At 71.5% G+C, this 56,609-nt stretch carries 48 protein-coding genes (2 of these 48 cut by a window edge); 24 read left to right on the forward strand and 24 right to left on the reverse strand.

All coding sequences use genetic code 11. The annotated features are described in order from the left end of the window. The 3 genes from pstB to phoB form a co-directional block, all read left to right on the forward strand. Positions 1-92 carry the final stretch of a phosphate ABC transporter ATP-binding protein PstB gene (gene pstB / locus ACXJ1Y_RS07715; protein ID WP_463850061.1) on the forward strand. It extends 706 nt beyond the left edge of the window, so only the last 92 of its 798 coding nucleotides appear in the window; its start codon lies beyond the left edge, outside the window; its stop codon occupies positions 90-92. 31 nt (positions 93-123) lie between these two features. After that, positions 124-837 (forward strand): phosphate signaling complex protein PhoU, encoded by a 714-nt coding sequence (phoU, locus tag ACXJ1Y_RS07720; protein ID WP_342166193.1) that lies wholly within the window; start codon positions 124-126, stop codon positions 835-837. Positions 838-948: 111 nt separating this feature from the next. After that, the gene (gene phoB, locus ACXJ1Y_RS07725; RefSeq protein WP_463849489.1) at positions 949-1,644 is read left to right on the forward strand and encodes a phosphate regulon transcriptional regulator PhoB; all 696 of its coding nucleotides are present in this window, start codon (positions 949-951) and stop codon (positions 1,642-1,644) included. Between the two features lie 4 nt (positions 1,645-1,648). On the opposite strand, the gene ACXJ1Y_RS07730 is transcribed toward phoB, so the two are convergent. The 3 genes from ACXJ1Y_RS07730 to ACXJ1Y_RS07740 form a co-directional block, all read right to left on the reverse strand. Next, the gene (locus tag ACXJ1Y_RS07730; RefSeq protein WP_463849490.1) at positions 1,649-3,781 is read right to left on the reverse strand and encodes a protein-disulfide reductase DsbD family protein; all 2,133 of its coding nucleotides are present in this window, start codon (positions 3,779-3,781) and stop codon (positions 1,649-1,651) included. A gap of 73 nt (positions 3,782-3,854) precedes the next feature. After that, positions 3,855-5,681 carry a M24 family metallopeptidase gene (locus ACXJ1Y_RS07735; protein ID WP_463849491.1) on the reverse strand — a complete coding sequence of 609 codons (1,827 nt, stop codon included), beginning with the start codon at positions 5,679-5,681 and terminating at the stop codon, positions 3,855-3,857. Between the two features lie 40 nt (positions 5,682-5,721). Further along, positions 5,722-6,660, reverse strand: coding sequence for a 50S ribosomal protein L11 methyltransferase (locus ACXJ1Y_RS07740; RefSeq protein ID WP_463849492.1), 939 nt, complete (start codon positions 6,658-6,660; stop codon positions 5,722-5,724). Between the two features lie 206 nt (positions 6,661-6,866). Here ACXJ1Y_RS07740 and ACXJ1Y_RS07745 point away from each other — a divergent pair, with 206 nt between their 5' ends. The 6 genes from ACXJ1Y_RS07745 (at position 6,867) to ACXJ1Y_RS07770 (ending at position 11,982) form a co-directional block, all read left to right on the forward strand. Next, positions 6,867-7,079, forward strand: coding sequence for a hypothetical protein (locus tag ACXJ1Y_RS07745; RefSeq protein WP_463849493.1), 213 nt, complete (start codon positions 6,867-6,869; stop codon positions 7,077-7,079). Positions 7,080-7,170: 91 nt separating this feature from the next. Then, positions 7,171-7,983: a molybdate ABC transporter substrate-binding protein gene (gene modA / locus ACXJ1Y_RS07750; protein WP_463849494.1), complete on the forward strand. Its 813-nt coding sequence runs from the start codon at positions 7,171-7,173 to the stop codon at positions 7,981-7,983. Next, entirely contained in the window at positions 7,980-8,675 is a 696-nt protein-coding gene (gene modB, locus ACXJ1Y_RS07755) for a molybdate ABC transporter permease subunit (RefSeq protein WP_463849495.1), read from the forward strand. Before modA ends, modB begins: the two co-directional genes overlap by 4 nt. Continuing rightward, the gene (gene modC, locus ACXJ1Y_RS07760; protein WP_463849496.1) at positions 8,672-9,781 is read left to right on the forward strand and encodes a molybdenum ABC transporter ATP-binding protein; all 1,110 of its coding nucleotides are present in this window, start codon (positions 8,672-8,674) and stop codon (positions 9,779-9,781) included. The genes modB and modC overlap by 4 nt, the downstream gene beginning before the upstream one ends. A 204-nt stretch (positions 9,782-9,985) precedes the next feature. Then, positions 9,986-10,363: a TadE/TadG family type IV pilus assembly protein gene (locus ACXJ1Y_RS07765; protein ID WP_463849497.1), complete on the forward strand. Its 378-nt coding sequence runs from the start codon at positions 9,986-9,988 to the stop codon at positions 10,361-10,363. Next, on the forward strand, positions 10,360-11,982 hold the full coding sequence (locus ACXJ1Y_RS07770; protein ID WP_463849498.1) for a TadG family pilus assembly protein: 1,623 nt from the start codon (positions 10,360-10,362) through the stop codon (positions 11,980-11,982). Before ACXJ1Y_RS07765 ends, ACXJ1Y_RS07770 begins: the two co-directional genes overlap by 4 nt. 178 nt (positions 11,983-12,160) lie before the next feature. Here ACXJ1Y_RS07770 and ACXJ1Y_RS07775 read toward each other — a convergent pair whose 3' ends face one another. Continuing rightward, positions 12,161-13,321, reverse strand: coding sequence for a M20 aminoacylase family protein (locus ACXJ1Y_RS07775; protein WP_463850062.1), 1,161 nt, complete (start codon positions 13,319-13,321; stop codon positions 12,161-12,163). Continuing rightward, a complete protein-coding gene (locus tag ACXJ1Y_RS07780) occupies positions 13,321-14,541 on the reverse strand; it encodes a GNAT family N-acetyltransferase (RefSeq protein WP_463849499.1) in 1,221 nt (406 codons plus the stop codon). Before ACXJ1Y_RS07780 ends, ACXJ1Y_RS07775 begins: the two co-directional genes overlap by 1 nt. Positions 14,542-14,709: 168 nt before the next feature. Between ACXJ1Y_RS07780 and ACXJ1Y_RS07785 the strand changes: the two genes are divergently transcribed. Further along, on the forward strand, positions 14,710-15,117 hold the full coding sequence (locus ACXJ1Y_RS07785; protein ID WP_463849500.1) for a hypothetical protein: 408 nt from the start codon (positions 14,710-14,712) through the stop codon (positions 15,115-15,117). 7 nt (positions 15,118-15,124) lie between these two features. Here the strand turns inward: ACXJ1Y_RS07785 and ACXJ1Y_RS07790 are convergent, their stop codons facing one another. Continuing rightward, positions 15,125-15,874, reverse strand: a complete 750-nt coding sequence (locus tag ACXJ1Y_RS07790) for a glycerophosphodiester phosphodiesterase family protein (RefSeq protein WP_463849501.1) — start codon at positions 15,872-15,874, stop codon at positions 15,125-15,127. After that, positions 15,871-16,347 (reverse strand): RidA family protein, encoded by a 477-nt coding sequence (locus tag ACXJ1Y_RS07795; protein ID WP_463849502.1) that lies wholly within the window; start codon positions 16,345-16,347, stop codon positions 15,871-15,873. Before ACXJ1Y_RS07795 ends, ACXJ1Y_RS07790 begins: the two co-directional genes overlap by 4 nt. A gap of 241 nt (positions 16,348-16,588) precedes the next feature. Between ACXJ1Y_RS07795 and ACXJ1Y_RS07800 the strand changes: the two genes are divergently transcribed. The 4 genes from ACXJ1Y_RS07800 (at position 16,589) to ACXJ1Y_RS07815 (ending at position 21,012) form a co-directional block, all read left to right on the forward strand. Further along, positions 16,589-17,779, forward strand: a complete 1,191-nt coding sequence (locus ACXJ1Y_RS07800) for an aspartate aminotransferase family protein (protein WP_463849503.1) — start codon at positions 16,589-16,591, stop codon at positions 17,777-17,779. A 25-nt stretch (positions 17,780-17,804) separates the two neighbouring features. Beyond that, positions 17,805-18,785 carry an ornithine carbamoyltransferase gene (argF, locus tag ACXJ1Y_RS07805; RefSeq protein WP_463849504.1) on the forward strand — a complete coding sequence of 327 codons (981 nt, stop codon included), beginning with the start codon at positions 17,805-17,807 and terminating at the stop codon, positions 18,783-18,785. Between the two features lie 64 nt (positions 18,786-18,849). Next, positions 18,850-19,842 carry an Hsp33 family molecular chaperone gene (locus tag ACXJ1Y_RS07810; protein ID WP_463849505.1) on the forward strand — a complete coding sequence of 331 codons (993 nt, stop codon included), beginning with the start codon at positions 18,850-18,852 and terminating at the stop codon, positions 19,840-19,842. Positions 19,843-20,016: 174 nt separating this feature from the next. Then, positions 20,017-21,012 carry a hypothetical protein gene (locus ACXJ1Y_RS07815; protein WP_463849506.1) on the forward strand — a complete coding sequence of 332 codons (996 nt, stop codon included), beginning with the start codon at positions 20,017-20,019 and terminating at the stop codon, positions 21,010-21,012. A 48-nt stretch (positions 21,013-21,060) separates the two neighbouring features. On the opposite strand, the gene speG is transcribed toward ACXJ1Y_RS07815, so the two are convergent. The 3 genes from speG to apaG are packed head-to-tail and all read right to left on the reverse strand — an operon-like array spanning position 21,061 to position 23,243. Beyond that, positions 21,061-21,630: a spermidine N1-acetyltransferase gene (gene speG / locus ACXJ1Y_RS07820; RefSeq protein ID WP_342166213.1), complete on the reverse strand. Its 570-nt coding sequence runs from the start codon at positions 21,628-21,630 to the stop codon at positions 21,061-21,063. After that, positions 21,627-22,796 carry an acetylornithine deacetylase gene (gene argE, locus ACXJ1Y_RS07825; protein WP_463849507.1) on the reverse strand — a complete coding sequence of 390 codons (1,170 nt, stop codon included), beginning with the start codon at positions 22,794-22,796 and terminating at the stop codon, positions 21,627-21,629. The genes speG and argE overlap by 4 nt, the downstream gene beginning before the upstream one ends. A gap of 54 nt (positions 22,797-22,850) precedes the next feature. Beyond that, complete coding sequence (apaG, locus tag ACXJ1Y_RS07830) at positions 22,851-23,243, reverse strand: Co2+/Mg2+ efflux facilitator ApaG/CorD (RefSeq protein ID WP_463849508.1); 393 nt, start codon at positions 23,241-23,243, stop codon at positions 22,851-22,853. Between the two features lie 216 nt (positions 23,244-23,459). Here apaG and ACXJ1Y_RS07835 point away from each other — a divergent pair, with 216 nt between their 5' ends. Continuing rightward, positions 23,460-24,557: a 2'-deoxycytidine 5'-triphosphate deaminase gene (locus ACXJ1Y_RS07835; protein WP_463849509.1), complete on the forward strand. Its 1,098-nt coding sequence runs from the start codon at positions 23,460-23,462 to the stop codon at positions 24,555-24,557. Here the strand turns inward: ACXJ1Y_RS07835 and ACXJ1Y_RS07840 are convergent. The 7 genes from ACXJ1Y_RS07840 to ACXJ1Y_RS07870 all read right to left on the reverse strand — a co-directional run bounded on the left by ACXJ1Y_RS07840 (position 24,550) and on the right by ACXJ1Y_RS07870 (position 35,244). Continuing rightward, positions 24,550-25,632, reverse strand: coding sequence for an HD-GYP domain-containing protein (locus ACXJ1Y_RS07840; RefSeq protein ID WP_463849510.1), 1,083 nt, complete (start codon positions 25,630-25,632; stop codon positions 24,550-24,552). The two genes, ACXJ1Y_RS07835 and ACXJ1Y_RS07840, sit on opposite strands and share 8 nt — an antisense overlap. Positions 25,633-25,714: 82 nt before the next feature. Then, positions 25,715-26,440, reverse strand: coding sequence for a 6-phosphogluconolactonase (gene pgl / locus ACXJ1Y_RS07845; RefSeq protein ID WP_463849511.1), 726 nt, complete (start codon positions 26,438-26,440; stop codon positions 25,715-25,717). Positions 26,441-26,462: 22 nt separating this feature from the next. Continuing rightward, the gene (gene gnd / locus ACXJ1Y_RS07850; RefSeq protein WP_463849512.1) at positions 26,463-27,443 is read right to left on the reverse strand and encodes a phosphogluconate dehydrogenase (NAD(+)-dependent, decarboxylating); all 981 of its coding nucleotides are present in this window, start codon (positions 27,441-27,443) and stop codon (positions 26,463-26,465) included. Between the two features lie 214 nt (positions 27,444-27,657). Continuing rightward, positions 27,658-30,507 (reverse strand): bifunctional transaldolase/phosoglucose isomerase, encoded by a 2,850-nt coding sequence (locus ACXJ1Y_RS07855; protein ID WP_463849513.1) that lies wholly within the window; start codon positions 30,505-30,507, stop codon positions 27,658-27,660. Positions 30,508-30,575: 68 nt separating this feature from the next. Beyond that, positions 30,576-32,651: a transketolase gene (gene tkt, locus ACXJ1Y_RS07860; protein WP_463849514.1), complete on the reverse strand. Its 2,076-nt coding sequence runs from the start codon at positions 32,649-32,651 to the stop codon at positions 30,576-30,578. Between the two features lie 21 nt (positions 32,652-32,672). Further along, complete coding sequence (locus ACXJ1Y_RS07865; protein WP_463849515.1) at positions 32,673-34,532, reverse strand: glycoside hydrolase family 15 protein; 1,860 nt, start codon at positions 34,530-34,532, stop codon at positions 32,673-32,675. A 64-nt stretch (positions 34,533-34,596) separates the two neighbouring features. Next, complete coding sequence (locus tag ACXJ1Y_RS07870) at positions 34,597-35,244, reverse strand: hypothetical protein (protein ID WP_463849516.1); 648 nt, start codon at positions 35,242-35,244, stop codon at positions 34,597-34,599. 257 nt (positions 35,245-35,501) lie between these two features. Here ACXJ1Y_RS07870 and ACXJ1Y_RS07875 point away from each other — a divergent pair, with 257 nt between their 5' ends. The 8 genes from ACXJ1Y_RS07875 (at position 35,502) to cysG (ending at position 46,982) form a co-directional block, all read left to right on the forward strand. After that, positions 35,502-36,089 carry an ANTAR domain-containing response regulator gene (locus ACXJ1Y_RS07875; RefSeq protein WP_463849517.1) on the forward strand — a complete coding sequence of 196 codons (588 nt, stop codon included), beginning with the start codon at positions 35,502-35,504 and terminating at the stop codon, positions 36,087-36,089. Positions 36,090-36,138: 49 nt separating this feature from the next. Next, complete coding sequence (locus ACXJ1Y_RS07880) at positions 36,139-37,128, forward strand: CmpA/NrtA family ABC transporter substrate-binding protein (protein WP_463849518.1); 990 nt, start codon at positions 36,139-36,141, stop codon at positions 37,126-37,128. A gap of 161 nt (positions 37,129-37,289) precedes the next feature. Beyond that, positions 37,290-37,439, forward strand: a complete 150-nt coding sequence (locus ACXJ1Y_RS07885) for a hypothetical protein (protein WP_243956807.1) — start codon at positions 37,290-37,292, stop codon at positions 37,437-37,439. Between the two features lie 364 nt (positions 37,440-37,803). Next, positions 37,804-39,045: an NAD(P)/FAD-dependent oxidoreductase gene (locus ACXJ1Y_RS07890; RefSeq protein ID WP_463849519.1), complete on the forward strand. Its 1,242-nt coding sequence runs from the start codon at positions 37,804-37,806 to the stop codon at positions 39,043-39,045. Between the two features lie 10 nt (positions 39,046-39,055). Continuing rightward, complete coding sequence (locus tag ACXJ1Y_RS07895) at positions 39,056-40,846, forward strand: NirA family protein (protein ID WP_463849520.1); 1,791 nt, start codon at positions 39,056-39,058, stop codon at positions 40,844-40,846. Beyond that, on the forward strand, positions 40,843-42,447 hold the full coding sequence (locus ACXJ1Y_RS07900; RefSeq protein WP_463849521.1) for a sulfite reductase subunit alpha: 1,605 nt from the start codon (positions 40,843-40,845) through the stop codon (positions 42,445-42,447). Before ACXJ1Y_RS07895 ends, ACXJ1Y_RS07900 begins: the two co-directional genes overlap by 4 nt. 217 nt (positions 42,448-42,664) lie before the next feature. Beyond that, the gene (locus ACXJ1Y_RS07905; RefSeq protein ID WP_463849522.1) at positions 42,665-45,325 is read left to right on the forward strand and encodes a nitrate reductase; all 2,661 of its coding nucleotides are present in this window, start codon (positions 42,665-42,667) and stop codon (positions 45,323-45,325) included. 160 nt (positions 45,326-45,485) lie between these two features. Continuing rightward, the gene (gene cysG, locus ACXJ1Y_RS07910) at positions 45,486-46,982 is read left to right on the forward strand and encodes a siroheme synthase CysG (RefSeq protein WP_463849523.1); all 1,497 of its coding nucleotides are present in this window, start codon (positions 45,486-45,488) and stop codon (positions 46,980-46,982) included. Between the two features lie 4 nt (positions 46,983-46,986). Here the strand turns inward: cysG and ACXJ1Y_RS07915 are convergent, their stop codons facing one another. The 4 genes from ACXJ1Y_RS07915 to ACXJ1Y_RS07930 all read right to left on the reverse strand — a co-directional run bounded on the left by ACXJ1Y_RS07915 (position 46,987) and on the right by ACXJ1Y_RS07930 (position 51,445). Then, on the reverse strand, positions 46,987-48,474 hold the full coding sequence (locus ACXJ1Y_RS07915) for an MDR family MFS transporter (protein ID WP_463849524.1): 1,488 nt from the start codon (positions 48,472-48,474) through the stop codon (positions 46,987-46,989). A gap of 7 nt (positions 48,475-48,481) precedes the next feature. After that, positions 48,482-49,750: a phosphoribosylamine--glycine ligase gene (gene purD / locus ACXJ1Y_RS07920; protein ID WP_463849525.1), complete on the reverse strand. Its 1,269-nt coding sequence runs from the start codon at positions 49,748-49,750 to the stop codon at positions 48,482-48,484. Positions 49,751-49,846: 96 nt separating this feature from the next. Further along, the gene (locus ACXJ1Y_RS07925) at positions 49,847-50,146 is read right to left on the reverse strand and encodes a hypothetical protein (protein WP_463849526.1); all 300 of its coding nucleotides are present in this window, start codon (positions 50,144-50,146) and stop codon (positions 49,847-49,849) included. A 72-nt stretch (positions 50,147-50,218) separates the two neighbouring features. Beyond that, a complete protein-coding gene (locus ACXJ1Y_RS07930) occupies positions 50,219-51,445 on the reverse strand; it encodes an oxalate decarboxylase family bicupin (RefSeq protein WP_463849527.1) in 1,227 nt (408 codons plus the stop codon). A 143-nt stretch (positions 51,446-51,588) separates the two neighbouring features. Here ACXJ1Y_RS07930 and ACXJ1Y_RS07935 point away from each other — a divergent pair, with 143 nt between their 5' ends. Further along, entirely contained in the window at positions 51,589-52,845 is a 1,257-nt protein-coding gene (locus ACXJ1Y_RS07935) for an efflux RND transporter periplasmic adaptor subunit (protein ID WP_463849528.1), read from the forward strand. A 6-nt stretch (positions 52,846-52,851) separates the two neighbouring features. Here ACXJ1Y_RS07935 and ACXJ1Y_RS07940 read toward each other — a convergent pair whose 3' ends face one another. The 3 genes in view from ACXJ1Y_RS07940 to ACXJ1Y_RS07950 are tightly spaced (at most 43 nt apart) and all read right to left on the reverse strand, a layout consistent with a single transcriptional unit that may run on beyond the window. Then, a complete protein-coding gene (locus ACXJ1Y_RS07940; protein ID WP_463849529.1) occupies positions 52,852-53,787 on the reverse strand; it encodes a dihydrodipicolinate synthase family protein in 936 nt (311 codons plus the stop codon). A 43-nt stretch (positions 53,788-53,830) separates the two neighbouring features. Further along, on the reverse strand, positions 53,831-56,071 hold the full coding sequence (locus ACXJ1Y_RS07945; protein WP_463849530.1) for a xanthine dehydrogenase family protein molybdopterin-binding subunit: 2,241 nt from the start codon (positions 56,069-56,071) through the stop codon (positions 53,831-53,833). A gap of 10 nt (positions 56,072-56,081) precedes the next feature. After that, a protein-coding gene (locus ACXJ1Y_RS07950; protein ID WP_463849531.1) for an FAD binding domain-containing protein crosses the window boundary here: on the reverse strand, positions 56,082-56,609 show its 3' portion. 513 nt of this gene lie beyond the right edge of the window; only the last 528 of its 1,041 coding nucleotides appear in the window; the start codon falls outside the window, past its right edge — the gene reads right to left on this strand; its stop codon occupies positions 56,082-56,084.

The raw sequence follows: 56,609 nt of genomic DNA on the forward strand, positions 1-56,609 counted from the left end.
GCGAGCTGGTCGAGTTCGGCCAGACCGACAAGATCTTCATGAACCCGAACGAGCGTAAGACGCAGGACTACATCACCGGCCGCTTCGGCTGAGCCACCGACCAAGAACCGCAGAGGTCTCGCCATGCCCGGCCACATCGTCACGTCCTACGACACGGACTTGGAAGACCTGCGCCGCTCGATCTCGGAGATGGGCGGCGTCGCGGAGAAGATGACCGGCGAGGCGACCCTCGCCCTCGCCCGGCAGGACGAGGCCCTGGCCCAGACCGTCATCATCGCCGACAAGCGCCTCGACACCCTCCAGCGCGAGATCGAGGAGAAGGCCGTCCTGCTCATCGCCCGGCGCCAGCCGCTGGCGGTGGACCTGCGCGAGACCATCTCGGCGATCCGCGTCTCGGGCGATCTGGAGCGGATCGGCGACCTCGCCAAGAACGTCGCCAAGCGCGTCACGGCCATCGCCGACCAGTCGCCCGCCCAGAAGATCGTGCTCGGCGTGCGCCACATGAGCGACTTGGCCGAGGGGCAGCTCAAGGACGTGCTCGACGCCTATGCCAGCCGCGACACCAAGGCGGCGCATGACGTGTGGGAGCGCGACGGCGAAATCGACGCCCTCTACAATTCCCTGTTCCGCGAACTCCTGACCTACATGATGGAGGATCCGCGCAACATCTCGTTCTGCACGCATTTGCTGTTCTGCGCCAAGAACGTCGAGCGGATCGGCGATCACACCACCAACATCGCCGAGACGATCCATTACCTCGCCACGGGCGAGATCTTCATGGGCGACCGGCCGAAGAACGACGCCTCCAACTACGCGACCGTCACCCCCGGCGCGTGAACCATCGCCGTCATCGCCTCCCCGGCGGTGACGGCTCCGGCGTATCAGCGTTGCCCGCAACCCTCGGTCGAGCCCGGCCGGGGGGAACGGGCGTGGAATGGACTCCCGAGCATGCGTGTCCTGATCGTCGAGGACGAAGAGGCGCTCACCACCCTCCTGCGGTACAATCTCGAAGCAGAGGGCTTCAGCGTCGATGCCGCCGCGCGCGGCGACGACGCCGAACTGCTCCTCGCCGAGCGCACGCCGGACCTCGTCCTCCTCGACTGGATGCTGCCGGGCCTGTCCGGCATCGAACTGTGCCGCCGCATCCGCGCCCGGCGCGAGACCGAGCGCATGCCGGTCATCATGCTCACCGCCCGGGGCGAGGAAGGGGACCGCGTGCGCGGCCTCGGCACGGGGGCGGACGATTACATCGTCAAGCCGTTCTCCGTGCCGGAACTCCTCGCCCGCGTCCGGGCCCTGCTGCGCCGGGCCAAGCCCGCCCATGTGGCGGACCGGTTGGCGGCGGGGGACATCGAGCTCGACCGCACCGGCCACCGGGTCCGGCGCGGGGGCGCCGAGTTGCATCTCGGGCCGACCGAGTTCCGCCTGCTGGAATTCCTGATGCTCAGCCCCGGCCGGGTCTTCTCCCGCGAGCAATTGCTCGACGGGGTTTGGGGGCACGACGTCTACATCGACGAGCGCACCGTGGACGTGCATGTCGGCCGCCTGCGCAAGGCGCTGAACGGCCCGCGCCAGACCGACCCGATCCGCACCGTGCGCGGCTCGGGCTACGCCTTCGACGAGACCTTCTCGCTGGAGCCGTGAGGCGTCAGCGCGCCTCGGCCGTGCGGTCGGGGATCGCGGCCAGCGCCTCCAGCACCGTGCCCTCGGTGAGGATCTGCGGCAGGATCGTGGGGTCGCCGCCGCCCGCGTAGAGCAGGTAGAGCGGCACGCCGCTGCGGCCGTGGCGTTCAAGCAAGCGGGTGATCTCGGGGTTCTGGTTGGTCCAGTCGCCCTTCAGGTAGGTCACGCCCTTCGCCCGCATCGCCGCCTGCACGGACGGCCGCGAGAGCGAGGTGGTCTCGTTGACGGCGCAGGTGATGCACCACGCCGCCGTCAGGTTCACGAAGACCGGCCGCCGCGCATCCCGCAGGGCGTCGAGGCGGGCTTGGCTGTAGGGCTCGGTGCCCTCCGCGGCGGCCTGCGCCGCCGGCACCGCCCGCTGCTGCGCGAGCCCTAAGCCGAGCATCGCCACGGCGATGAGGGCGAGGCCCGCGAGGCCCTGGAAGATCCGCTCCCCGAGGGCCGTCGCGCCCCGGCTGCGCTCCCAGGCCCAGGCGGCGAAGCCCACCAGCACCACGCCGATCAGGGCCGCGAACAGCCCCCGCGCATCGACCTGCTGCGCCAGCACCCAGATCAGCCACGCCGCCGTGGCGTAGACCGGGAAGGCCAGCGCCTGCTTCAGCGTCTCCATCCACGCGCCGGGGCGGGGCAGCACCCGCACGGCGCCGGGCCACAGGGTGAGGGCCAGGAAGGGCAGGGAGAGGCCGAGGCCCAGGGCCGCGAACACGGCGAGCGCCACGGCGGGCCCCTGCGTCAGGGCGAAGCCCACCGCCGCGCCCATGAACGGCGCGGTACAGGGGGTGGCGACGAGGGTCGCGAGGACGCCCGTGAAGAACGAGCCCGGCAGCCCCGAACGCCGCGCGAGCCCGTCGCCGAGGCCGGTGAAGCGTCCCCCGAGGCTGAACACCCCCGACAGGCTCAGGCCCACCGCGACGAGGAGATAGGCGAGCCCCGCCACGACCGGCGGCGATTGCAACTGGAAGCCCCAGCCGAGGCTCGCCCCGCCGCCCTTCAGGCCGATCAACAGCCCGGCGAGGGCGAGGAAGCTCGCGAGCACCCCGGCCGTGTAGGCGAGGCCGTGCAGGCGCACGCGGGTCCGGCTCTCGCCCGATTGGCGCACGAGGCCGAGCACCTTGATCGAGAGAACGGGGAAGACGCAGGGCATCAGGTTGAGGATCAGCCCGCCGAGGAGGGCGAGGCCGATGGCCGCGAGCAGGGTCGGCTGGTCCGCCGCCGGGACGGGCGGGACGCCGGCCGCCGCCGGGGGGGCGACGGCGGTGGAGGGTACCTGCGCCGGCTCGTCGCCATAGGCGAAGGCGAGGCGGATCGGGCCGTTGCCCGTGTCCTCCTCCACGGTCAGCACGCCGGGCAGGGAGAGGGGGAAGGTCTTGTCGTCGCCCCGTGTCAGGCTCAGGTGCAGGCCCTGGTCATCGACGGTGAGACCCTGCTCGGCGGCGTTGTCGAGGGCGGTCTCGCCATAGGGGAAATAGGCGGCGGACTTGATCGAATCCGCCCGCAGGCCGCTCGTGGCGAAGTCCAGGCGGATGCGGTCGCCCTCGCGGGACAGGCGCATCGGCCAGACGGGGGCGACGGGCAGCGCCGCCCGCGCCCGGTTGAACAGGGCGGCGTTGGCGGGGTCGGGCGTCGGCTTGCCGACCGGCAGGGTGAGGGCGAGGTCGGCCGCGCCCGGCACGCATTCGGTCTCGCAGACGAGGTAGGTGAGCTTGCCCGCGATCCGCACCGGCTCGGCCGGGTCGAGGCTCGGCGGCGGCGTGACGGGGACGAGGAGCGTCACCTCGTCCTCGTAGCCGTAATTCATCAGCGTCGCGATGGGGATGCGGTGCGGCGCCGGCCAGCGGATCGCCCCGGTGCCGAAGCCGGCGGGCAGGGCCCACGTCACCTCCGGCGGCAGGCCGGAATCGCCGGGGTTGCGCCAGTAGACGTGCCAGCCGCGCTTGAGCTTCATGTGCACGGCAAGGGTGAAGGGCGTGCCCCCCGCCACCGCCGAGGGCTCGGCCACGAGGCTCGCCCGCACGAGGTCCGCCGGGGCGCGGAACCCCTGCGCCGAAGCGGGGGCGCAAGCGAGGCAGGCGAGGATCAGGAGCAGGCGGGCGATCATGCGGGACTCTTCGTGCCGGGCGGCGGCAGGTTTCTCGGCCTCCGCACCGGCTTTTATGGGGCAGGGGAGGGCCTTACGCCCCGAGGGGTTCCGTCGCGGCCTCCAGCCACGCCCGCGTCGGCGCGTCGAGGAGCGGCGACAGCGCGTCGCGCACGCGGGCATGGTAGGCGTCGATCCAGGCGCACTCGCCCGGTTCCAGCAGGGACGCGTCGATGAGGCGCCGGTCGTAGGGCGCGAGGGTCAGGGTCTCGAAGCCGAGGACCGGCCGCTCGCCGCCCGGCACCTCGCGGAGCTCCACGAGGACGAGGTTCTCGATGCGGATGCCGTAGCGCCCGGCGGCGTAGTAGCCGGGCTCGTTCGAGAGGATCATGCCGGGCTCCAAGGCCACGGTGCCGGTCTTGGCGATGCGCTGCGGCCCCTCGTGCACCGAGAGGAAGGCGCCGACCCCGTGGCCGGTGCCGTGGTCGAAATCGAGCCCGGCCCGCCACAGGGGCAGGCGGGCGAAGCCGTCGATCTGCGCGCCGTTCGTGCCCTTGGGGAACACGGCGCGGGAGATCGCGACGTGGCCCTGCAGCACCCGCGTGTAGCGGTCGCGCATCTCCGCCGTCGGCTCGCCGACGGCGAGGGTGCGGGTGATGTCGGTGGTGCCGTCGGCATATTGCGCGCCGGAATCCACGAGGAACAACTCGCCCGGCCGGACTGCCCGGTCGGTCTCCCGCGTCACCCGGTAATGGACGATGGCGCCGTTCGCGCCTGAGCCGGAGATGGTCGGGAAGGAGACGTCGCGCAGGTCGCCGCCCTCGGCGCGGAACGCCTCCAGCGCCTCGACGGCGGCGATCTCGGTGAGGTCGCCCCGCGCCGCCGCGCCGTCGAGCCACGCGAGGAAGCGCACCACGCTCGCCCCGTCGCGGCGGTGGGCCTCGCGGGTGCCGGCGATCTCGGCCGCGTTCTTCACCGCCTTCATCGCGGTGATCGGGTCCTTCCCGACATCGACCGTGCCGCCGGCCGATTCCACCCGCTCCTTGAGGGCGACGGCGCCCGTCGCCCCGTCGAGGCGCACGCGGGCCCCGGACAGGGCGGCGATGCCCTCGTCGAGGTCGGGGCGCGCGCCGATCTCGGCGATGGGTTCGAGCGCCGCGCGCAACGCCGGGTCGATGTCGCCGGAGACGAGGTAGAGCCGCGCCCGGCCCTCGCGGGGCAGGATCGCGTAGCCGAGCGCCAGGGGCGTGTGGCCGACATCGCCGCCGCGCAGGTTGAACGCCCAGGCGAGGTTGTGCGGGTCCGAGATCACCAGCGCGTCGCAGGAATCGGCGACGAGCGCCGCGCGCACCCGGGCGAGCTTGCCGGACGCCGCCTCGCCCGCGAGGGATTCGGGCTGCGCCACGACCCGGCCGGAGGGGGGCTTCGGCCGCCCGGCCCAGCAGGAATCGACGGGGTTCTCGGGCAGCGCCCGCAGGGAGCCGCCGGCCTTGGCCACCGCCCGTTCGAGCCGCGCGATCCCGTCCGGCGTGTGCAGCCACGGATCGTAGCCGAGCACCCGGTCGCGGCCGAGATGCTCGCCGATCCAGGCTTCCGCGCTGGTCTCGGCCAGGGGCACCACGCTCACCACGCCGGTATCGACCTGCGCGGGGGCCTGCAGGGTGTAGCGCCCGTCCACGACGAGGGCGGCGGCGTCGGTGAGGATCACGGCGGTGCCGGCCGAGCCGGTGAAGCCGGTGAGCCAGGCCAGCCGCTCCGCGTCGGCGGGGACGTATTCCGACTGGTGCTCGTCGGCGCGGGGCACCACGAACCCATCGACCCCCGCCTCGCGGAGCGCCGCGCGCAGGGCCGCGATCCGCTCCGGCCCCTTGCGGTGGCCGGGATCGTCGAAGGTCTGGAAGCGGCGGCGGGACTCGGTCATGCGCGGAGCCTATCGCCCGCGAGCCTCGGCCCGCAACGGGTCACGGCGTCCGCACGGAGTTCGTCCGATGGCGCGGCGCGGCGCCGCCCCGCCGCAGGACGAGGTGGACCCAGCCCTCGATGACGCCGCGCTGCGACAGGGCGAAACCCTGGTGGCGGTAGGCCGAGAGGACGCCCGGCACGTCGCGCTCGATCAGGCCCGACAGGACCAGCGTGCCCCCCGGCGCCACGACGCGGGCGAGGCTCGGGGCGAGGAGCCGCAGGGGCCGCGCGAGGATGTTGGCGAAGACGAGGTCGAAATGCCGGTCCCGCGCCGCCATGCGGTGGCGGGTGCCGCCGGCATGGTAGAGCTTCAGCCAGGGGCCGAGGCCGTTGAGGCGGGCATTCTCCCGCGCGGTGGTCACGGCCTCGCCGTCGAGGTCGCCCGCCACGACCGGGCGGCGCAACTCCTTGGCGGCGGCGAAGGCCAGGATGCCCGTGCCGGTGCCGACATCGAGGACGTGCCGCGGCCGGCGGCGCTTACGCTCGGCCACCAGCGCCCGCAGGCAGCCCAACGTCGTGCCGTGATGGCCGGTGCCGAAGGCCAGCGCCGCCTCGATCTCGATGGCGAGGTCGTTCGGCCGCCGCGCCTCCCGGTCGTGGGAGCCGTGGATCAGGAAGCGGCCGGCGCGCACCGGCTTCAGCCCTTCGAGGGAGGAGCGCACCCAATCCTGCTCCGCGATGGTGCGGAACTCGGCCTCGTCGGCCTGCGCGCCGATCACCGGCCGGATCAGGCCGCGGACGAACGCCTCGTCGGGCTCATCGGCGAAGTAGGCTTCGAGGCGCCACGTCTTGCCGTCCTCGTCCTCGAAGGCGGCGACCGCCGTCTCGGTGGGGTCGAACATCTCGCCCAGGAGGTCGGTCATCGCCCGCGCCGACTTCTCGTCGGTGTCGAGGCGGAGGACGTGAGTCGGGCGGTGGGGCGGCAGGCCTTCGAGCATGATCGCCCTGTTAGCGCGCCCGCCCGTCGCGGCACAGGGGTTGGCGCGAAATCGTGCCGGTTCGGACACGCTCCCGCGATTCTTTCGAAGCCATGCACAGGATTGCGGCATCGAGGCCAGGCGTTGACCCCATGAGCCCGGAACCCGTGCAGGGTGCCGACGTTTTCGGGAGCTTCGTCACGAAGTCGTTCAAGGGAAGAGTAAGAGTGAAGCGTTCGAGTCGTCCCCTCCCTGGCCAATCCGGCCCGCACGGGCCGATCGTTCTGGCGCAGTCGGCCAGAGCCCGACGCGACGCCCGCTACGGCGCGCCGCTGCCCGATTCGCCCCTGCCGGGCCGCCTCCTCGTGGCCCTCAGCCGCCTCCACCGCGCCGAGGGCGCCCCCTCCCGCCCCGCCGGACAGACCTCCGACGAGGCCTGACCTCATCACCCCTTGCCGGATCCCGCACCGGTCATAAGATCATCGCGATAGCCGGCCGGATATAACGGTTCGGCTGGCGAGGGGTGTTTCCATGGCGATCACACGACGCGTCTGGCTCGCGGCGGCGCTGGCGGCGGTGCCGGTGGCGTCGGGGTCGCGCGCGCGGGCGGCGGAGCCGGTGGTGGTCTTCGCCGCCGCGAGCCTCAAGAACGCCCTCGACGACGCCTCCGCCCTCTGGACGAGGGACACGGGCAAGACGGCGCGGATCTCGTATGCCGGCTCGAACGCGCTGGCCAAGCAGATCGAGGCCGGGGCGCCGGCCGACCTGTTCATCTCGGCCGACGAGGCCTGGATGGATTATGCCGACAAGGCCGGCGCGATCCGGCCCGGCAGCCGGTTCGACTTTCTGCGCAATGCCCTGGTGCTGATCGCCCCGGCGAGGGCCGATGCGGGGTCGGACCCGCAGATCGCCCTCGCGCCGGACCTCGGCACGACGCTCGCGAAGGCGCTGGCCGGCGGCAAGCTCGCCATGGCCAACACCGCGGCGGTGCCGGCGGGCAAGTACGGCAAGGCGGCCCTGGACAAGCTCGGCGGCTGGGACGCGGTGAAGGGGCAGGTGGCCCAGGCCGAGAACGTGCGGGCGGCCCTGCTCCTCGTCGCCCGGGGCGAGGCGCCGCTCGGCATCGTCTACGCCACCGACGCCGCCGCCGACCGCAGCGTGCGGGTGGTGGCGACCTTCCCCTCCGACAGCCACCCGCCCATCGTCTACCCGGCGGCCCTGACGAAGGAGTCGCGGAACCCCGATGCGGAGGCCCTCCTGGCTTTCCTGAAGAGCGCCCCGGCGCGGGCGGCCTTCGAGCGGCAGGGCTTCACGGTGATCGGCGCGCCCGGCAGCGGGCATTGACCTTCGGCCTCGGCCCGGAGGAGTGGCAGGCCGTCCTGCTCAGCCTCCAGGTGGCGACCCTGGCCACGCTCGCCTCCCTGCCTCTCGGGCTCGGGGTGGCGTGGCTGCTGGCGCGGCGGCGCTTTCCGGGGCGGGCGCTCCTCGATGGGCTCGTCCACCTGCCGCTGATCCTGCCGCCGGTCGTCACCGGCTACCTGCTCCTCCTCGCCTTCGGCCGGAAGGGCGTGTTCGGCGCGCCGCTCGCGGAACTCGGCATCGTCTTCGCCTTCCGTTGGACCGGGGCGGCGCTCGCCTGCGCGGTGATGGGCTTTCCCCTGATGGTGCGGGCGATGCGCCTGTCCCTCGAAGCGGTGGATAGCCGGCTGGAGGACGCGGCCGGAACCCTCGGGGCCTCGCCCCTCATGGTGTTCCTCACCGTCACCCTGCCGCTCAGCCTGCCCGGATGCCTCGCCGGGGCGGTGTTGGCCTTCGCCAAGGCGATGGGCGAGTTCGGCGCGACCATCACCTTCGTCTCGAATATCCCCGGGCAGACGCAGACCCTGCCCTCGGCGATCTACACCCTCACCCAGGTGCCGGGCGGGGAGGGGCCGGCTTTGCGCCTCACCCTCGTCTCCGTCGCCCTGTCGATCACGGCCCTCCTGGTCTCGGAGGCACTGGCCGCCCGCGCCGGGCGCCGGCTGGGGGCGGGATGACGGACCCGGCCCTCGCCGTCGATGTCGCCCTCCGGCGGGGGGCGTTCACGCTGGAGGCGGCCTTCGCCGCCGGCCCGGGGCTCACCGCCCTGTTCGGGCGCTCGGGCTCCGGCAAGACCACGCTGATCGACCTGATCGCCGGCCTCGCCCGGCCCGACCGGGGGCGGATTGCGGCCGGCGGCCATGTCCTCGTGGACACGGCATCCAGGCGCTTCCTGCCGCCGCATCGCCGCCGGGTCGGCGTGGTGTTCCAGGATGCGCGGCTCTTCCCGCATCTCAGCGTCGCGCAGAACCTCGCCTATGGCCGCGTCTTCGCCCGCCTGCCCCACGATCCGGCGGAGTTCGCCGCCGTCACCGGGATGCTCGGCATCGAAGCGCTCCTGGCCCGGCAGCCGGCGGGCCTGTCGGGGGGCGAGCGCCAGCGCGTCGCCATCGGCCGGGCGCTGCTCGCCAAGCCCCGGCTCCTCCTGATGGACGAGCCGCTCGCGGCCCTGGACGAGGCGCGCAAGGCCGAGATCCTGCCCTATATCGAGCGCCTGCGCGACGAGGCGGGCGTGCCCATCGTCTATGTCAGCCATTCCGTCGCGGAGGTGGCGCGGCTCGCCGACACCCTCGTCGTGCTCGACGGCGGCCGCGTCGCCGCGACCGGCCCCGCCGAAACCCTCCTGCGGCGGGCCGACCTGATCCCCCTCCACGGGGAGCCCGGCGCCCTCCTCGACATGGTGGTGGAGGGCACCGACGCCGGCACCGGCCTCACCCGCCTGACGGGGCAGGCGGGGCCGCTCTTGGTCCCCGACCTCGCCAAGCCCCCCGGCACGCGGCTGCGCGTGCGCATCCCCGCCCGCGACGTGCTCGTCGCCACCCTGCCCCCGCAGGGGCTCTCCGCGCGCAACGCCCTGCCGGGCCGGGTCGCCGGCCTCGTCCCCGCCGGGACGGGGGTGCTGGTGGAGATCGATTGCCACGGCGCGATCCTGCTCGCGCGCCTGACCGAGGCCGCCGTGCGCGACCTCGCCCTCGCCCCCGGCCGGGAGGTCGTGGCGATCGTCAAAAGCGCGGCCTTCGATCCCGCCGGCTTCGGGACCGGCCGTCCGACCATCGCGATCTGACGTCGCAGGCTGCACGATATCGCAACCTTGTCTCTTCAGAAACAACTATAAATTAGGTTTTCGGTTTCTACCCTGGGTTGTATCTCGCCACCGAGCCCCGGCCGGATCCGACCCATGCTCCCTCTCCATTCCCCCTCCCGGCGCAGTGTTTCGGCCTGGTCACGCCCGCGTCGATGGGCGTCCTGCACCCGTGGCGGTGCGGCCGTGGAGTTCGCGCTGGTTGCGCCGATGCTCGTCACCCTGTTCTTCGGCATCACCGTGTTCGGGATCTTCCTCGGCGCGTCACACAACCTGCGATTGGTAGCAGCCGAGGCGGCCCGGGCCTCCATCGCTGGCACCACCGATGCCGAGCGGGCTTCCCTCGTCCGGGACACGGTGATGCGCAGCCTGAGCCACGGGGCGATGTTCAAGCCGGGCAGCGTTATCGTGCAGGTCGGCGCCGATTCCGGCGATCCGAACGTCACCGTCGTGACCGTGACCCTCGACGCCACGAGCCTCGGCTTCGGCCTGTTCGGGCGCATCCTGCCGCAACTGCCGACCATCCTGTCGAGCACGGTGAGCGTGCGCCGGGGCGGACTGTGAGGGCCGCACGGCATTTCGGCCGGGCGCGGGGGGGCAACGTCGCCATCCTCGTGGCCCTGTGCTCGACGATGCTGATGGCGGTGGGCGCGGTCGGGATCGATCTCGGCGTCGCGGTCCAGACCAAGCGCAAGGCGCAGGGCGCGGCGGACGTCGCCGCCATGCTGGGGGCCATCGATGTCGGCCGTGCCGGCGACATCGCGCGCCGGTCCCTCGCGGATAACGGCTATGCCGCCACCCAGGCGACCATCGGCACCGGGACCTACGATTCCTCGGCGCCGAACGGGGCGCGCTACAGCGAGGCCACGGGCGGCACCGGCAACGCCGTGCGGGTGAGGCTCACCGCCGCCGCGCCCGCGACCTTCGCCCGCGTCATCGGGATGCCGGGCTCGGTGCCGGTCACGGTCACGGCCACCGCCGCGACGGCGCAGTTCGCCGCCTTCACCGTGGGCTCGGGGCTCGCGGCCCTGGATGGCGGAATCGCCAACGGCGTCCTCGGCTCGCTCCTCGGCGCCAAGCTCTCCCTGAGCGTGATGGATTACAACGCCCTGCTCGGGGCACGGGTGGACGGCCTGCGCGTCCTCGACGCCCTGGGCGCCAGCCTCGGCCTGCAGGCGGGGAGCTACACGCAGATCCTGCAGGCCAATGCCAGCGTCGGACAGATCCTGATGGCGCTCCGGGTCGGCGCGCAGGGCAACGGGGCCGCCGTCTCGGCGCTGACGGGCCTCCTCAACGCCCTGCCCAACGCCGGCAACCTCGTGCCGGTGAGCCGGCTCGATGCCCTGGCCGATGCGGCGGCCCTCGCGCCGGGCAAGGGCCTCGCCGGGCCTGCGGTGCCGGTGATGGGGCTCGTGAGCGCCGCCGCCGCCATCGCGAACGGGCAGAACCCGGTGGCGATCGATCTCGGGGCGACCATCCCCGGCCTGCTCTCGACCAAGCTGACGCTGGCCATCGGCGAGCGGAGGCGCAGCTCCGGCTGGGTCCGCCCCGGCACCGCCAACGCCACCGTGCGCACGGCGCAGACGCGCCTGCTGATCGAGGCGAGCCTCACGGCGCCCCTCGGGCTCGGGCAACTCGCGCTGCCGCTCCTCGTTCAGGCCGCCCCGGCCAAGGGCACGCTGCGCAGCCTGACCTGCTCGCCCTCGGGGGGACGGCAGGTGGTGATCGACGGCCAGACCGGCATCGCGACGCTGGCCATCGCCGACGTGCCGCGCAGCGCGATCACGACCGCCGACACCGGGCCGGATCTGTCGCAACCCGCGACGCTGCTGGCCCTGCCGCTGGTGCGGGTCACGGGCCGGACGCAGATGACGCTCGGCACCGGCTCGCAATCGCTCATCTTCACCGATGCGGACATCACCGCGAAGACCCTGCGCAGCATCTCCTCCGGCAACGTGGCGCAATCCCTGACGGGGAGCCTGCTCGGGGGCCTCGTCCTCTCGGTGAACGGGATCGGCGCCGGGCCGCTGCTCCAGCCCGCGCTCACCCTCACCCTCACGGCGGCGGCCCCGGCCCTGGACCTCGTCCTCAACACGGTGCTGAAGGTGGTCGGCCTGCGCCTCGGCTATGCCGATTTCGGCGTCGACGGCACCCTGTGCGGACAGGCCGTGCTGGTGCAGTAGGCGGGGCTCAGCCGAGCTGCGTCAGGAGGGTGAGGGCGCCGAAGATCAGCACCGCCGCGACGGAGACGCCGAGCAAGATCAGGCTCGCCCGCGATTCCTGCATGTCGGACGGCATCGCGTCTCCCCCTGTTGTCCTGGCGGCCGGCGGAAGGTCCGCCGGCCCCGGCTTCCGTCGAGCTTACGCCGCCGTGCGGCGCTCCACCATCCGCGCCAGGAAGGCGCTGCCGATGGGGATGATCGAATCCTCGAAATTGTAGGCGGCGTTGTGCAGCCCCGGTCCCGGCCCGGACCCGAGCCAGACATAGGCGCCGGGCACCCGCATCGTCATGTCGGCGAAATCCTCGCTGCCCATGCGCGGCGTCGCGTGCGGATCGACGTTCTCGGCGCCCAGCAGTTCGGTGGCGACCTCGGTCGCGGCGGCGGATTGCGCGGGCGCGTTCTCCAGCACCGAGAACACGTCCTGAAGGTCGACCTCGATCTCCGCGCCGTAGGCGGCGGCGAAGCCCGCCGCCAACTCGCGGATGCGCGTGCCGGCGAGCTTGCGCACCTCCGCGTCGAAGGTCCGCACGGTGCCCGCCATGTGCGCCGTCTCGGGGATGACGTTGTAGGCCGAGCCCGCCGCGATCCGCGTGATCGAGAGCACGATGGATTTCAGCGGGTCGGCATTGCGCGAGACGATGGATTGCAGCGCCTGGGCGAGGCCGGTGGCCACGATGATCGGATCGTTGCCCCGGTGGGGCTGCGCCGCGTGGATGCCGCGCCCCCGGATGCGGATGTCGAAGAAATCCGCCGCCGCCATGATCGGGCCGGGGCAGAGCTTGATCTGCCCGTGCCGCCCGCCCGGCTGGTTGTGCAGCCCGTAGATTTCGTCGCAGGGAAACTTCTCGAACAGCCCGTCCTTCAGCATGGCGCGGGCGCCGCCCAGGCCCTCCTCGGCGGGCTGGAAGATGAACACCGCCGTGCCGTCGAAGTCGCGGGTCTCGGCGAGGTAGCGGGCCGCGCCGACCAGCATCGTCGTGTGGCCGTCATGCCCGCAGGCGTGCATCTTGCCCGCATAGGTCGAGCGGTAGGGGAGGTTGGTCTCCTCCTCGATGGGCAGGGCGTCCATGTCGGCGCGCAGGCCGATCCGGCGGCCGTTGTCGCTGCGGCCCTTCAGGAGCCCGACGACCCCCGTGCCGCCGATGCCGCGATGCACCTCGCAGCCGAACGTCTCCAGGAGGTCGGCCACGATGCCGGAGGTGCGGACCTCCTCGAAGCCGATCTCGGGATGGGCGTGGAGGTCGCGCCGCAGGGCGGTGAGTTCGTCGGAGAAGCCTTGGATACGCTCGATCGGGTTCATCATGCCTGCTCGTCGGGGGTGCCGCGCCGGAAGGGGGTGAGGGTGTCGAGGACATCGACCGCCTCGGCCACGTGGGCACGCTCGCGCTGCAAGTAATCGGCCACCGCCTTGCGCAGGGAGGGGTCGGCGATGTCGTGGGCGGAGTGCATCAGCACCGGGCGGTAGCCGCGCGCGAGTTTGTGCTCCCCCTGCGCCCCGGCCTCGACCCGCTTGAGGCCGCGCGCGATGGCGAACTCGATGGCCTGATAGTAGCAGACCTCGAAATGCAGGAACGGGTGGTCCTCGACGCAGCCCCAATTGCGCCCGTAGAGGGCGGCGTCGCCGATCATGTTGATGGCGCCCGCGATGTAGCGGCCCTCGCGCTTGGCCATGATGAGCAGCACGCGGTCGGCCATCCGCTCGGTGAGCAGGGAGAAGAACCGGCGGTTCAGGTAGGGGCGGCCCCATTTGCGGGCGCCGGTGTCCATGTAGAAGCCGTAGAACGCGTCCCACACCGCCTCGGTCAGGTCGGGCCCGGTGAGGTGCTCGATGGTGATGCCGGGCGCCAGCGCGTCGCGGCGCTCCCGCTTGATCGTCTTGCGCTTGCGGGAGGAGAGGGCTTCGAGAAAGCCGTCGAAGCTCGAATAGCCGTCGTTCTCCCAGTGGAATTGCTGGTCGGTGCGCTTCAGGAAGCCGGCGGCCCCGGCGCGCTCCCACTCGGCCTCGCGCAAGAAGGTGACGTGGATCGAGGAGGCCTCGACCTCGCCCCGCAGGGCCCGCAGGCCGGCGACGAGCCCCGCCGTCGCCTCGTCCGGATCGGTGCCGGGGGCGATGAGGAAGCGCGGCCCGGTCACGGGGGTGAAGGGCACGCTGACCTGCAGCTTCGGATAATAGCTGCCGCCGGCCCGCTCGAAGGCGTCGGCCCAGCCGTGGTCGAAGACGTATTCGCCCTGGCTATGGGATTTCAGGTAGCAGGGCGCGGCCGCGAGCAACTGGCCTTCGCGCTCCACCACGACATGCACCGGCAGCCAGCCGGTGCGGCGCGAGACGCAGCCGGATTCCTCCAGTGCGGAGAGGAAGGCGTGGGTGACGAAGGGATTGTAGGTCTCGTCCCCCGCCGCCAGGGTTTCGGGGGACAGGGCACAGGCATCCCAGGCCTGCGCACCGATCTCCTTGAGGCCGGGGAGCGCCCTCACCGTGAGGGCGGTGGCGTCCGGCGGCGGCGCGGAGGCTTGCTTCATGCCCGCCAGTCTAACGGTCGCCGGGGACGGGGCAAGCGGCGGATCGATGCAGGCGGGGATTAGCCGGACGGGAACAGGATCGCGTCGATGTCCCGTCGATCTCCCTTGCCATCGCCCGACCGATCCCTCACGTTCAGAGAAGAATCGTGCCGCCCCATGGATTTAGACGTGGCCCGTGAATCTCTCGATCTTCAGTTTCGCAACGCTCAGCTTCCGCAACTCCCGGATGATTTCGCCGAGGACGTGCTGAGCGAGATGGCGAATCTCGACGAGCAGGACACGGGCGTGCCGGGCACGATCTTCGTCTCGACGGCCCTCGGCGCCCATGGGCCGCGCGTGAAGTGGTATCCCGACAGGGCGGGGCGAGACCTTCCCTGCCTCGTGATCTCCATCGGCCCGGAGCCGGTGATCCGGGACGATTTCCTGCGCTCGCCGGTTTCGCGGCTCGCCGCACCGCAGGTGATCGCCTGGGTGCGTCGGAATCACGAGGCGTTGCTGGACTTCTGGGCCAATGGCGCCTCGTGGAACCGGCGCGAGGTCTCGGCCTTCCTCGACGGGCTGCAACCGGTTCGGTGAAGCGCCCTCAGGGCACGAACCCCTCGAACACCATCTGGTCCGCATGGGCGGCGGCGTTGGCGCGCTGGTCCGGGTTGCGCACCGTCCAGGCCATGACCGGGAGCCCCGCGAGCAGACGGCCGAGGGAGGTCGGCGCGCAGGGCAGGTCGTCCACCCGCCAGGAGAGGAAGTCCGGCCGCGTCTCCTCGAAATGCAGGAGGTCGCGCAGGCTGCGACGGCGGTTCTCCGTCATCGTGGCATAGACGGGGTCGTCCTGCCGCGTCTCCGACACGATCCCGCGCGGGATGCGGGTCGGCAGGCCCTCGCGGAGCGCCGCGACGATCTCGGGGTCGAAGGATTTCAGCGCCACCGGGCCGTCATAGGCGGCGGCGATCTCGGCCGTGCGGCGGGCGAGGCGCAGGTCGCCGTCATAGGCCGACTTGATCTCCACGATCACCGGCACGGCGCCCGCGACCGCCGCCAGGAAATCCGGCAGGGTCGGGATGCCCTCGGCCGAGCCCGCGACGGTCAGCCGGCCGAGGGCTTCGGCGCTCGTCTCGCTCACCCGCTCGCTCGCCCCCGTCAGGCGGCCCAACGCCGGGTCGTGGAAGACCATCGCCTCCCCGTCCGCGCTGATCTGCACGTCGCACTCGATGGCGAACCCGCCGGCCACCGCCGCGCGGGCGGCGCCGAGCGTGTTCTCTGGGCGGCCGGCCGCCCGGTCGTGCAGGCCGCGATGGGCGATCGGCCGGGCGGTGAGCCAGCCGAACCCCGTCACCCCTTCACCTCGAACAGGCCCTCGACCTCGACGGCGGCGTCGAGGGGCAGTTCCGCGACGCCCACCGTCGAGCGGGCGTGCCGGCCGCGATCCCCCAGCACCTCGACCATCAGGTCCGAGGCGCCGTTCATCACCCCGGCCACCGCCGAGAAGCCGGGGGCGCTGTTGATGAAGCCGCCGAGGCGCACGCATTGCACCACCGCGCGGTCGAGGTCGCCCACCGCCGCCTCGAGCTGCGACAGCAGGTTGAGGGCGCAGAGCCGCGCGGCCTCCTTGCCGGTCTCGGGCGAGACGTTGCCGCCGACCTTGCCGGTGTGGGTGGAGGCGATCTTGCCGTCGGGGCCGAAGCAGACCTGACCGGAGATCATCACGAGGTTGCCCGTGCGCACGAACGGCACGTAGTTCGCCACGGGGGCCGCTGCCTTGGGCAGGCTCAGCCCCAGGGCCGCCAGACGTTCCTTGACCGTGCTCATGTGAGAATCTCCACCGGAATCCGGGGTTCTGGAACACGGGCGGGGCGGGACGCGCAAGGGGAGGGGGCCCCGTTGCGGATAGGCTTTTGTGGCCCTGTACGCACCTGCCGCGCGTTCGGCACATCCCTTGCGCGATTGACAGCGCCGACCCGATTCATAGTAATCGCGCGCGTGCCGCCCGGTGATCGAGGCGGCACTTTCATTTGGTGCCGCCGACCCCTCGCGCGACGGAGACCGGACCGTGACTTCCGCCCTTCTGCCGAACTATGCCCGCGCCCCCCTTGCGTTCGAGCGCGGTGAGGGTGCCTGGCTCTTCACGCGAGACGGGCAGCGATACCTCGATTTCGGGGCCGGCGTCGCCGTGAACGCGCTCGGCCACGCGCACCCGCACCTCGTCGCCGCGCTGCAGGAGCAGGCGGCGAAGGTCTGGCACGTCTCGAACCTCTTCCAGATCCCGGAGGGCGAGCGGCTGGGCCGGCGCTTCGTGGAGGCGACCTTCGCGGAGGTGGCGTTCTTCTGCAACTCGGGCGCCGAGGCGAACGAGGCCGCGATCAAGATCGCGCGGAAGTACCATGCGGCGGGCGGCCACCCGGAGCGCTACCGGATCGTGACCTTCGAGGGCGCGTTCCACGGGCGGACGCTGGCCACCCTCGCGGCGGGCGGGCAGCAGAAGTACATCGACGGCTTCGGCCCGAAGGTCGAGGGCTTCGATCAGGTGCCGACCGGCGATTTCGCGGCCCTGGAGAAGGCGATCGGCCCAGAGACCGCCGCCCTGATGATCGAGCCCGTGCAGGGCGAGGGCGGCGTGCGGGTCATCCCCCCCGCCGACCTGCGCCGCCTGCGCGACCTCTGCGACCGGCACGGCCTGCTCCTCATCATGGACGAGGTGCAGACCGGCATGGGCCGCACTGGCAAGCTCTTCGCCTACGAATGGTCGGGCATCGCGCCGGACATCCTCAGCGCGGCCAAGGGCATCGGCGGCGGCTTCCCGCTCGGCGCCTGCCTGACCACCAAGGAGGCCGCGCGCGGCATGGTCGCCGGCAGCCACGGCTCGACCTTCGGCGGCAACCCGCTGGCCATGGCGGTGGGCAACGCCGTGCTCGACGTGATCCTGTCCGACGGCTTCCTCGACCGCGTCGCCCATACCGGGCTCGTGCTGAAGCAGAAGCTCGCAGCCCTGCGCGACCGGCACCCGCGCGTGATCGAGGACGTGCGCGGGGAGGGGCTGATGATCGGCCTCAAGCTCGGCGTGCCCAACACCGAATTCGCCGCGGCGGCACGGGAGGCCAACCTCCTCGTGATCCCGGCCGGCGACAACGTCGTGCGGCTGATTCCGCCGCTGATCGTCACCGAGTCGGACGTCGAAGAGGCGGTCCGGCGGCTCGATGCCGCCGCGAACGGTTTCTCGGCGCTGCGCGGGGCGGCCGAGTAAGGCGCCGCCGGAAAGTCCCTGACCCATGACCACCCAAACCAACGGCCGGGCAACGGCCACGGCCGGTCCCGGCGCCGCTGCCCAGCCCCGCCACTTCCTCGACCTCTCGGACTTCTCCGGGGGGGAGATCCGCCGCATGCTGGACTCCAGCGCCGCCATGAAGGCCCGGCGCCGGAAGGGCGAGCGCGCGGCCGAGCGCCCGCTCGTCGGCAAGACCCTGGCGATGGTGTTCGACCGGCCCTCGACCCGCACCCGCGTCTCTTTCGACGTGGCGATGCGCGAACTCGGCGGCGAGACGCTGATGCTCACCGGCTCCGAGATGCAGCTCGGCCGGGGCGAGACCATCGGCGACACGGCGCAGGTGCTCTCGCGCTTCGTGGACGCGATCATGATCCGCATCCTCGACCACGGGCAGATGCTGGAACTGGCCGAGAACGCCACGGTGCCGGTGATCAACGCGCTGACCAAGCACTCGCACCCCTGCCAGATCATGGCCGACGTGCTGACGTTCGAGGAGCATCGCGGGCCGATCAAGGGCCGCACCGTCGCGTGGTCGGGGGATGCGAACAACGTGCTGGCGAGCTGGGTCCACGCCGCCGCCCGGCTCGACTTCACCCTGAACGTCGCCTGCCCGCCGGAACTGGCGCCGCCCGCCTCGTTGATCGCCTGGGCGAAGCGCGAGGGGGCGAGGCTCAACGTCACCACCGACGCCCGCGCGGCGGTGGACGGGGCGGACGCGGTCGTCACCGATTGCTGGGTCTCGATGGGCGACGACGACGACAGCCACCGGCACAACCTGCTCTCGCCCTACCGGGTCGATGCCGCGCTGATGGCGGCGGCCAAGCGCGATGCGATCTTCATGCATTGCCTGCCGGCCCACCGGGGCGAGGAAGTCACCGCCGAGGTGATGGACGGACCGCAATCGGTGGTGTTCGACGAGGCCGAGAACCGGCTGCATGCGCAGAAGGGCATCCTCGCGTGGTGTCTGCAGACGGCCGGCGCCTGAGGGCCCGGCCCTTTGGGAACCCCTTGCCGAGTCACCATATGACGGGGGACTTCACGGAGAGACCATGACCGCAGGAACCGAGACCCCCGGCGTCGATGACGCGGTGCTGCCCTTCGCCGTCGAGGCCCTCGACGTGCGCGGACGGGTGGTGCGCCTGGGGCCCTCCATCGACACGATCCTGCGCCGTCACGGCTACCCGGATTCCGTCGCGCGCCTCCTCGGCGAGGCGGCGGCGCTCACCGTCCTGCTCGGCGCGTCCCTGAAATTCGAGGGGCGCTTCCAGCTCCAGACCAAGACCGACGGCCCGGTCGAGATGATCGTGGTCGATTTCGAGGCCCCCGACCGGCTGCGCGCCACCGCCCGTTTCGATGCCGAGCGCGTCGCGGCCCTGGGCAGCGCCCCCGTGCGCGATGCCGACCTGATCGGCAACGGCTACCTCGCCATGACCATCGACCAGGGCAGCGCCGCCAGCCGCTACCAGGGCGTGGTGCCGATGGAGGGCCAGAGCCTGGAGGAGGCGGCCCACCAGTATTTCCGGCAATCCGAGCAGATCCCCACCGTGGTGCGCCTCGCGGTCGCCGAATCCCTGGGGGAGGGCGCCGGCCATTGGCGGGCCGGCGGGCTGATCGTGCAGTTCCTGCCCCAATCCATCGACCGGGCGCGGCTGGCGGACCTGCCGCCGGGCGACATTCCCGAGGGCCACGCCCATCTCGGCCCCGACGCGCCGGAGGACGATGCCTGGGTCGAGGCGCGCTCGCTGGCCGCCACCATCGAGGACCACGAACTCGTCGATCCCAACGTGTCGAGCGAGCGGCTGCTCTACCGGCTGTTCCACGAGCGCGGCGTGCGCGTCTTCGACCGCCAGCCGGTCCACGAGACCTGCCGCTGCTCCCGCGAGCGGGTGATGGGCATGATCCGCTCCTTCAGTCACGAGGAGCGCCGGGATATGGTGGCCGATGACGGGCGCATCGTGATCACCTGCGAATTCTGCTCCCGCCGCTATGACCTCGACCCGGCCGAGGTCGAGGCGGAGATCGAAGCCAGCAAGACGACGTAAAGACAGGAGCGTTACGGCCAAGATTGCTCCCGCGAAACGCTGAAGTACTGTTTTTGGTTTCGTAATTTTCCATCTCTATCGACTTGAACCGTTTTCGGCAGGTCGGCGTTCAGAAGCATCAATTCGATGTGGAGGAACGCTGTGAGCACATTCTCGACACGACTGTCCGTCAGCTTGGCTGCGCTTCTGCTCAGCACGTCCGTCTACGCGCAGCAGGGCATGGGCGGTGAGCGCGGCGGTGCCGGCGGCGGCCAGGGCCGTCCCGAGGCCGGCATGAAGGCCGACGGCGGGGGCAGGGGCAATGCGCTCGCCGGCGGCGGCGCCACGGCCGGCGCCCCGGGCAAGGAGATGGGCCAGGACCGCGCGGGCCGCGGGGAGGCCAAGGGGGATCGTTCGGCCGGTGATCGTTCGGCGGCCAATGGCCGGAACGGCGAGCGCGACAACGACCGCACGGCCCGCAACGGCGACGAGCGGGGCGAGCGCATGGGCCGCGACCGCCGCGACGGCGACCGGGCCGAGACCCGTGGCGACTTCCGCAGCGGCCGCACCCGGATCGACAGCCGCAGCGCGCGGTTCGAGGGCGGCTTCCGCCGCGAGGGGCGCTTCGTGTTCATCGGCGGCCAGCGGGTGGTCTACGGCTCGCCGGAGTATCGCCGCCTGATCGTCGAGCATCGCGGCCCGCGTGAGCGCTACGTCGTGATCCGGGGCCAGCGCGTCGTGTACGGCTCACCCGAGTACCGTCGCCTCGTGAGCATCCGCGAGACCGGCCCGAGCGAGCGCTGGGTGGTGATCCGGGGCCAGCGCGTGCGCACCGGCTCGGCCGAGTACCGCCGTCTGTCCGGCGGTGGCGTGGTCGGAGCGAGCTTCCGCAGCGAGACCCGCGCCAGCGTGCGCAACGACCGCGAGCGCGGCGACGTGCAGGCCAAGAGCGAGACTCGGGGCGAGACTCGGAGCGAGACTCGGGGCGACATGAAGCGCGACGCCCGCAACGACATGAAGAACGACGGCGCCCGCAATGCCGGGATGCGCGGCGAGGGCGACCGCGGCAACATGCGCAACGTCTCCGAGCGGTCCGGCCAGCCGGGCGGCATGGAGAAGGGTGGCATGGAGAAGGGCGGCAAGGCCGGCGGCATGAAGGCCGGCGGCGCGGCGGGCGGTCAGGCCCGCTGAGCCGACTGACTCTGGGAAACAGGGGTCGGGCGAGAGCCCGGCCCCTTCTTACGTCTTCAGCACCGGCTCGTTCGGATCGCCGCCGCCCCGCGCGGCGAGGTAATCCGGCTGGAACAGGCACATGCGCACCGCGTCGCGGTAGCGCCCGTTCACGAAGAACTCGTCCTTCAGCACGCCCTCCGGGCGGAAGCCGCATTGCTCGTAGATCCGCACCGCCCGCTGGTTCTCGCGATCCACGTGCAGGTAGAGCTTGTGGATGTTGAGCACGCTGAACGCGTAATCCATCACGATCCGCGTCGCCCGCCACGCATAGCCCCGCCCCTGGAAGGACGGGTGGATCGCGATCTGGAACTCGCAGCGGCGGTGGAGATGGTTGATCTCCACCAGCTCGATCAGCCCGGCCGGCTCGCCGTCCGGTGCGGCGACGATGAAGCGGCGCTCGGTCTGGTTGTGGATGTTCCGCTCGTAGAGCTGCTGCAGTTCGGCGAAGGACTCGTAGGCCTCCTCGAACCAGTAGCGCATGATGCTGTCGTTGTTGTTCAACTGGTGGACGAAGCGCAGATCCTCGCGCTCCAGCGGCCGCAGCTTCACATACTCGTTGGCCCGCACCGGGTTCATGCCGCGCACTCCGCGATCAGCCGGCGCAGGAAATCCTCGCCGGCCGTCAAGGCATCGAGGGTAATATATTCGTCGGGCTGATGCGCCTGGGCGATGTCGCCGGGGCCGCAGACCACCGTCGGGATGCCCGCCCCCTGGAAGCGCCCGGCCTCCGTGGCGTAGGGCATCGCCACCGTGCGGTTGCGCCCGGCGATCCGCAGGGCGAGGCGCTCGGCCTCCGAGCCCGGATCGGGGGCGAGGCCGGGAATGTCCACCTCTTCCAGGGTATCGATTCGGCCGAACTCGCCGTAGCGGTTGAGGCGCCGGGTCGTCACCTCGGCCACCGCCGCGCGGAACAGGGTGGGGATCTCGGCCGGGTCGAGGTCGGGCAGCCCGCGATACTCCCAATGGAAGCGGCATTCCCGCGCCAGGATGTTGCGCGCCGTCCCGCCCTGGATGGTGCCGACATGGATCGTCGTGGCGGGCGGGTCGAACCGGCCGGAGGCGTCGCCGCGCTCGATCATCCGGTCGGCGATGCGGTTGAGGGCGGCGACCAGATCGCAGGCCGCCGAGACCGCGTTGGCCCCGAGTTCCGGCCGGGAGGAATGCGCCTCGCGGCCGTGGACCGTGGTGAGGCAGGTGACGATGCTCTTGTGCGCGTCCGCCACGTCGAGCCCGGTCGGCTCGCCGACGATGCAGGCGCCGGGGCGGGGTAGGTCCTCGCCGAACCGGGCGATGGCGTCCATCGGGCCGAGGCAGGTGGTCTCCTCGTCGTAGGAGAGGAGGAGATGGATCGGCCGCGCGAGGTCGGCCTTCAGCATCTCCGGCACCAGGGCCAGCGCGGTGGCGCAGAAGCCCTTCATGTCGACGGCACCGCGCCCGTAGGCCCGGCCGCCCTCGACGCGCAGGGTGAAGGGGTCCGAGGTCCAGGGCTGGCCGGCGACGGGCACGACGTCGGTATGGCCCGACAGGACGATCCCGCCGTCGCGCGACGGCCCGATCGTCGCGAGGATCGCGGCCTTGGTGCCGGTGGCGTCGGGGAAGCGGCGGACGGGCACGCCCCATCCGTCCAGATAGGCGCAGACCGAATCGATCAGCGCGAGGTTGGGCTTGTCGCTCTCGGTGTCGAACGCGACGAGGCGGGCCAGCATCTCGAGCGGGGAAAGCCGCTCGCCGTTCAAAGCCATGATCCCTCCGGGGCCGCCCGGCTCACGCGCTCCCCGCCGGTGATGCGCCCGCCGTCAGTGCAGGCTGCGGCGGACGTGCGGGCTGTCGAGGGAGAAGGCGGGAATCTCGGCCTCGAAGCTCTCGCCGGCCACCGTCGCCATCGTGTAGCTGCCGGCCATCAGCCCGTCGGGTGTCGTGAGCGGACAGCCGCTCGTGTAGCAGAAGGACTCGCCGGGCTCCAGAACCGGCTGCTTGCCCACGACGCCGACGCCCCGCACCTCCTGACAGGAGCCGCGGCCGTCGATGATGCGCCAGTGGCGCGAGCGGAGCTGTACCTGCTCCTCGCCGTTGTTCACGATCTCGACCGTGTAGGCGAAGAAATAGCGATTTTCGTTGGGGGAAGACTCTTCCTCCACGAAGCGCGGCTGTACAGTCACGCTTATTCCGCGCGTCTCGGCCCTGTACATTGCCTTTGATGGCCCCCGAGGACTACAGCGATTCGACCCGCCCGGCCTTGGCCGTGCCATGAGCCCCGGTGGTAATTCCCAGGTGAATCGGCGTCAATTGCGGCGGATTACGTCGCGCGTCCGGCTCGGGCCAAGTCATGTCATATTAAACCGGCCTTAGGTGCCTGTGGTGGACAAGACAGGGCGCGGTCCACCGCCGCGCGAACGGAGCGGGCGATGCGGGCGGGCGCGAACAGGACGGGCGAGGGCATTCTGCCGGCCCAGGCGATCGACGCCCTCACCCGCGCGGGCGGCATCCTCCCCGCCACGCCCTACGCGCCGGACCAGATCCAGCCCGCGAGCCTCGACCTGCGGCTCGGGCAGCGCGCCTACCGGGTGCGGACCAGCTTCCTGCCGGGGGGCTCGCGCACGGTCGAGGCCTGCGTCGAGCGGCTGTCGCTCCACGCCATCGACCTGCGGCCGGGCGCCGTGCTGGAAACGGGCTGCGTCTACATCGCGGAACTGCAGGAGACGCTGGCCCTGCCGCCGGGGCTCGCGGCCTCGGCGAACCCGAAGAGCTCCACCGGCCGCATCGACGTGTTCACCCGCGTGATCACCGACCGGGCGGAGGCGTTCGATCAGGTGGCGGCCGGCTATACCGGCCCGCTCTACGCAGAGATTTCTCCCCGCACCTTCCCCGTGCTGGTGCGGACGGGCTCGCGCCTGTCGCAGATCCGCTTCCGCTCCGGCCAGCCGCGCCTCGGAGAGGCGGAACTGGCCGCCCTCCATGCCCGGACGCCGCTCGTGAACGTCGCCGCGCCCTCGCTGCAGGGCGGCGTCGCGGTCTCGGTGGATCTGTCGGGCTTCGACGGGCTGATCGGCTACCGGGCCAAGCGCCATACCGGCCTCGTGGACGTGGACGCGCCGGGCCAGCACGGCATCGACGCCTTCTGGGAGCGCCTGCCCTCGGACGGCAGCGCCAGCCTGATCCTCGATCCCGGCCAGTTCTACATCCTCGCGTCGAAGGAATCGGTGCAGGTGCCGCCGGACCACGCCGCCGAGATGGTGCCGTTCGATCCGCTGGTGGGCGAGTTCCGGGTGCATTACGCCGGCTTCTTCGATCCCGGCTTCGGCCATGCGGCGGCGGGCGGGACCGGCGCGCGGGCGGTGCTGGAAGTGCGATCCCGCGACGTGCCGTTCCTCCTGGAGGACGGCCAGATCGTCGGGCGCCTCGTCTACGAGCGCATGAGCGAGGTTCCCGCCACGCTCTACGGCGCCGGGGCCGGCTCGAACTATCAGGCCCAGGGCCTGAAGCTCTCCAAGCACTTCATCTGAAGGATTTCGACACGGCCTGCTCGAAGGAGCGCACCAGGGCCATGTCGAGCTTGCCCTCCATGCCGCGCAGGATGCGGAACGCCTCCGGCGCGGGCATCGGCTCGCGGTAGGGCCGGCGCTCGGCCAGAGCCGCGTAGATGTCGCAGACGGTGATCATCCGCACGATGTCGGGGATCGCGTCGCCGACCAGCTTGTCGGGGTAGCCGGAGCCGTCGAGCAACTCGTGATGGTGCCGGACGACGGCGAGGATCGCCGCGTCGAACCCGCCCGCCTCCACGAGGATCGCGTGGCCGAGGGCGGCATGGGTGCGCATGGTCGTGCGCTCGGCCGTATCGAGGGGCCCGGCCTTGTTCAGGATGGCCAGCGGAATCCGCGCCTTGCCGACATCGTGGACCAGGGCGGCGCGCACGACGTGTTCCCGGTCCCGCTGACTGAAGCCGAGATCGATGGCGAAGGTCGCGGCCAGCCCCGCCACCAGCAGGCAATGCTGATAGGTGGCGTCGTCGTAGGCGCGCACCGTGTCGAGCCACGCCCCGAGCCCGGCCTCGCCCACGGCGCCGAGGATCGGATCGAGCCCGTGATCGACCAGCCGCGGATCGACCGTGCCGGTCTGCCGGGCGGAATCGAGGAGGCCGGCGAGCACGGCGCCCGCCTCGTCGGCGGCCTTGGCGATTACGAGGGGCCGCCCGCGCTCCGGGGCGTGGACGCGCACCATGCCGGGGAACGGGTTCGTCAGGTGGACGCGCATCGCCTCCGCGACGGTGTCGGCGGCGGTGTCGAAGGGGAGGCAGAGGCTCGCGCCGAGGCTGCGGGCGGTGGAGAGGCTGCGCTCGCCCATGCTGCGCATCAGGAACAGGCGGGGCAGTTGCGGCGCCTCGGCGATGAGGGCGCGCAGGCCCCTCAACTGGGCCGGCTGCAGCAGGTCGATATCGGCGACGAAGCCCACGCAATTGCCGGCCGGAAGCACCGAGGCGGCATCGCGGACATGGCAGGGGACGACCTCGTCCAGGGCCCGCACGAGATCCAGGCGCTGCGTCGCCCGGTCGGTGAACAGTACGAGCGTGCCCTCTTGCATGGCTCTCCAGGGACGGCCGGTCGGGCCCTGCGACTCCGAATCCGACAATACCCCTTTTACCTTGCCAAGGCGTAACGGCGGCTCAGCCCGCCGCCGCCTCGTCGAGGAGCCACGCCACCTGCGCCCCCCGGATCGCCCCGGCCGGCAAATCCTCGCCCTCCGCGAGGCGGGCCAGCGGCGCGCGCTTGCCCGCGCCGGTCGCGAGGAACAGCACGTGCCGGGCGGAGGTCAGCGCCGGCACGGTGAGGCTGATGCGCGGCACGAAGGGCTCCAGCCCCGCCTCCGGCACCGGCACGGCCAGCGCGGTCGCCTCCCCCGCCTCCGGCTTGCCGGGGAAGAGCGAGGCGGTGTGCCCGTCCTCCCCGAGGCCGAGCAGCACGAGGTCGAAGAGTGGCCGTTCGGCCGCCAGGGCGTCCGCGCCGTAGAAGTCGAGCAGGGTCCGCTCATAGGCCTTGGCGCCGGCCTCGATGCCATCGTCCGACGGCATGAAGTGCAGATGCGTCGGCGGAATTTCGCTGCCGTGGCCGAAGGCCTCGCGGACCATGCGCACGTTGCTGCGGGCATCGTCCCATGGCACCGCGCGGTCGTCGCCGAAGAACCAGTGGATCCTCGTCCACGGCACCCGCGCGGCGTAGTCGGAGCCGGCGAGGAGGGCGTAGAGGCGCTTGGGCGTCGAGCCGCCGGAGAGGCAGATCGCGATCCGCTCCCCCTGCGCTTCGCCGCAGGCGGCGATCAGCCGCTCGGCGGCCTCGCGGGCGACCGCCTCGGCATCGGGCAGGACCTGAGCGCCCTCCGGCAACCTCACCATGCGCGCCTCACGATTGCGAACTTCAGGATTTCTTGGGTTCCTGGTGGCCGCCGAAGCCCTTGCGCATCGCGGAGAGGAGCTTGTCGGCGTAGGAGGCGTCCTCCCGCGAGCGGAAGCGCCGGTACAGGGCGGCCGACAGGACGGTGGCCGGCACGGCCTGCTCGACGGCGGCGTTGATGGTCCAGCGGCCCTCGCCGGAATCCTCGACCCAGCCGGAGAAGTCGGTCAGGTCCTCGTCGCCGGCCAGGGCATGGGCGGTGAGGTCAAGGAGCCAGGAAGAAACCACGCTGCCCCGCCGCCAGACCTCGGCGATGTCGCCGAGGTTGAGATCGAAGCGCCGCTCCTCCGGCAGGTTCTCGGAATTGGCGTGGCGGAGGATGTCGAACCCCTCCGCGTAGGCCTGCATCAGCCCGTACTCGATGCCGTTATGGACCATCTTCACGTAATGGCCCGCGCCGGTCGGCCCGGCATGGATGTAGCCGTGCTCGGCGCGGGCATCGCGCCCCTCGCGGCCGGGGGTGCGGGCCACGTCGCCGACCCCCGGGGCGAGGGTCGCGAAGATCGGATCGAGCCGGCCCACGGCGGATGTGTCGCCGCCGATCATCATGCAATAGCCGCGCTCCAGGCCCCAGACGCCGCCGGACGTGCCGACATCGACGTAGTGGATGCCCTTGCCCTTCAGCTCCTGGCCCCGGCGCACGTCGTCGCCGAAGAAGGAATTGCCGCCGTCGATGATACAATCGTCCGACTGCATCATCGTGCCCAGCGCCTGCACCGTCTCTTCGGTGATCTTGCCCGCCGGGAGCATCACCCAGGCGGTGCGCGGCACGTCGAGCTTGGAGACGAAGTCTTCGAGGCTCGTCGCGCCGACCGCGCCGTCCTTCACGAGGGACGCGACGGCCTCGGCGTTCTGATCGAACACCACCGCCGTATGCCCGCCGCGCAGAAGGCGGCGGACGATGTTGCCGCCCATCCGGCCGAGGCCGATCATGCCGAGTTGCATCGTGGTGGCCTCCGAACTGTTCCCCCTCAAGGGAGATCGTTGCGAAATTGATCCAACTCACTTCCTCATCCTGAGGTGCCTGCGTCAGCAGGCCTCGAAAGAGGGCTCCAGAAGCCTCCGCGATCCCTGGAGCCCTCCTTCGAGGCGGCATTCGCCGCACCTCAGGATGAGGTGGCAGGCGGGATTGGCCGCCTGCATCCTCTCCCGCCGCCTATCAGGCGACGGCTGCCTTCAGCGCCGCCGCGACACGCTTCAGCCCGGCTTCCATCTGCCCGGCCTTGAGGTGGACGCGCAGGGCCCGGCGCCCGCGCTCGGCGAGCACGGCGAAGTCGCCCCGCGCCTGCGCCGCGACCACCGTGCCGAAGCCCAGCGACCGGCCGGGGATCGGCAGGTCCTCGGCGGCGTCGGCCGTGATCTGCAAGAACACGCCGCTGTTCGGCCCGCCCTTGTAGGCCTGCCCCGTCGAGTGCAGGAAGCGCGGCCCGAATTCCAGGCAGGTCGCCACCTTGCGCGCGTCCCGCACCGTGAGGCGCGCCTCCTGCAGCACGGCGTGGTGCGCCTCGTTGCGCGGCAGGTAGGCGAGGAGGGCGACGTAATCGTCGCTGCGCATCCGGGCGAGGTGCCCCTTGATCGCCGCATCGAGCACATCGACCGCCTGCGGCAGCGCCTCGGCGTTCTTCGCGTCGGCGTAGAGGGCCAGCGTCTCGTCCTCGAAGAGCGGCGTCTCGTCGGGCAGCGCCCCGGTGCGCTCGGCTTCGGCGAAGAGCTTCTTCGTCTCGATCTTGCTCGCCTCGACGTCGGGCTGGTCGAACGGGTTGATCTCCAACAGCGCGCCGGCCACCGCGGTCGCGATCTCAAGCCGGTAGAATTCCTGCGGCAGCTGCTCGACGCCGTCGAGGCCGATCCGGGCGATCGGATGGCCGTCCTTTTCGAGGGCCGAGAGGGCGGCATCCTGGGCCGCGTCGGCCTGGGAATCGAGGCGCAGGTACAGGAAGAACCGGTCGTGGCCGTAGACCGCCGGCACGCCCGCCGGCTCGCCGTCCACCGGGATCAGGCCCTTGCCAACCTTGCCGGTGGACTCGGCGATCAGCTGCTCGGCCCAGGCGCCGAAGCTCGCGACGCCGGGGGAGGCGATCACCGTCACCTTGTCCCGGCCCTTGAGCGCCGCCGCGCCCATGGCGGTGCCGAGCAGCACGCCGGGGTTCACATGCGGCGGCACGGCGGGACCGCAGGAGCGGACCATGATGCGGGCGCGGTCGAGGACGTCCTTCACGTCGAGACCCATGGCGGCGGCCGGCACGAGGCCGAAGGCCGAGAGCACCGAGTAGCGCCCGCCGATCTGCTTCACGCCATAGAAGATCTTGGCGAAGTTCTGGGCCTTGGCCGCCTTCTCCATGTCGGAGCCGGGATCGGTGACGGCGACGAAATGCTCGCCGACCTTGTCACCGACGGTCTGCTTCACGCGGTCGTAGAAGTAGTCGCGGAAAACGTTCGGCTCCAGGGTCGAGCCCGACTTCGAGGAGACGATGAACAGCGTCCTGGCGAGGTCGATCCCGGCCTCGACGGCGCGCACCTCGTCCGGGTGGGTGGAGTCGAGGATGCGCAGCGCCGGGAAGCCCGGCCGCTGGCCGTAGGTGAGGCTCAAAACCTCCGGGCCGAGGCTTGATCCGCCCATGCCCAGCACCACCGCATGGGTGAAGCCCCGCGCCTTCACCCACTCGGCGAAGGCGGCGTAGTCGGCGGCCTTCTCCAGCTCCTCTTCCACGATGTGGAGCCAGCCGAGCCAGCTCGCCTCGTCGGCGCCGGTCCAGACCGTGGCGTCGCGGGCCCAGAGGCGGCGGATCGCGCCGCTCGCCCGCCAGGCCTCGACGGCCTTCTTCGCGTCGGCGGCGAGGGCATCGTCCAGGGCCAGCGCCAGCGGGTCGAGGCGGGCGCCGAGCAGGGCCGCGCGCTTGCCGGCCACCGCGCCGAGCAGGTTGTCGGCGGCGTCGATGAAGAGCTGCACGCCCTCCTCGACCAGTTGCCGCGCCACGGCCTCGATGTCGATGCCGGCGCGGGCGAGGCTCGCCATCACCGCCTCGGCGCCGGGCACGTCCTCCTCGATCGTCGGGCGGACCTCGCCGTGGTCGCGGAAGGCGGCCATGGTGGCGGGGGGCATGGTGTTGACGGTGTTCGGGCCGATCAGCTCCTCGACGTAGAGCACGTCGGAATAGGCCTTGTTCTTGGTGCCGGTGGAGGCCCAGAGCAGCCGCTGCGCCTTGGCGCCCTTCCCGGCCAGTGCCTGCCATGTCGGCTCGGCGAAGATGCGCTTGTAGCGCTGGTAGGCGAGCTTGGCGTTCGCGATGGCGACCTTCCCCTTGAGGGAGGTCAGCGCGATCTTCTCGTCCGGGTCGTTCGCCTGCGCGATCTTCTCGTCGAGCATCTTGTCGACCAGCGCGTCGATGCGGCTGATGAAGAAGCTCGCCACGCTCGCGATGCGCGAGACGTCGTGCCCGGCCTTCGCCCGCTCGTCGAGGCCTTCGACGAAGGCGCGGGCCACCGTCTCGTAGGCCTCCTGCGAGAACAGCAGGGTCACGTTGATCGAGATGCCCTCGGCGGTCAGCTGCTTGATCGCCGGGATGCCCTCCGGGGTGGCGGGCACCTTCACCATCAGGTTGTCGCGACCGACCGCCCTGTGGAGGCGGCGGGCCTCGTCCAGCGTCGCCTGCGTGTCGAGGGCGAGGTAGGGCGAGACTTCGAGGCTCACGTAGCCGTCGGCGCCGTCGCTCGCCTCGTAGACCGGGCGCAGCACGTCGGCGGCGGCCTGGATGTCGGCGATGGCGAGGCCTTCGTAGAGGTCGATGACGCGGCTGTCGCCGGTCTCCTGCACCGCCTTGAGGCTGGCATCGTATTCCTCCGAGTGGCCGATGGCCTTCTCGAAGATCGCCGGGTTGGAGGTGACGCCGCGCAGGCCGTCCTCCTCCACGAGCTTCTTGAGCTCACCCTTCTCGATGAAGCCCCGGGCGACGAAGTCGAGCCAGAAGGCCTGATCCTGTTGGTCGTGCAGGGCCTTGAGCGCGTTCATGTCCGAGCCTCGTTGTCCGATTGGTTCGCGCTCTCCTCCCCGCGACGGGGAGGAGGGGAGGGGGATGATTACCCCCTGTGCTTGGCCACCTGCGCCTTTGCGGCCTCCAGAACCTTCTCGGGGGTAAACCCGAACTTGGTCAGGAGATCCTTCAGGGGCGCCGAGGCGCCGAAGGTGCTCATGCCGATGATCGCGCCCTCGGAGCCGGCATAGCGGTCCCAGCCGATCACGCTGCCCTGCTCGACGGCGACGCGGGCCTTCACCGCAGGCGGCAGCACCGTGTGGCGGTAGGCTTCGTCCTGCCGCTCGAACAGGTCCCACGACGGCATCGACACGACGCGGGCCTTCACGCCCTCGCCCGTCAGGGCGTCGTAGGCGTCGAGGCACAGTTGCACCTCCGAGCCGGAGGCCATCAGGATCACCTCCGGCGTCCCCTCGCAATCGGCCAGCACGTAGCCGCCCTTCGCGGTGCCGGAGGCGGCGCCGTATTTCGACCGGTCGAGGGTCGGCAGCGCCTGCCGCGACAGGGCGAGCACGGCCGGCTGGTTCTTGAGCGAAAAGATCACCCGGTAGGCTTCCGCCACCTCGTTCGCGTCCGCCGGGCGGATGGTCACGAGGCCGGGGATGCAGCGCAGGGAGAGCAACTGCTCCACCGGCTGGTGGGTCGGCCCGTCCTCGCCCACGCCGATCGAATCGTGGGTGAAGATGTGGAAGACCGGCAGTTCCATCAGCGCGGCGAGCCGGATCGGCGGGCGCATGTAGTCGGCGAAGACGAGGAAGGTCGCGCCGTAGGCCCGGAGCCCGACGAGGCCTAGGCCGTTCACGATGGAGCCCATCGCGTGCTCGCGCACGCCGAAATGGATGTTGCGCCCACCGGGGTCGAGCGGGGTCAGGGAGCCCGCGCCGTCGAAGGTCAGGTTCGACTTGTTCGACGGGGCGAGGTCGGCCGAGCCGCCCAGCAGGAACGGCACGTGCTGGGCGATGGCGTTCAGCACCTTGCCCGACGATTCGCGGGTGGCGACACCCTTGGCATCCGCCTCGAAGACCGGGATGTCCTTGTCCCACCCCTCGGGCAAGCGCCCTTCGAGAAACGCGTCGAGCTGCTCGGCATGGGTGGCGTCGGATTCCTTCGCCTGGGTGAAGAGCGCCTGCCACGCGTCGTAGAGGGCGGCGCCGCGCTTGCCGATGCCATCGCGAAAGTTCTCGTGCACGCCGTCGGGCACGAGGAACTGCGAATCCTCCGGCCAGCCATAGGCGCGCTTGGCGCCCTTCACCTCGTCCTCGCCGAGCGCGTCGGAGTGGGCCTTCGAGGTTCCCTGCTTCTTCGGGGCGCCGAAGCCGATCACCGACTTCACGATGATGAGCGTCGGCCGGTCCTGGCTGGAGACGAAGGTGTCCAGGGCCGCCGTGATGGCGTGGAGGTCGTTGGCGTCCGCGACGCGCAGCACCTGCCAGCCGTAGGCGAGGAAGCGGGTGGCGACCTCCTCACCGAAGGCGAGTTCGGTGTGGCCCTCGATGGTGACGGTGTTGTCGTCGTAGATCCAGCAGAGGTTCGCGAGCCGCAGGTGGCCGGCGATGGAGGCGGCCTCCGAGGCGACGCCCTCCATCAGGTCGCCGTCCGAGCACATGGCGTAGACGTTGTAGTCGAACAGGTTCAGCCCCGGCCGGTTGAGGTGCCGGCCCATGAACCGGCCGCCCATCGCCATGCCGACGGAGTTCGCGACACCCTGGCCGAGCGGCCCGGTGGTGGTCTCGACGCCGGTGGTGAAGTGGTATTCCGGGTGGCCGGGGGTGCGGCTATCGATCTGCCGGAAGCGCTTGATCTCGTCGAGGCTCACGGCCGGGGCGTTGCCGCCGTCCTTTTCCGCGACGTTGGCCAGGTGCAGCAGCGCGTAGAGCAGCATCGAGGCGTGGCCGCAGGAGAGCACGAACCGGTCGCGGTTCGGCCAGTGCGGATGCGCCGGGTCGTAGCGCAGGTAGCGGTTCCACAGGGTGTAGGCGACCGGGGCCAGCGCCATCGGCGCGCCGGGATGGCCCGAATTCGCCTTCTGCACGGCGTCGATCGCCAGCGTGCGGATCGTGTCGATGCTGAGCTTGTCGATCGCGGCAAGCTCAGCGCGGGCGGGTGTGTCGGCTCCGCTCATGGTATCACGTCGTCCTGTTCTCTAGCGCGACCGCTGGGCCGCCTGGTGGCGGTGAACCGCAGGCGGCGCCCCATCAGACTTAGCGCCCTGCTTCTCGGCGGGCCCCTCGCCATGGGCATAGCTGAGGAGCGTGTTGACGAGGGCCACGTGTGTGAACGCCTGCGGGTAGTTACCCACAAGACGCTTGGCTTGCACGTCGTACTCCTCGCTCACGAGACCGAGATCGTTACAGATTCCGATCAGGCGGTCGATCAACGCGCGGGCCTCCTCGCGGCGGCCGAGGCCGATGAGGTTGTCGGCATACCAATAGGTGCAGGGCAGGAAGGCTCCCTCGTTGCCCGACAATCCGTCCGTGGACGACCCCTGCGTCTCGTAGCGGAGGATGAACCCGTCGCGCATCAGCCCCTTGCCGATGGCATCGACGGTGCCGACCACGCGGGGATCGTGCTGCGGCAGGAAGCCGGTATGGGCGATGAGCAGCAGGCTCGCATCGAGCGCCTTCGCGCCGTAATATTGCACGAAGCTGTTGAGCTCGCGGTCGAATCCCTTCTCGCAGACCTCGGCGTGGATCTCGTCGCGGATCGCCCGCCAGCGTTCGGCCTGCTCGTGGGTCGAGCCCGATTCGTCGATCTCGCGCATCCGCAGGGCCCGGTCGAAGGCGACCCAGGCCATCACCTTCGAATGGACGAAGTGGCGCGAGCCGCCGCGCACCTCCCAGATGCCCTCGTCGGGCTGGCGCCACGCCTTCTCCAGATGCCCGAGGAGGGCGAGGCCGACCCGGCGCCCGTCCTCGCTCACCGGCAGGCCGCGGGCGCGGGCCTGATAGAGCGCGTCGAAGAGTTCGCCGTAGACGTCGAGCTGGAACTGCGCGGCCGCCGCGTTGCCGATGCGCACGGGGCGGGAGTTCTCGTAGCCCGGCAGCCAGTCGAGCTCGATCTCCGGCAGGAGCCGCTCGCCCGCGATCCCGTAGAGGATATGCGCCTGCTCGGGGTTGCCGGCCACCGCCCGCAGCAGCCAGTTCAGCCAGTTGCGCGCCTCCTCGATGTAGCCGCCGTCCATCAGGGCGATGAGCGTCAGGGTCGAATCGCGCAGCCAGCAGAACCGGTAATCCCAGTTCCGCTCGCCCCCCAAGCCTTCCGGCAGGGAGGCGGTCGGCGCGGCGACGATGCCGCCGGTCGGGTGGTAGATCAGCGCCTTGAGGGTCAGGAGGGAGCGCTGCAGCAGCCCGTCCCAGGGCGTGCCCTTCGCGCAGCGCTTCGACCAGTCGCGCCACGCCCGGTCGGTGTCGGCCAGCATCTGGCGCGGCTCGATCGGCGGCGGATCGGGCTCGTGCGAGGCGCCGTAGCTCAGGACGAAGCGGCGCTGCTCGCCGGCATGGATCGTGAACTCGCCCAGGGTGGTCTGCCGTTCGGTGCCGTGCAGGTCGACATCGGTGCGCAGGACGACCTTGTGCGGCCCCGCGATGGCCCGCAGGTCGCCGAGTTCCGAATGCGAGACCCAGGGCACCGCCGATCCGTAATCGAACCGCACCGCCATCTCGGAGCGCATGGCGACGCGGCCGTGGATGCCCTCCACGAGGCGCACGAGATGCGGCCCGTCTCCGGTCGGCATGAAATCGGTGACGAGCACCTCGCCCTGGCGGGTCCTGTGGCGCGTCTCCAGGACGAGGCTGCCCTCGCGATAGGCCCAGGTCGTCTCGACATGGGCCGCCTCGGGGCGGATCTCCCAGAAGCCGTGATCCCTCGTCCCGAGAAGGGCGGTGAACAGGGCGGCGGCGTCGAAACGCGGCCAGCACAGCCAGTCGACGCTGCCGGTCCGGCTCACCAGCGCAGCGGTGCGGCCGTCGCCGATGAGCGCATAATCCTCGATACGTTCGGCCACAGGCCTACCCCCGGTCCGCGATTGAGCGCGAACTAGGATGATGCGGCGCGGTATCCAGAGGGCGCTAGAACAGGCGGTCGGTCAGCACCGCGACGGAACCCTTCACGACGGCTTGTCCGCCGCGCACCAGATCGCCCGCGCTGCCGGAGATCCGCTCGACCCGCGCGCCGACCTCGCGGGCGACGGGGACCACCGCCTCGACCACCGATTCGGCGAAGGGGAGGGCGGCCGGCACCACGGACGGAGCGGACGGCACCACGGACGGGGCGGACGGCTCCTGGGAGGCGGTGCGCGCCGCCTGGAACGGGTTGTCCTGCGCCGCAGCGTCGTGGGGGGCGGTCTCCTGGCAGCGCTTGCCGGGGCAGGGACGGCGCACGGAGGCGGCGACCCGGCGCGCCGGACGCGGCGCCTGCGCCGCGGCGGCGGTCTGCGATGGCGCGGGGAGGGCGGAGGTGACGCTCGGATCGGCCGTCAGGGGGAAGATCTCCCCGAAGGCGATCACGGCGGGAAGGCGCGGGGCCGGCTCGGCGGCGGGCGTGGCCGGCGCCGACATGGCGAGGGTCGCCGCGCCGGAGGCGGGGATCATCCGCGCGGCGGCGCCCGGCGCCGGGGCATCGCCCTTGGGGCAGAGGAAGGAGGCCGCCGCCAGGACGACCACGGTCGCCAGCGTCGGCAGGAACGGCATCGTCACGCGGCCGCCGGTATCGGCCATGGCCGGCCGGTCCTGAGGCCGGCAAGGCGTCGCCACCGAAGTACGATCAGGCCCGCGCATCCGCTTCTCGACCCTCTCTCACGCTCCGAAGGTCACACAAGGCCGCGACATTGCGGCAGAAGCTAGACCGGATCTTTGCCTGTGGGTATCCGCCAGCGACAACGCGCCAAGCTTGGCCGAAGGCATGTCCCTTGCGTCCGGCAGCGCGGCCCCGCATCCGTAGGGCATGGGTGAACCCCGCCCCAGAACGGGCCGCGATGACCGAATCGAGTCTCACCGTCGCCGTGATCGATCCGAGCCAAGCCCGCGCGGCGATCCTCGAAGAGGGACTGCGCGCCGCCGGCATCGGGCGGATCGTCGTCCTGCCCGACACCGCCGACCTTCACGAGCGGGTGAGCGCCCTCAAGCCGGACGTGGTGGTGATCCATCTGGAGAGCCCGAGCCGGGACATCCTGGAGCAGATGTCGGGGGTCTCGCGCCATGCCGGGCGCCCGGTGGCGATGTTCGTGGACCGCTCCGACACGAAGATGATGGAAGCCGCCGTGGATGCGGGCATCTCGGCCTACGTGGTCGACGGCCTGCGCCCGGAGCGGATCAAGTCGATCATCGACATCGCGATCCTGCGCTTCAACGCCTTCGCCCGGCTGCAGCGGGAGCTCTCCGAGGCCCGGGGCGAACTCGCCGACCGCAAGCTCATCGAGCGGGCGAAGGGGATCCTGATGAACCTCAAGGGCCTCTCGGAAGACGAGGCCTACCGGCAATTGCGGCGCAAGGCGATGAACGAGAAGCGCAAGATCGCGGACATCGCCCGCGCCATCGTGACCACGGCGGACCTCCTGGGATGAACGTGATCGTGGCAGGCGCGGCCGGGACAGGCCGCCGGGGAGCACCGTGATGAGGCTCCAGATCGGCTACGTCCCGCTCTGCGACGCGGCGCCGGTGATCCTGGCGCAGGAACTCGGCTACGCGCGGGAGGAGGGGCTGGACCTCGACCTCTCGGCCGAGCCCTCCTGGGCGACCCTGCGCGACCGGCTGGCGCTCGGCCATCTCGACGGCGCCCACATGCTCGCGCCCCTGGCGCTCGCCAGCGCCCTCGGTATCTCGGGTCCGCCCTCGGACCTCGCCATCGGCTTGCCGCTCAGCCTCAACGGCAACGCCATCACCCTGTCGAACGCCCTGAGCGCGGCCGTCGCCGGGGAGGACGGGTTCGGCGGCGACTGGCGCAGCGTCGCCCGCGCCTTCGCCCGCGTCGCGACGGCGCGGCGGCAGGCGGGCAAGCCGGTGACGCTCGGCATCGTCCACCCCTTCTCCTGCCACACCTATCAGGTGCGCCTCTTCGCGCAGGCGGGCGGGCTCGATCCGGCGGCGCTGCGCACCGTCGTCGTGCCGCCGCAGCACGGGGTCGAGGCCCTGTCGCGGGGCCTCGTGGACGGATTCTGCGCGGGGGCGCCCTGGAACGAGGTCGCGATGGCGGCGGGCGTCGGGCGGGTCGTGGCCCTGGGCGCCGAGATCGCCCCGGACGCCCCCGAGAAGGTCTTCGCCGTCTCCGGCAGGGTGGGCGAGGCCGGGGCGCCCCTGGTGCGGGCCGTCGCGCGGGCGGGCCTGTGGTGCGCCGATCCCGATCACCGCGACGAACTCGTCCACCGGCTCGGGCGCCGCGCCCATCGCGACAAGGAACTCGGCCTCGTCGCCCGCGCCTTCGAGCGCAGGGGGCCGGACGCGACCGGCCGCGCGCTGGGCCACCTGCGCCTCGGCGGGGCGGCGCAGGCCCGGGCGCCGGAACGGCTCGACTGGCTGCTGCGCGAGATGCGCGCCGCCGGTCAGCTCGACGCCGATCCGGCCCAGGAGGAGGCCGCGCGGGCGCTCTACCGATCCTTCTCGTAACGGGCCCCGCCCCGCCCCGCGCCGGGTGGCGGGCTGGGGACCTGGCCATGCGTGACGCGCACGGAACAGCCAGCGGTTTCCCCCGTTGAGCAGTTACCATGCCCGGTTGCCGCAAGTTCGACGCAGCGTCGCTCCCTCCCGCTCTTCCCCAAAGGGTCGAGTTGCAGCGTTACGTCCGCACCGGACGCCGCGCCCCCCGCGCCGCCAACGACAACCGCCGCCTCAGCGCGCCGAGCGGCTGGTATTGGGCCATCGTCGTCGGCGCCATGCCGACCGTCGGCCTGCTCGTCGCCCTCTCGACCCTCCTCTGAACATCCCTCCACGTTCGGCGTCCCGCTGATCGTTCGGCAGTCAGCCGCCTGCTTTTTGTGCAGCGCGAAGCGGCTCGCCCATCCCGTCCCGCCCGAAGCCTGACCGGACCCGCCGAGAGCGGACAGCAACCTTCGCGCGACGGTCCCGGCATTTGGCACGGGTCCTGCAACTCACCTCGCGTCCGTCAACGGCGACGGGCAGCGCCGTCAGCGAGGCCGCTGATCCGGTTCTCCTGGGGCTCCCGACCGGCTGCCCTGGGCCATGACCCGGCAGCGGCTTTTTCGTGGGCGGTCCGCCGACGATCCCTGGATTCGAGGTTCGAGACGCGACCGAACGATGTCGATTGACCATAGGGACTCCGCGATGCCGGGTTCGCGGGCGAACGACGGACAGGGGCGCAAGCGCCTCGTCGTCGTCGGCAACGGCATGGCCTCGCTCCGCTTCCTGGAGCGCCTGACCGAGGGCTGCCCCGGTCTCTACGACGTGGCCTGTGTGGGCGCCGAGCCCCAGGCCGCCTATAACCGCGTGCTCCTCTCCTCGCTGCTTGGCGGCGAGATCGACGAGGCCGCCACCGCCTTCCGCGGCCTCGACTGGTACGAGAGCCACGGCATCCGCCTCATCACCGGCGCCCCCGTCACCGCCATCGACCGGGAGAACGGCCGGGCGATCGTCGGAGACGCCCATGTCCTGCCCTTCGACACGCTGGTGCTCGCGGTCGGCTCCCTGCCGATCCGCCTGCCGAAGCCCGGCATGGACCTGCCGGGTGTCATCACCTTCCGCGATCTTTCCGACGTGGCGGCGATCCGCAAGGCCGCCGTGGAGCATGCCAGGGCCATCGTGATCGGCGGCGGGCTGCTGGGCCTCGAAGCCGCCGCCGGCCTCGCCAAGCGCGGCATCGACACGACCCTGCTCCACGTCATGGACCGGCTGATGGAGCGCCAGCTCGACCACGAGGCCGCCGGCCTCGTCCGCCGGGCCATGGAGGAGCGCGGCGTCCGCGTGATCCTCGGCGCCGACACCGCCGCCGTCGAGGGCGACGGCAGGGTCGAGCGCCTGCGGCTCGCGGACGGCACCGTGCTGCCGGCCGACCTCGTGGTGATGTCGGTCGGCGTGCGCCCGTCCCTGGCGCTGGCGCAGGCGGCGGGCCTTGCCACCAATCGCGGCATCCTCGTCGATGACCGGATGGCGACCTCCGACCCACGCATCTTCGCGCTGGGCGAGTGCGCCGAGCACCGGGGCCTCGTCTACGGCCTCGTGGAGCCGTCCTACGAGCAGGCCGACACGCTGGCCCGCCACCTCTCCGGGCAACCTGCCGCCTACGAGGGCACGCACCTCGCCACCAGTCTGAAGATCTCGGGGCTCCCGGTCTTCTCGGCCGGGCTCGTGGACACCCCGGCCGACGCCGAGGCCGTCACCCTCTTCGATCCCGGCGCCGGGCTCTACCGCAAGCTGCTGCTGCGGGACGGGCGCCTCGTCGGCGCGGTCTTCGTCGGCGACATCGCCGAGCAGGCCTCCTGCAAGGCGCTGATCCGCTCCGGCGAGCCGGTCGGTGACGTGGACGATCTCATGTTCGGGCGCCCGGCGCCCCAATCCCTCGCGGCGTAAGGAGACCGGCATGGCGGACGAATTCAACGCCGAGCAGCGGCGCTACCTCGAAGGGTTCGCGGCTGGCATCGGCGCGGCGCGGATGACCGGCGGCCTCGCGGGCGGACAGGGGGCCGCCGCCCCGGCGCCCGAGCCCACCGGCCCGGACGCGATCCATCTCAAGGCGCAGGACGCCACGGTGAAGGCCGGCGGCAAGCTCTGCGAGCAGGAGAAGTGGAAGCGGGCCGAGAGCCCCTTCGACGGCCACAACCGGCTGAAGGCCGAGGCCGCCACCGGCAAGGCCCCGAAGCCGGAGGACAATTTCCGCTGGCGCTACCACGGGATGTTCTGGGTCGCGCCGAACCAGATGAGCTACATGTGCCGCCTGCGCATCCCCAACGGGGTGCTGCACCATTGGCAGTTCGCGGGCGTCGCCGATCTCGCCGACGCCCATGGCGGCGGCTACGTCCACGTCACCACCCGCGCCAACCTCCAGGTCCGCGAGATCGCGCCGGAGCACGCCCAGCCCTTCCTCGACGGGCTCGCCGATATCGGCCTCGGCGCGCAAGGGGCGGGGGCGGACAACATCCGCAACGTCACCGGCTCCCCCACCGCCGGCATCGACGCGCAGGAGATCCTGGACACGCGGCCGCTGGCCAAGTCCTGGAACAACTGGATCGTCAACGACCGCTCGCTCTACGGCCTGCCGCGCAAGTTCAACGTCGCCTTCGACGGCGGCGGCGTCATGGCGGTGCTGGAGGAGACGAACGATGTCGGCTTCCAGGCCGTCGAGGTGCTGGAGGGCGCCTCGGTCGCGCCGGGCATCTGGATGCGCCTCGTGCTGGGCGGCATCTCCGGCCACAGGGACCTCGCCCGCGATACCGGCGTGGTGCTGCGCCCGGAGGAGTGCAATCTGGTCGCCGACGCGATCATCCGCGTGTTCATCGAGAACGGCGACCGGACCAACCGCAACAAGGCGCGGATGAAGTACGTCCTCGACGCCTGGGGCTTCGACAAGTACCTCGCCGCCGTCGAGGAGAAGCTCGGCCGCAAGCTGGAACGGGTCGATCCCGCCCACATCGCCCCCCGCAAGCCGACGAACCGCTACGCGCATGTCGGCGTGCACAGGCAGCGCCAGGAGGGCCTGAACTGGGTCGGCGTCGTGCTCCCGGTCGGCAAGATGCTGAGCGACGAGGTGCGGGCGCTCGCCAAGATCGCGCAGGAGTGCGGCGATGGGCAGATCCGCCTCACCGTCTGGCAGAACTTCGTCATTTCCGGCGTGCCGGATGCGAAGCTCGCCGAGGTGGAGGAGCGCGTCGCGGCGCTCGGCCTGTCGATCAAGGCCGAGGGCATCCGGGCGGGTCTCGTGGCCTGCACGGGGGCGCGGGGCTGCAAGTTCGCCGCCTCCGACACCAAGGGCCACGCCATGCTCATCGCCGAGCATGTCGAGCGCACGGTGAAGGAATTGGACGTGCCGGTGAACGTCCACCTCACCGGCTGCCACCATAGCTGCGCCCAGCACTACATCGGCGATATCGGCCTGATCGGCGCCAAGGTCGTCGTCTCGGAGGAGGGCGACACCGTCGAGGGCTACGACATCGTGGTCGGCGGCGGCTTCGCGGAGACCCCGAAGATCGGCACCGAGATCTGGAAGGCGGTGAAGGCCGAGGAGGCGCCGCTGCGCGTCGAGGCGCTGCTGCGCACCTATCTCGACGGCCGCCAGGGCCCGGACGAGACCTTCCAGCAATTCACCGCCCGCACCGGACCGGAGGCCCTGCGCGACGCCGCCGAATCCGTTCCCGCCCTGAGGGAAGCCGCATGACCCAGCATGTCTCGCCCCCACTCGTCCTGATCCCCGAGACCGCCCCGTTCGACCCCGACCAGCGGGCGTGGCTGTCCGGCTATTTCGCCGCCCTGCTCGGCCCGGCCGTCGAGGGCGCCACGGCGCTGGCGCCGGGCGAGGCACCGGCCTCCGGCCCGAAGCTCGCCGACAACGACGACGCGCCCTGGCACGACCCGTCGATGCCGCTGCCCGACCGCATGAGCCTCGCCAAGGAGCGGCCCGAGCCCCAGAAGCTGATGGCGGCGATGGCGCAGCAGGATTGCGGCCAGTGCGGCTACAACTGCGCGGACTACGCCAACGCGATCTTCCTGAAGAACGAGGCGCGACTGAACCTCTGCCAGCCCGGCGGCAAGGAGACGTTGCGGATGCTCAAGAAGCTGGACGAGGAGTTCGGCGCGGCCGGCGGCTCCGCTCCGGCTTCCGCCGCCGCGCCCGCCGCCGAGGCGAAGGCGCCGGAGATCGGTCCCCTCGGCCTTTGCCGCGAGAACCCGGTCGAGGCCCTGTTCCTGTCCCGCCGCCGCCTCAACGATCCGGGGGGCGAGAAGGAGACGTGGCACATCGAGATCGGCCTCGACGGCACGCCGATCCAGTATGAGGTCGGCGATTCCCTCGGGCTGTTCCCGGCCAACGCCCCGGCGCTGGTCGATGCGGTGATCGCCGAACTCGGCGCCCGGCCGGAGCGGATGATCGGCGAGCGGACCCTGCGGGACCACCTGCTCATCAACTATGCGCTGGGCGCCGCGCCGGACAACCTCTACCAGTTGCTCTCGCTCCTCACCTCCGGCGAGGCGCGCAAGAAGGCGCAGGCGCTCGCCTCCGGCGAGGACCCGGACGGCGACGCCGCCTATCTCGACGTGCTCGGCGCCCTGCACAAGTTCCGGGGGGCGCGGCCCGACGCGGAGGTCTTCCTCGAGGCGCTGGACGAGTTGCAGCCCCGGCTCTACTCGATCTCGTCCTCGCCGAAGATGGATGTCGGCCGGGTGTCGCTGACCGTCGATGCCGTGCGCTACAACCACCGCTCCCGGCTGCGGCTGGGCGTGGCCTCGACCCATCTCGGCGAGCGCCTGCCCGAGCAGACGCGGGTGAAGGTCTACCTGCAGAAGGCCCACGGGTTCGGCCTGCCGGAGGACCCGTCGAAGGACGTGATCATGTGCGGCCCCGGCACGGGCGTCGCGCCGTTCCGGGCCTTCCTGCGCGAGCGTGCGGCGACGCAGGCGCCCGGCCGGAACTGGCTGTTCTACGGCCACCAGCGGCAGGCGAGCGACTTCTTCTACAAGGACGAGCTGACCAAGCTGAAGGACGACAAGGTGCTCACCCGCCTGTCGCTCGCGTGGTCCCGCGACGGATCGGAGAAGACCTACGTCCAGGACCGGATGCGCGAGAACGGCGCCGACCTGTGGAAGTGGCTCGAAGGCGGGGCACATTTCTACGTCTGCGGCGATGCCAAGCGCATGGCCAAGGACGTCGAGCGGGCGATCATCGACGTCGCCGCCACCCATGGCCAGAAGAGCCCCGAGGACGCGGTCGCCTACCTCGCCGCCCTCAGGAAGGCCGGACGGTATCAGGCGGACGTGTACTGAGTAGCCGCCCTTCCCATCCTTCCCCCTCATCCTGAGGTGCGGCAACGCCGCCTCGAAGGAGGGCTCCAGACGTCTCCGCGATCCTTGGAGCCCTCCTTCGAGGCCCGCTGACGCGGGCGCCTCAGGATGAGGGGGAGGATGGGGGGAAGGCCGGGAAGCGACTGGGCCCGGCCCGCCTCTTGCCTCACCGACGAGACCGACACCCGAGGAACCCGCCATGACCGCTGAGGTCCGCACCACCTGCCCGTATTGCGGCGTCGGCTGCGGCGTCCTGGCGACGCCGGACGGGCAGGGGGGCGCGGCCATCGCGGGCGACCCGGAGCATCCGGCCAATCTCGGCCGGCTCTGCTCCAAGGGCTCGGCCTTGGGCGAGACGCTGTCGCTGGAGAACCGGCTGCTCCACCCGCATCTCAACGGGGCGCGGGTCTCCTGGGACGCGGCGCTCGGCACCGTCGCCTCGGAGATGGCACGGATCGCCGAGGCCCACGGGCCGGAGGCGATCGCGTTCTACCTCTCCGGCCAATTGCTCACCGAGGATTACTACGTCGCCAACAAGCTCGCGAAGGGCTTCGTCGGCACGCCGCATGTCGAGACCAATTCCCGCCTGTGCATGTCGAGCGCGGTGGCGGCCCACCGCCGGGCCTTCGGCTCGGACACGGTGCCCGGCTGCTACGAAGACCTCGACGAGGCCGACCTCATCGTGCTGGTGGGCTCGAACACCGCGTGGTGCCACCCTGTCCTGTTCCGCCGCATGGCCGAGGCCAAGGCGCGGCGGGGCACGAAGTTCGTGGTGATCGACCCCCGCCGCACCCAGACGGCGCAGGAATCCGACCTGTTCCTCGGGCTGACGCCGGGCAGCGACGTGGCGCTGTTCTCCGGCCTCCTCGTCCACCTCGCCGACAACGGCTTCAGCGACCGCGCCTTCGTGGACGAGCACACGGCGGGTCTCGACACCGCCCTCGACCGCGCCCGCCAGATCGCCCCCGACCTCAATGCGGTCGCCGCCGCGACGGGCCTCGCCCCCGCCGACATCACCGCCTTCTACGATCTCTTCGCCCGGACGCGGCGGGTCGTCACCGCCTTCTCCATGGGCGTGAACCAGTCGGTGCAGGGCACCGACAAGGGCAACGCCATCATCAATTGCCACCTCGTCACCGGCCGGATCGGCGGGGTGGGGCAGGGGCCGTTCTCCCTCACCGGCCAGCCCAACGCCATGGGCGGGCGCGAGGTCGGCGGCCTGTCGAACATGCTCGCCGCGCACATGCATTTCGCGCCCGAGGAGGTCGATCGGGTGCGGCGCTACTGGGCGGCGCCGCGCATCGTCACCGGCGAGGGCATGAAGGCGGTCGCCCTGTTCGAGGCGGTGCGCAGCGGCAAGATCAAGGCCCTCTGGGTGATGGGCACGAACCCGTTCGTGTCGATGCCCCGGGCGAACCATGTCCGCGCGGCGATGGAAGGCCTCGACCTCCTGATCGTCTCCGACATCATGGCCGACGCGGACACGGCCAAGGCCAGGGCCCGCACCACGGTGCTGCTGCCGGCGCAGGGCTGGGGCGAGAAGGACGGCACCGTCACGAATTCCGAGCGGCGGATCTCGCGCCAGCGCCGCTTCCTGCCGAGCCCCGGCGAGGCGCGGCCCGATTGGGCGGTGCTGGCCGAGGTCGGGCGGCGGCTCGGGCATGGACGCGCCTTCGCCTTCGAGAGCGCCGCCGCCGTGTTCCGCGAGCATGCCGGCCTCTCGGCCTTCGAGAACAACGGCACCCGCGATTTCGACATCGGCGCGCTCACCGACATCGCGGACCCGGCCTACGCCACGGCGCCCCCGGTGCAATGGCCCCTGCCCCGGAAGGGCGGGCGGCACGGCAAGCCGCGCTTCTTCGCGGACGGGCGGTTCTACACCTTCGACCGCCGCGCCCGCTTCGTGGCGGTGCAGCCCCCCGGCCTCGCCGAGGCGGCGGGCGGTGAGCACCCCTTCGTGCTCAACACCGGACGGGTGCGCGACCACTGGCACACCATGACCCGGACGGGGAAAAGCCAGCGCCTGTCGGCCCACCGGGCGGTGCCCTTCGTGGAGGTTCACCCGCACGACGCCGAGAGGTTCGGGCTGACGGAGGGCGGCATCGCCCGCGTCGCCACCGCGCACGGCCATGCCGAACTGGAGGTGACGGTCACGGATGCGGTTTCGCCGGGCCAGCTGTTCATGCCGATGCACTGGAACGCCGCCTACGCCTCGGCGGCGCGGGTCGGGGCGCTGGTGCGCGGCGTGCCGGACCCGGTCTCCGGCCAGCCGGAACTGAAGGCGACGCCCGCCGCCATCGCGGCCCTTTCCTACCGGGCGCGGGGCTTCGTGCTCTCGCGCGGGGCGGTGCCGATGCCCGAGGGCTGGTGGTGGGCGAAGGCCGCGATCCCCGGCGGCTGGGGCGTGCAATTCGCCACGCAGGACGGTTCCCGCGAGGTGGCGCTCGCCCTGCGCGGGCTGGTCCAGGGGGCCGGCTACCAGGTGGCCGAATACGCCGACCACGCGCGCGGGCGCTACCGCTGCGCCGTCTATGACGGGGCGCGGCTCGTCGCGAGCATCGCGGTGGGGCCCTACGAGACGCGGCCCGATTGGGAGGCGGCCAAGGCCCTCTTCGCCGGCACGGAGCCGGAGGGGGCCGAGCGCCGGGCGCTGCTCTCGGGCAGGGCGGCCACGGAAGGCGCGGGCCCGGTGGTCTGCGCCTGCCACGGCGTCGGCCTCGACGTCATCGCCGCCACGATCCGCGCCGGGGCGGGCAGCGTGGAGGCGGTGGGCGCCGCCTGCAAGGCCGGGACGAATTGCGGCTCGTGCATCCCAGAGATCCGCAAGCTGCTGACCGTCGAGACCCCAAAAGCGGCGTGATTGGTGCTAGACTTCGTTTTGAAAGACACGCTCGTCCCCCTCCGAACCTCATCCTGAGGTGCCCGCGTCGGCGGGCCTCGAAGGAGACCTCCAGCATCCGCCGCGATCCCTGGAGCCCTCCTTCGAGGCTGCTGCGCAGCACCTCAGGATGAGGAGGCGGATGGGACGAGGATCCGGACAAAGACCAGTGAGCGATTCCTCCACCCCCCGCCCCACCCGTGCCCCCCGCGAGACCCGGTCCGCCGGGCTCGAACCGCTGGCGGTGCTGCCGGTCTTCGTGCCGCTGCGCGGCAAGCGCGTGGTGCTGGCGGGCTCCTCCGGCGGAGCGCCTTGGAAGGTGAAGGTGCTGGCCGCCGCCGGCGCCCATGTCGACGTCTACGCCCCCGAGCCCTCGGACGAGTTGCGCGGCGTGCCCGGCGAGATCGTGGACGGCACCGTCACCCTGCACGAGCGCCCTTGGACCGCCGATGACCTCTGGGGCGCGGCCTTCTGCGTCGGCGCCATGGAGGATGAGGTGGACGCGGTGGCCTTCGTCGCCGCCGCCCGCGCCACGGGCGCGATCGTCAACGCCGTGGACCGGCCGCATCTCTGCGACGTGAAGTTCGGCGCCATCGTCAACCGCTCGCCGCTGGTGGTGGGCATCTCGACGGAGGGCGCCGCCCCGGTCTTCGGGCAGACCGTCCGCGCCCGGATCGAGGCGATGCTGCCCCGCGGGTTCAGTCGCTGGATGGCCGCCGCGCGGGATTGGCGGGAGCAGGTCACGGGCCGCTTCCCCGGCTTCGCCGACCGGCGCTTCTTCTGGGAGCGCTTCACCGAGCGCGCCTTCGCCGAGCCCGACCGCACGCCGGAGGCCGACGACCTCGCCGAACTCCTCGGGGAGACCGAGGCGGCGCCGAAGGGCGGGGCCGTCACCCTCGTCGGCGCCGGGCCGGGCGATGCCGAACTCCTGACGCTGAAGGCGCTGCGGGCCCTGCGCAACGCCGACGTGATCCTCTACGACGACCTCGTGGCCCCGGCGATCCTCGATTACGCGCGGCGCGAGGCGCGGACCATGCTCGTCGGCAAGACCGGGCACGGCCCGTCCTGCCGGCAGGACGACATCAACGCGCTGATGGTCCAGCTCGCGAAGTCGGGCAAGCAGGTGGTGCGGCTGAAGTCGGGCGATCCGCTGGTCTTCGGTCGGGCGGGGGAGGAGATCGAGGCCTGCCGGCAGGCCGGCATCCCGGTCACGGTGGTGCCCGGCGTCTCGGCGGCGCAGGGGGCTGCCGCCTCCCTCGGCCTGTCCCTCACCCATCGCGACGCGGCGCGGCGGCTGCAATACGTCACCGGCCACGACCGCAAGGGCGGCCTGCCGGAGGATCTGAACTGGTCGGCGCTCGGCGATTCCAGCGTCACCACCGTGGTCTACATGCCCAAGCGCACGCTCGGCGCCCTGCTCGCACGCGCGGTGGAGGAAGGGCTCGCCCCCGAGACGCCCGCGCTCCTCGTCTTCAACGCCACGCGGCCGAACCAGGCGGTGGTGCGCGGCACCGCCGCCGACCTCGCGGACAAGGTCGAGGCGGCCGGTCTCGAAGGCCCCGCCCTGCTCATGGTCGGGCGGGCGCTCGCCGAGGCGGAGGAGGGCCGGGTGGCCGAGGTGGAGCGGGTCGCGAGCTAGCCGCCTACTCGGCCGCCGCCTCCCGCGCCGTCCGTGAGGGCCGCTCCCCGAGGGGGCGTTCCTCCAGCAGCGCGAGGAAGACGAAGGCGAGGATCAGGCACAGGCAGGCCGCCTGGAAGACGTGGCGGAACGTGGCCGCCAGCAGCGCCGGGTCGGCGCCGCGCAGCAGGCTTTCCACGTCGCTGGTCGCGCCCCCCGCCGCCGCGCCGAGCACGATGGTGCCGAACACAGCCACGATCAGCGCGCCGCCCAGCGACCGGAAGAAGTTCATGGCCGCCGTCGCGATGCCGAGCTGGTGCGGCGCCACCGCGTTCTGGATGGTGATGGTCGAGAGCGGCAGGATCGTCCCGAGACCGATCGAGAGGAAGGCCAGGGCCACCTCCATCAGCCAGAACGGCAGGCCGGCGCCGTAGAGCGCCAGGGTCAGGCAGGCCGCGAAGCTGACGCCCATCATCACCAGGGGCACGCGCTTGTAGTGCCGGAAATACAGCATGGACCGGCCCGACAGGGTCGCGCCCGTCACCGTGCCGACCATGAGCGGTACCAGGGCCAAGCCCGACTGGCTGGCGCTGAGGCCGACCACGCCTTCGAGGAAGATCGGCACGTAGATCGTCAGCCCGATGAAGGTGCCCATGGCGAAGCAGGCGGCCAGCGTCGCGCAGGCGACGACCCGGTCGGCGAGCACCGCCGCCGGGATCAGCGGCTCGGCCGCCGTCGCGAGGCGGTAGACGAACCCCCCGCTGAAGACGAAGGAGGCCGCGAGCAGGCCGAGCACGAGGGGCGAGGTCCACGGCTCGTGGACGCCGCCCCGGCTGAGGGCGAGGAGGAGGGCGGTGGAGCCCAGAACGAGGAGCACCGCGCCGGGATAATCGAGCCGGTGGCTGCGCTCGTTGCGCGGCAGCAGCTTGAGCTTGTCGTTGGTGAGCCAGAAGGCGAGGAAGCCGATGGGCAGGTTGATCCAGAAGATCAGCGACCAGTGGAAATGCTGCGCGAGCACGCCGCCGAGGAGCGGCCCGGCCACCGAGGCGGTGGCGAAGACGCCCGCGATGTAGACCTGATAGCCGGCCCGCTCGCGCGGGGTCATGATGTCGGCGAGGATCGTCTGCGACAGGGCGATGAGCCCGCCGCCGCCGATCCCCTGGAGGGCGCGTGCCAGCGCCAGGGCGATCATCGTCGGGGCGAGGGCGCAGGCCAGCGAGCCGAGGCTGAACACCACGATGGCGATGAGCAGCATCACCCGCCGCCCGTGGATGTCGCTGAGCTTGCCGTAGAGGGGCGTCACCGCCGTCGAGGCGAGGAGGTAGGCGGTGACGATCCAGGGCAGGTTCATGGCATCGCCGAGATCGAGGCCGATGGTCGGCATCGCGGTCGCGACGATGGTCTGGTCGAGGGCGGCGAGCAGCATCGCGGCCATCAGGCCGGCGACGATCGCCCGGATCTCGTGGCGGGCCAACCGGCCGGCCGCGTTAGTCCCCGTCGTCTGGCCCGCCATCTGATCCTTATGAAGCTTCCCTGGCGACGGCGCGGTAGCCGATGTCCCGGCGGCAGAAGCCCTCCGGCCAGTCGATCCGCGCGACGGCGGCGTAGGCGCGGGCCTGGGCCTCCGTCACGCTGTCCCCCAGAGCCGTGACGGCCAGGACGCGGCCGCCATCGGCGAGGATCCGGTCGCCTTCGGCGCGGGTGCCCGCCTGAAAGACGTGGACGCCCTCGCCCTCGGCGGCCTCGATGCCCCGGATGACCGAGCCGCGCAGCACCGCGCCGGGATAGCCGGCCGCCGCCATCACCACCGTGAGGGCGGTGTGGCTGGGGTCGGATTCCAGCGTCACGCCGGTCAGGTCGCCGTCGCAGGCCGAGAGCAGGGCGGGGACGAGGTCGGAGGCGAGGCGCGGCATCAGCACCTGCGCCTCGGGATCGCCGAAGCGGGTGTTGTACTCGATGAGCTTCGGGCCATCCTCGGTGAGCATCAGCCCGGCATAGAGGATGCCCGTGAAGGGGCAGCCCTTGGCGCGCATCCCGGCGAGCGTCGGGGCGATGATCTCGGCCATCACCTGCGCCTCGATCGCGGGCGTCACCACGGTGGCCGGGGCGTAGGCGCCCATGCCTCCGGTGTTCGGACCGCGGTCGCCGTCGAAGACGCGCTTGTGATCCTGGGCGGTGCCGACGGCGATGGCGCGGGTGCCGTCGCAGAGGGCGAAGAAGCTCGCCTCCTCGCCGAACAGGCATTCCTCCACCACCACCTCGGCGCCGGGCTCGGCGAAGAGGGCGTTCAGCGCGTCCTCGGCCTGCTCGACGCTCTCGGCCACCGTCACGCCCTTGCCGGCGGCGAGGCCGTCCGCCTTCACCACGATGGGCGCGCCGCGCTCGCGGACATAGGCGAGCGCCCGGTCGAGGACGGTGAAGCGCGCGAAGGCGGCGGTGGGGATGCCGTATTCGGCGCAGAGATCCTTGGTGAAGCCCTTCGAGCCTTCGAGCCGCGCGGCGTCGCGGGTCGGCCCGAAGGCGCGGATGCCGGCCTCCTTCAGGTCGTCCACGAGGCCCGCCACGAGGGGCGCCTCAGGGCCGATCACCACAAGGCCGATCCGCTCGGCATGGCAGAAGGCGGCCACCGCCGCATGGTCGGCGACCTTGAGGTCCGGCAGGTTGGTGCCGTGGCGGGCCGTGCCGGGATTGCCGGGGGCGGTGAAGAGCTGGGCGCAGAGGGGGCTCTGCGAGAGGCGCCAGGCGAGCGCGTGCTCGCGGCCGCCGGAACCGATCAGGAGGATTTTCATGTGCGAGCCATCATCGCACCCGGTTCTGAACCCATCGCGCCGGCGAGGGAAGGGAAAATCGCGACTTGTCCCGCCCCGCGCCGGACCGCCTCGGACTCAGCAGCCGGTGCAGATGCTGGTGTTGAGGCCGCGCCGTGCCTTGAACGATCCGTGCCCGTGCCGCACCACGGGGTAGCCGCTGGCAAAGGGGGCCGGCGGGGCGAACTGCACGTTGCGCTGCGCCTGCATGTTCAGGACGTTGAATTGCGAGGTCTGCTGCTGGTTCAGGGTGCGGAACTGGCTTTGCAGGGCGAAGGATTCGTTGGCGGCGTTGGGGTTCGAGAGCTGGACCTGGGCGAGGGCCGGCCCGGCCGTGAGACCGAGCAGGGCGGCGCCGAGGGCGAGGGGGATGCGCATGGGAGTCTCCCGCGACGAGAGGGCGTTCATGCCGGGACGACGCCGCCGCGCCGCCCCGGGTTCCGGGGCGCGTCAACCGGGCACGACCGGGTGCTTCTGGGTCGGCAGGCCATCGATCTGCGCCCTGTCCATCTTCGTGTGCGCCTGAACCAGGGCGTGCGGGGTGAGCGCCATCCACTGGGTCAGCGAGACGTCAGCGTAACGCGGGCTCTTGAACATTTCCAGGAAGGTCAGCGTCTCGGTGCCGGTGTTCTCGATGTAATGGCCCATGGCGAAGGGCACGTAGCCGACGTCGCCCGCCTGATAATCGAAGGTGCGCGCCTTCGACTCGGAGCCGAACACCGTCATGCGGCCCTTGCCGGACAGGTAGTACTGCCACTCGTCGCCGTTCGGGTGCCAGTGCAACTCGCGCATCCCGCCCGGCTCGATCTCGACCAGCGCCGCCGCGATGGTGGTGGAGGCCGGGAAGTTGGACGAGTCGGTGATGCGCACCGTGCCGCCCTTGGTGCGGATCGGCTCCTGCGCGAGCATCCTATGGCTGAACGCCTTCGGCACCGGGCCGGCGCCGCCGAGCTTGTCGTCCGCCAGCGGGCCCGGCTTCGGGCCGGGGAAGATATAAAGCTCTTTCTGAGGAATCCCGTCGAAGGCGTTCTCCGGCAATCCGAAATTCTTCGCGAGGATGTCGCGCGGGGTATGCGCCAGCCAGTCGGTGATGAGGAAGGTCGAATCCTCCGAGAAGCCGCCGTCGTCGAAGACGAGCAGGAACTCGCAGCCGTCCTCCGGCCCTTCGAGGCCCTGGATCGAATGGGGGATGCCGGAGGGGAAGTACCAGAGGTCGCCCTCGCCCACGTCGTCGGCGAAGGTGCGCCCGTCCTGATCGACGGCGGTGATCCGCGCCCGGCCCTTGATCATGTAGGCCCACTCGGCCTCCTTGTGCCAATGCATCTCGCGCACCGCATTGGCCTTGAGGCGCATGTTCACGCCGGCCATCGCCTTCGAGATCGGCAATTCGCGGGTGGTGGTCTGGCGGGCCCAGCCGCCGGTCTCCAGCCGCATGTGGCTGTCCGCGAAGGACCATTTCAGGTTCGGCATCGTGCCGTGGTCGGTGGTCGGCGGGGCGACGGTGTAGGGGTCCTCCGCTTCGCGCGGCGCGTTCTTCGGCCCGAGGATGTCGGCGCCCTTGCCGCCGCGCTCCGGCACGGGCGTTGCGGGGGAGGGGGCCTGCGCACCGGCCGGGCCTGCGGCCAGGGCGGTTCCGGCCGCGGCGGCGATCAGGCCGCGTCGGGACAGGTTGGTCATGGGGGGATCCGTGGCTTCTCTGTGAGAGGCTCGGAAACGGCCGAGCCGCCGCCCCGGTTCGGCGCGGGGCAAATTCGTCGCGGACACCGCGTGGAAACACGCCTGCCCTATCTTGGACTCTTGGCTTCACAGCGGCGGGACCGATGGCGGACCACGGGGCAACCGGCGGGAAGGGATGGCGCGGCACGTCGTGGCTCGTCCTCGCCGCCCTCGCCGGGGCGGGCTTCGTCGGCTACCGGACATGGTCCGAGCCCTCGCGGGCGGACGTGCGGCCTGAGACCGCGCAGCGCGGCCCCGTGACCCTGCGCGTCGCCGCCGCCAAGCGGGCTGGCGACAGCCTCGACCTCACCCAGACCGGCACGACGCAGGCCTTCGACACGGCGAGCCTCTATCCCCGCGCCACCGGCTACATCGCCGAGCGGCGGGTCGATATCGGCTCGCGGGTGCGCAAGGGTGACCTCCTGTTCCGCATCAGCGCCCCGGACCTCGACCAGCAACTGGCGCAGGCGCAATCGCAGGTGGTGCAATTGCAGGCCGCCCTCGCCCAGACCAAGGCGATGGTCGATCAGGCCGAGGCGAACCGGCACCTCGCCGACGTCAACAACAAGCGCACCACGACGCTGGCCGGCACGGGCATCGCCACGGCGCAGAACGCCGACACGGCGCGGGCGGGGGTGCTGACGCAGGGCGCCAACCTCGCCGCCGCGCAGGCCAACGTGAAGGTCGCGGAGGCGAACATCGCCGCACAGGAGGCGCAGGTCGCCCGGCTGAAGGTGCTCACCAGCTTCGAGGAGATCCGCGCGCCCTTCGACGGGGTCGTCACCACCCGCAACGTCGATATCGGCGATGCCGTGACGGCCGACACCAACACCGGCACGCCGCTGGCCACCCTGGCGCGGGACGACGTGCTGCGCATGGCGGTCAACGTGCCCCTCTACGCCGCCGACGGCGTGCGCGACGGGCTCCCGGCCCGGATCGAGGTGGCGCAGATCCCCGGCAAGGTCTTCCCCGGCACGGTCTCGCGCTCGTCCTCGGCGCTGCTCTACGCCTCGCGGATCCTCGTGACGCAGGTGGACATCCCGAACCCGGACCACGCCCTGCAACCCGGCCTCTACATCACGGTGACGCTCTCGATCCCGAGGCCCGCCCCCGTGGTGAGCGTGCCGAACGATTGCCTGATCTTCGACCAGCACGGCACGCGGGTGGCGGTGCTGGAGCCCACGGGCCACGAGGCCTTCGTGGTGCGGATGCGCCCGGTGACGATCGTCCGCCAGGGCGATAGCGGCCTCGAACTCAATGCCGGGCTGGAGGGCGGCGAGCAGGTCGTCGTCTCCCCGCCCGCGTCCCTGCGCGACGGCGACCCGGCCAAGCCCCGCCAGGAGCGCAAGGCCGGGACCTGAGCCCGCCTAGCGCGGCAGCCGCGCCCGCTCGTCGGTGCGGGCGAGCCGCGCGAGGAGGTACTCGACCTCCTCCTTCGCCACCGCGCTGAGGGCCTGCGACGGCTTGCGCTGCGCGTCCGAGGCGAAGATGCCCCGGCGCATGAACACGTATTTGCGCACCGCCAGCCCCAGCGGTCCCTGCTGCTGCTCGTAGCGCAGGTAGGGCAGGTGCGCGTCGAACAGGTCGTGCGCCTCGTCCCGCCTGCCCGCCTTGGCGAGGCGCACCACGTCCACCAGCATCTCCGGGAAGGCATAGCCGGTGTTGGCGCCATCGACCCCGCGCTCCGCCTCGAAATCGAGGAACAGGCCGCCATTGCCCACGAGGATCGCGATGCGCCGCATCGAGCCATCCGCCTCGTAGCCGCGCAGGGCGGTAATCTTCTCGAGCCCCGGCCAATCCTCGTGCTTGAGCATCACGCAGGACGGGTTCTCGGTGACGATCCGGCGGATCAGCGCGGGGGTCATCACCACCGAGAAGGTCAGCGGATAATCCTGAAGCACGAAGAGAACGTCCGGCCCCAAAGCCTCGGCCACATTACGGAAATAGCCGGCGACCTGATCGTCCGTGCGCAGCGTGTTGGGCGGCGCGACCATCACCCCGGCGGCGCCGATCTCCATCACTTCGTGGGCAAGCGAGCGCATGGCCGCGAAGCCCGGCGCCGTCACGCCGACGATCACCGGCCGCTTGGTCCGGCCGATCACCCGCCGGGCGACGGCGATGCCCTCGGCATGGTCGAGCTTCCCGGCCTCGCCGAGCTGGCCGAGGATTGTCAGCCCATCGACGCCCACGCCCTCGAAGTAATCGACCATCCGGTCGAGGGACGTCTCGTCGATCCGCCCGTCCGGGTGGAACGGCGTCGGCGCGATCGGCACGACGCCGCTGATGTCGCTCGTGAGGGGCATGCGGGTCCTCGGCTCGCCGTGGGGGCGGGCCGAGGAGTAATGCTCACCCCAACAGCTTGTCGAGGGTGATCGGGATGTCCCGCACCCGGATGCCCGTGGCGTGCCACACCGCGTTGGCAATGGCGCCCGCCGTGCCGGTGATGCCGATCTCGCCGACACCCTTCACACCCAGCGTGTTCACCACCGAATCCTCCTCGGGGATGAGGATCGCCTCCATCGGCGGAATGTCGGCGTTCACCGGCACATGGTACTCGGCGAGGTTGTCGTTGAGGAACCGGCCGGTGCGCGGGTCCATCTCCGCCTTCTCGTGCAGGGCGAAGGAGATGCCCCAGATCATGCCGCCGTAATATTGGCTGCGCACGAGGTGCGGGTTGATGATCCGCCCCGCCGCGAAGGCGCCGACGAGGCGGCTCACCCGCACCTGACCCAGGTCCGGATCGACCTTCACCTCCGCGAAGACCGCCCCGTGGGCGTGCATCGCGTAGGATTTCTGCGCGGCCGGGTCGGCCCCCGCCTTGCCCTTGCCCTCGACCTTCGCCCGGCCGGCCCGGTTGAGGATCGCGGAGAAGGTCTCGCTCCGGCTCGGATCGTCCCGGCGGGTGAGGCGCCCGCCCGCGGCGGTCACGCCCGCATTGCCCGCGCCGAAGAGCGGCGAGGCCTGGTCGTTCACCGCCAGCTCGGTCAACTGGCCGATCACGTCCTGCGCCGCCGCGTGGATCGCGTTGCCGGCGGTGGCGGTGTGGCCCGACCCACCCGCGATGCCGGCATTCGGCAGGTCGGACGAGCCCATGTTGAAGGTCAGCGCCTCCATGCCGAGGCCGAGCCCGTCGGCGGCGATCTGCGCCAGCGCCGTCCAGGCGCCCTGGCCCATGTCGAGGGCGCCGATCTCCACCGTGCCGGAGCCGTCCGCCCGGATCTCGGCCCGCGCCATGCCTTCGAAGATCAGCGCCGGGAAGGTCGCGGTGCCGACGCCGGTCCCGACGAGGAACCCGTCCTTGTCCCGCGTCTGGCGGGGCTTCAGCGGGCGCCCGGCCCAGCCGAAGGCCTGCGCGCCCCGGGCGTAGCACTCGCGCAGAGCCTTCGAGGAGAAGGGCTTGCCGGTGAAGGGCTCGACCTCGGCGTAGTTGGCGAGGCGAAACTCCAGCGGGTCCATGTTGAGGTCGAAAGCGAGTTCGTCCAGCGCGCTCTCGATGGCGACGCTGCCCGAGGCCTCCCCCGGCGCGCGCATGAACAGCGGCGTGCCGGTGTCGAGCCGTACCGCCTCGTGGCGGATGGCGGTGGCCTTGCTGGCGTAGAGGGTGGTCGTCACCCGCCCCGCCGGCTCGAAGAAGTCATCGAAACTCGACGAGGCGGTGAGGACGTGGTGGTCCAGCGCCGTGAGTTTGCCGGCCTCGTCCACCCCGAGCCGCAGGGTCTGCCGGGTCGGGCCGCGATGGCCCATCGGCCCGTACATCTGCGAGCGGGTCGGCACGAGCTTCACCGGCTTGCCGGTGAGCCGCGCCGCCATGCAGGCCAGCACCTGCGGCCCGGCCGGGACGCCCTTCGAGCCGAAGCCGCCGCCGAGATAGGGGCTGTCGATGTGGATGTCGGTGGGCTTGATGCCGAACAGCGCGGCGAGCCGCCCCTGCGCGATGGCGAGGCCCTGCGTCGGCATGAACAGGTGGAGCTTGTCGCCGTCCCAGCTCGCCACCGCCGCGTGCGGCTCCATGGCGTTGTGGTACTGGGCGGGCGTCTCGTAGGTGCCGGTGAAGGTCCGGGCGGCCGAGGCGAGACCCGCCTCCACGTCGCCGTCGACCTGCTCCGGCGGGGCGCCGACGCCGACCGCATCCGGGGTGAAGACCTCGCCCGCATCGAGGCCGATGCGCGGGGTCTCCTCCTCGTAGGTCGGGGCGAGCAGCCGCGCGCCCTCGGTCGCCGCCTCGAGGCTTTCCGCGATCACCACGGCGATGGGCTGGTTGGCGTAGCGGACCTTGTCGTTCTGCAGGACGTCGATCTTGAACGTGAAGGGCACGTCCTTCAGGTCCGGGTCCTTCGAGAGCTTCGGCGCGTTCTGCGGCGTCATCACCTTGACGACACCGGGATGGGCCTCGGCCGCCGCGACGTCGAGGCTCTTCACCCGGCCGCGGGCGATCTTCGACACGCAGAGGGCCGCGTGCAGGGTGCCCGGCGGCAGGTTGTCGGCGGCGAAGCGCGCTTGGCCCTTCACCTTCAGGGGGCCGTCCCGGCGGGTGAGGGGCTGGCCGATGCTCGATCCGTGGCGGACCGGTTCGATGGTCGAGGTCATGATGCGATCCTCAGACGATGCCGAAGGGGGAGGCGGGTAGGGCCGGGAGACGCGCGGGCGTTCCGGCGGCCGCCAGGGTGAGGGCCCGCACCGCCACCCGGCGGGCGAGTTCGATCTTGAAGGCGTTGGCCTCGCCGGTCGGCTTGGCGCCGTCCAGCGCGATCCGCGCGGCCTCGGCGTAAGCCTCGGGGGAGGGCGCCTTGCCGGCGAGGGCGCCTTCCGCCTCCGTGACCCGCCAGGGCTTCAGGGCGAGTCCCCCGAAGGCGAGACGGGCCTGCCCGATCTTGCCGCCGTCGAGGATCATCGCGGCGGCGGCCGACACCACCGCGAAGGCGTAGGAGGTGCGGTCGCGGACCTTGAGATAGCGGGCATTGCCCGCGAACCGCGCCGCCTCGGCGGGGAGGGTGAGGGCGGTGATCAACTCGCCCGGCTCCAGCACCGTCTCCCGCTCCGGGTGGTCGCCCGGCAGGAGGTGGAAGTCGGTGAGCCTGACGCTGCGCGTGCCCCCCTGCCCCTCGATCTCGACGGAGGCGTCGAG

It is taken from the genome of Methylobacterium sp. TK26, assembly GCF_055361565.1.

Excerpts from the sequence above, each read along its gene's own strand:
- ACXJ1Y_RS07880 (WP_463849518.1), top strand. The coding sequence starts at position 36,139 with ATGAGGCTCCAGATCGGCTACGTCCCGCTCTGCGACGCGGCGCCGGTG.
- ACXJ1Y_RS07925 (WP_463849526.1), bottom strand. The coding sequence starts at position 50,146 with ATGCGCATCCCCCTCGCCCTCGGCGCCGCCCTGCTCGGTCTCACGGCC.
- gnd (WP_463849512.1), bottom strand. The coding sequence starts at position 27,443 with ATGCAACTCGGCATGATCGGCCTCGGCCGGATGGGCGGCAACATCGTC.
- ACXJ1Y_RS07935 (WP_463849528.1), top strand. The coding sequence starts at position 51,589 with ATGGCGGACCACGGGGCAACCGGCGGGAAGGGATGGCGCGGCACGTCG.
- ACXJ1Y_RS07740 (WP_463849492.1), bottom strand. The coding sequence starts at position 6,660 with ATGCTCGAAGGCCTGCCGCCCCACCGCCCGACTCACGTCCTCCGCCTC.
- purD (WP_463849525.1), bottom strand. The coding sequence starts at position 49,750 with ATGAAAATCCTCCTGATCGGTTCCGGCGGCCGCGAGCACGCGCTCGCC.
- ACXJ1Y_RS07870 (WP_463849516.1), bottom strand. The coding sequence starts at position 35,244 with ATGGCCGATACCGGCGGCCGCGTGACGATGCCGTTCCTGCCGACGCTG.
- ACXJ1Y_RS07855 (WP_463849513.1), bottom strand. The coding sequence starts at position 30,507 with ATGAACGCGCTCAAGGCCCTGCACGACCAACAGGATCAGGCCTTCTGG.
- argF (WP_463849504.1), top strand. The coding sequence starts at position 17,805 with ATGACCACCCAAACCAACGGCCGGGCAACGGCCACGGCCGGTCCCGGC.
- pgl (WP_463849511.1), bottom strand. The coding sequence starts at position 26,440 with ATGGTGAGGTTGCCGGAGGGCGCTCAGGTCCTGCCCGATGCCGAGGCG.
- ACXJ1Y_RS07730 (WP_463849490.1), bottom strand. The coding sequence starts at position 3,781 with ATGATCGCCCGCCTGCTCCTGATCCTCGCCTGCCTCGCTTGCGCCCCC.
- ACXJ1Y_RS07780 (WP_463849499.1), bottom strand. The coding sequence starts at position 14,541 with ATGAAGCAAGCCTCCGCGCCGCCGCCGGACGCCACCGCCCTCACGGTG.
- cysG (WP_463849523.1), top strand. The coding sequence starts at position 45,486 with ATGGGACGAGGATCCGGACAAAGACCAGTGAGCGATTCCTCCACCCCC.
- ACXJ1Y_RS07945 (WP_463849530.1), bottom strand. The coding sequence starts at position 56,071 with ATGACCTCGACCATCGAACCGGTCCGCCACGGATCGAGCATCGGCCAG.
- ACXJ1Y_RS07905 (WP_463849522.1), top strand. The coding sequence starts at position 42,665 with ATGACCGCTGAGGTCCGCACCACCTGCCCGTATTGCGGCGTCGGCTGC.
- ACXJ1Y_RS07875 (WP_463849517.1), top strand. The coding sequence starts at position 35,502 with ATGACCGAATCGAGTCTCACCGTCGCCGTGATCGATCCGAGCCAAGCC.
- ACXJ1Y_RS07795 (WP_463849502.1), bottom strand. The coding sequence starts at position 16,347 with ATGAGCACGGTCAAGGAACGTCTGGCGGCCCTGGGGCTGAGCCTGCCC.
- tkt (WP_463849514.1), bottom strand. The coding sequence starts at position 32,651 with ATGAGCGGAGCCGACACACCCGCCCGCGCTGAGCTTGCCGCGATCGAC.
- ACXJ1Y_RS07895 (WP_463849520.1), top strand. The coding sequence starts at position 39,056 with ATGGCGGACGAATTCAACGCCGAGCAGCGGCGCTACCTCGAAGGGTTC.
- argE (WP_463849507.1), bottom strand. The coding sequence starts at position 22,796 with ATGGCTTTGAACGGCGAGCGGCTTTCCCCGCTCGAGATGCTGGCCCGC.
- ACXJ1Y_RS07900 (WP_463849521.1), top strand. The coding sequence starts at position 40,843 with ATGACCCAGCATGTCTCGCCCCCACTCGTCCTGATCCCCGAGACCGCC.
- ACXJ1Y_RS07940 (WP_463849529.1), bottom strand. The coding sequence starts at position 53,787 with ATGCCCCTCACGAGCGACATCAGCGGCGTCGTGCCGATCGCGCCGACG.
- ACXJ1Y_RS07810 (WP_463849505.1), top strand. The coding sequence starts at position 18,850 with ATGACCGCAGGAACCGAGACCCCCGGCGTCGATGACGCGGTGCTGCCC.
- modC (WP_463849496.1), top strand. The coding sequence starts at position 8,672 with ATGACGGACCCGGCCCTCGCCGTCGATGTCGCCCTCCGGCGGGGGGCG.
- ACXJ1Y_RS07840 (WP_463849510.1), bottom strand. The coding sequence starts at position 25,632 with ATGCAAGAGGGCACGCTCGTACTGTTCACCGACCGGGCGACGCAGCGC.
- speG (WP_342166213.1), bottom strand. The coding sequence starts at position 21,630 with ATGAACCCGGTGCGGGCCAACGAGTATGTGAAGCTGCGGCCGCTGGAG.
- modA (WP_463849494.1), top strand. The coding sequence starts at position 7,171 with ATGGCGATCACACGACGCGTCTGGCTCGCGGCGGCGCTGGCGGCGGTG.
- ACXJ1Y_RS07735 (WP_463849491.1), bottom strand. The coding sequence starts at position 5,681 with ATGACCGAGTCCCGCCGCCGCTTCCAGACCTTCGACGATCCCGGCCAC.
- phoB (WP_463849489.1), top strand. The coding sequence starts at position 949 with ATGCGTGTCCTGATCGTCGAGGACGAAGAGGCGCTCACCACCCTCCTG.
- ACXJ1Y_RS07835 (WP_463849509.1), top strand. The coding sequence starts at position 23,460 with ATGCGGGCGGGCGCGAACAGGACGGGCGAGGGCATTCTGCCGGCCCAG.
- ACXJ1Y_RS07890 (WP_463849519.1), top strand. The coding sequence starts at position 37,804 with ATGCCGGGTTCGCGGGCGAACGACGGACAGGGGCGCAAGCGCCTCGTC.
- ACXJ1Y_RS07775 (WP_463850062.1), bottom strand. The coding sequence starts at position 13,321 with ATGAACCCGATCGAGCGTATCCAAGGCTTCTCCGACGAACTCACCGCC.
- ACXJ1Y_RS07915 (WP_463849524.1), bottom strand. The coding sequence starts at position 48,474 with ATGGCGGGCCAGACGACGGGGACTAACGCGGCCGGCCGGTTGGCCCGC.
- apaG (WP_463849508.1), bottom strand. The coding sequence starts at position 23,243 with ATGTACAGGGCCGAGACGCGCGGAATAAGCGTGACTGTACAGCCGCGC.
- ACXJ1Y_RS07930 (WP_463849527.1), bottom strand. The coding sequence starts at position 51,445 with ATGACCAACCTGTCCCGACGCGGCCTGATCGCCGCCGCGGCCGGAACC.
- phoU (WP_342166193.1), top strand. The coding sequence starts at position 124 with ATGCCCGGCCACATCGTCACGTCCTACGACACGGACTTGGAAGACCTG.